Source organism: Thermoflavimicrobium daqui (assembly GCF_003313465.1).
GTDB classification, from domain to species: domain Bacteria; phylum Bacillota; class Bacilli; order Thermoactinomycetales; family Thermoactinomycetaceae; genus Thermoflavimicrobium; species Thermoflavimicrobium daqui.
On record NZ_KZ845680.1, the window covers coordinates 1 to 53,006 of the forward strand.

General features: G+C 38.3%; 41 protein-coding genes, 1 rRNA gene and 2 pseudogenes. 29 read left to right on the plus strand and 15 right to left on the minus strand.

All coding sequences use genetic code 11. The features are described from left to right. A pseudogene (locus DL897_RS18740) lies at positions 1 to 157 on the minus strand (IS5/IS1182 family transposase); the annotation flags it as partial. Between the two features lie 468 nt (positions 158 to 625). Here DL897_RS18740 and DL897_RS16810 point away from each other — a divergent pair. Together DL897_RS16810 and DL897_RS18395 are read left to right on the plus strand one after the other, a co-directional pair. Continuing rightward, complete coding sequence (locus DL897_RS16810) at positions 626 to 1,201, plus strand: hypothetical protein (RefSeq protein ID WP_113660280.1); 576 nt, start codon at positions 626 to 628, stop codon at positions 1,199 to 1,201. A 6-nt stretch (positions 1,202 to 1,207) separates the two neighbouring features. After that, positions 1,208 to 1,357, plus strand: a complete 150-nt coding sequence (locus tag DL897_RS18395) for a hypothetical protein (protein ID WP_168188855.1) — start codon at positions 1,208 to 1,210, stop codon at positions 1,355 to 1,357. Here DL897_RS18395 and DL897_RS16815 read toward each other — a convergent pair. After that, entirely contained in the window at positions 1,343 to 1,750 is a 408-nt protein-coding gene (locus tag DL897_RS16815; RefSeq protein ID WP_113660281.1) for a hypothetical protein, read from the minus strand. The two genes, DL897_RS18395 and DL897_RS16815, sit on opposite strands and share 15 nt — an antisense overlap. A gap of 305 nt (positions 1,751 to 2,055) precedes the next feature. On the opposite strand from DL897_RS16815, the gene DL897_RS16820 reads away from it, so the two are divergent. Both DL897_RS16820 and DL897_RS16825 read left to right on the plus strand, forming a co-directional pair. Next, a complete protein-coding gene (locus DL897_RS16820; protein WP_113660282.1) occupies positions 2,056 to 2,739 on the plus strand; it encodes a GOLPH3/VPS74 family protein in 684 nt (227 codons plus the stop codon). A gap of 15 nt (positions 2,740 to 2,754) precedes the next feature. Beyond that, entirely contained in the window at positions 2,755 to 3,021 is a 267-nt protein-coding gene (locus DL897_RS16825) for a helix-turn-helix domain-containing protein (RefSeq protein WP_113660283.1), read from the plus strand. Between the two features lie 148 nt (positions 3,022 to 3,169). On the opposite strand, the gene DL897_RS16830 is transcribed toward DL897_RS16825, so the two are convergent. The 3 genes from DL897_RS16830 to DL897_RS16845 form a co-directional block, all read right to left on the minus strand. After that, positions 3,170 to 4,507 (minus strand): VWA domain-containing protein, encoded by a 1,338-nt coding sequence (locus tag DL897_RS16830; protein ID WP_113660284.1) that lies wholly within the window; start codon positions 4,505 to 4,507, stop codon positions 3,170 to 3,172. A gap of 237 nt (positions 4,508 to 4,744) precedes the next feature. Beyond that, entirely contained in the window at positions 4,745 to 6,268 is a 1,524-nt protein-coding gene (locus tag DL897_RS16835; RefSeq protein ID WP_113660285.1) for a class I adenylate-forming enzyme family protein, read from the minus strand. A 701-nt stretch (positions 6,269 to 6,969) separates the two neighbouring features. After that, complete coding sequence (locus DL897_RS16845; RefSeq protein ID WP_113660286.1) at positions 6,970 to 11,238, minus strand: AAA domain-containing protein; 4,269 nt, start codon at positions 11,236 to 11,238, stop codon at positions 6,970 to 6,972. A 609-nt stretch (positions 11,239 to 11,847) separates the two neighbouring features. Here DL897_RS16845 and purU point away from each other — a divergent pair. From purU to DL897_RS16870, 5 genes are all read left to right on the plus strand, one after another. Continuing rightward, entirely contained in the window at positions 11,848 to 12,732 is an 885-nt protein-coding gene (purU, locus tag DL897_RS16850) for a formyltetrahydrofolate deformylase (protein WP_113660287.1), read from the plus strand. A gap of 197 nt (positions 12,733 to 12,929) precedes the next feature. Beyond that, entirely contained in the window at positions 12,930 to 13,307 is a 378-nt protein-coding gene (locus DL897_RS16855; protein ID WP_145962241.1) for a hypothetical protein, read from the plus strand. A gap of 148 nt (positions 13,308 to 13,455) precedes the next feature. Continuing rightward, on the plus strand, positions 13,456 to 14,853 hold the full coding sequence (locus DL897_RS16860) for a 3' terminal RNA ribose 2'-O-methyltransferase Hen1 (RefSeq protein ID WP_113660289.1): 1,398 nt from the start codon (positions 13,456 to 13,458) through the stop codon (positions 14,851 to 14,853). After that, the gene (locus DL897_RS16865) at positions 14,834 to 17,383 is read left to right on the plus strand and encodes a polynucleotide kinase-phosphatase (RefSeq protein WP_113660290.1); all 2,550 of its coding nucleotides are present in this window, start codon (positions 14,834 to 14,836) and stop codon (positions 17,381 to 17,383) included. Before DL897_RS16860 ends, DL897_RS16865 begins: the two co-directional genes overlap by 20 nt. 156 nt (positions 17,384 to 17,539) lie before the next feature. Then, positions 17,540 to 18,238 (plus strand): response regulator transcription factor, encoded by a 699-nt coding sequence (locus tag DL897_RS16870; protein ID WP_113660291.1) that lies wholly within the window; start codon positions 17,540 to 17,542, stop codon positions 18,236 to 18,238. Positions 18,239 to 18,286: 48 nt separating this feature from the next. Here the strand turns inward: DL897_RS16870 and DL897_RS16875 are convergent, their stop codons facing one another. The 4 genes from DL897_RS16875 to DL897_RS16890 form a co-directional block, all read right to left on the minus strand. Beyond that, positions 18,287 to 20,209 carry an FtsX-like permease family protein gene (locus DL897_RS16875; RefSeq protein WP_113660292.1) on the minus strand — a complete coding sequence of 641 codons (1,923 nt, stop codon included), beginning with the start codon at positions 20,207 to 20,209 and terminating at the stop codon, positions 18,287 to 18,289. Continuing rightward, positions 20,184 to 20,954: an ABC transporter ATP-binding protein gene (locus tag DL897_RS16880; RefSeq protein ID WP_113660293.1), complete on the minus strand. Its 771-nt coding sequence runs from the start codon at positions 20,952 to 20,954 to the stop codon at positions 20,184 to 20,186. The genes DL897_RS16875 and DL897_RS16880 overlap by 26 nt, the downstream gene beginning before the upstream one ends. A 334-nt stretch (positions 20,955 to 21,288) precedes the next feature. Further along, a complete protein-coding gene (locus DL897_RS16885; protein ID WP_168188856.1) occupies positions 21,289 to 23,211 on the minus strand; it encodes an ABC transporter permease in 1,923 nt (640 codons plus the stop codon). 22 nt (positions 23,212 to 23,233) lie between these two features. Next, a complete protein-coding gene (locus tag DL897_RS16890; protein WP_113660295.1) occupies positions 23,234 to 24,253 on the minus strand; it encodes a sensor histidine kinase in 1,020 nt (339 codons plus the stop codon). A 583-nt stretch (positions 24,254 to 24,836) separates the two neighbouring features. Here DL897_RS16890 and DL897_RS16895 point away from each other — a divergent pair. Next, a complete protein-coding gene (locus DL897_RS16895; protein ID WP_113660296.1) occupies positions 24,837 to 25,061 on the plus strand; it encodes a helix-turn-helix domain-containing protein in 225 nt (74 codons plus the stop codon). A gap of 59 nt (positions 25,062 to 25,120) precedes the next feature. Here the strand turns inward: DL897_RS16895 and DL897_RS16900 are convergent, their stop codons facing one another. Next, positions 25,121 to 26,401: a helix-turn-helix domain-containing protein gene (locus DL897_RS16900; RefSeq protein WP_113660297.1), complete on the minus strand. Its 1,281-nt coding sequence runs from the start codon at positions 26,399 to 26,401 to the stop codon at positions 25,121 to 25,123. A 471-nt stretch (positions 26,402 to 26,872) separates the two neighbouring features. Between DL897_RS16900 and DL897_RS16905 the strand changes: the two genes are divergently transcribed. Continuing rightward, complete coding sequence (locus tag DL897_RS16905) at positions 26,873 to 27,400, plus strand: hypothetical protein (protein WP_113660298.1); 528 nt, start codon at positions 26,873 to 26,875, stop codon at positions 27,398 to 27,400. A gap of 163 nt (positions 27,401 to 27,563) precedes the next feature. Here DL897_RS16905 and DL897_RS18745 read toward each other — a convergent pair. Further along, positions 27,564 to 27,677 (minus strand): annotated as a pseudogene (locus tag DL897_RS18745) (MBL fold metallo-hydrolase); the annotation flags it as partial. Between the two features lie 241 nt (positions 27,678 to 27,918). Here DL897_RS18745 and DL897_RS16915 point away from each other — a divergent pair. Next, entirely contained in the window at positions 27,919 to 29,349 is a 1,431-nt protein-coding gene (locus DL897_RS16915) for an RtcB family protein (RefSeq protein ID WP_113660299.1), read from the plus strand. 780 nt (positions 29,350 to 30,129) lie between these two features. Here DL897_RS16915 and DL897_RS16925 read toward each other — a convergent pair. Then, a complete protein-coding gene (locus tag DL897_RS16925; RefSeq protein WP_113660301.1) occupies positions 30,130 to 32,223 on the minus strand; it encodes a hypothetical protein in 2,094 nt (697 codons plus the stop codon). Between the two features lie 190 nt (positions 32,224 to 32,413). On the opposite strand from DL897_RS16925, the gene DL897_RS16930 reads away from it, so the two are divergent. The 3 genes from DL897_RS16930 to DL897_RS16940 all read left to right on the plus strand — a co-directional run bounded on the left by DL897_RS16930 (position 32,414) and on the right by DL897_RS16940 (position 34,644). Further along, positions 32,414 to 32,992 (plus strand): hypothetical protein, encoded by a 579-nt coding sequence (locus DL897_RS16930; protein ID WP_113660302.1) that lies wholly within the window; start codon positions 32,414 to 32,416, stop codon positions 32,990 to 32,992. A 145-nt stretch (positions 32,993 to 33,137) separates the two neighbouring features. After that, on the plus strand, positions 33,138 to 33,554 hold the full coding sequence (locus tag DL897_RS16935; RefSeq protein WP_113660318.1) for a BrxA/BrxB family bacilliredoxin: 417 nt from the start codon (positions 33,138 to 33,140) through the stop codon (positions 33,552 to 33,554). 178 nt (positions 33,555 to 33,732) lie between these two features. Further along, positions 33,733 to 34,644 carry a glycine-rich domain-containing protein gene (locus tag DL897_RS16940; protein ID WP_113660303.1) on the plus strand — a complete coding sequence of 304 codons (912 nt, stop codon included), beginning with the start codon at positions 33,733 to 33,735 and terminating at the stop codon, positions 34,642 to 34,644. Positions 34,645 to 34,704: 60 nt separating this feature from the next. Here the strand turns inward: DL897_RS16940 and DL897_RS16945 are convergent, their stop codons facing one another. Beyond that, a complete protein-coding gene (locus tag DL897_RS16945) occupies positions 34,705 to 35,433 on the minus strand; it encodes an alpha/beta hydrolase (protein ID WP_113660304.1) in 729 nt (242 codons plus the stop codon). A gap of 313 nt (positions 35,434 to 35,746) precedes the next feature. Here DL897_RS16945 and DL897_RS16950 point away from each other — a divergent pair, with 313 nt between their 5' ends. From DL897_RS16950 to DL897_RS16995, 10 genes are all read left to right on the plus strand, one after another. Further along, positions 35,747 to 36,274, plus strand: coding sequence for a sigma-70 family RNA polymerase sigma factor (locus DL897_RS16950; RefSeq protein ID WP_113660305.1), 528 nt, complete (start codon positions 35,747 to 35,749; stop codon positions 36,272 to 36,274). After that, complete coding sequence (locus DL897_RS16955) at positions 36,267 to 37,310, plus strand: DUF4179 domain-containing protein (protein WP_113660306.1); 1,044 nt, start codon at positions 36,267 to 36,269, stop codon at positions 37,308 to 37,310. Before DL897_RS16950 ends, DL897_RS16955 begins: the two co-directional genes overlap by 8 nt. A gap of 229 nt (positions 37,311 to 37,539) precedes the next feature. Beyond that, the gene (locus tag DL897_RS16960) at positions 37,540 to 39,492 is read left to right on the plus strand and encodes an AMP-binding protein (RefSeq protein WP_113660307.1); all 1,953 of its coding nucleotides are present in this window, start codon (positions 37,540 to 37,542) and stop codon (positions 39,490 to 39,492) included. A 485-nt stretch (positions 39,493 to 39,977) separates the two neighbouring features. Then, complete coding sequence (locus DL897_RS16965) at positions 39,978 to 40,238, plus strand: AbrB/MazE/SpoVT family DNA-binding domain-containing protein (protein WP_113660308.1); 261 nt, start codon at positions 39,978 to 39,980, stop codon at positions 40,236 to 40,238. Between the two features lie 162 nt (positions 40,239 to 40,400). Then, on the plus strand, positions 40,401 to 41,174 hold the full coding sequence (locus DL897_RS16970) for an enoyl-CoA hydratase-related protein (protein WP_113660309.1): 774 nt from the start codon (positions 40,401 to 40,403) through the stop codon (positions 41,172 to 41,174). A gap of 30 nt (positions 41,175 to 41,204) precedes the next feature. Beyond that, entirely contained in the window at positions 41,205 to 41,999 is a 795-nt protein-coding gene (locus tag DL897_RS16975; RefSeq protein WP_113660310.1) for an enoyl-CoA hydratase/isomerase family protein, read from the plus strand. Between the two features lie 265 nt (positions 42,000 to 42,264). Beyond that, on the plus strand, positions 42,265 to 43,401 hold the full coding sequence (locus tag DL897_RS16980) for a Leu/Phe/Val dehydrogenase (RefSeq protein WP_240627487.1): 1,137 nt from the start codon (positions 42,265 to 42,267) through the stop codon (positions 43,399 to 43,401). Positions 43,402 to 43,405: 4 nt separating this feature from the next. Beyond that, a complete protein-coding gene (gene pdhA, locus DL897_RS16985) occupies positions 43,406 to 44,494 on the plus strand; it encodes a pyruvate dehydrogenase (acetyl-transferring) E1 component subunit alpha (RefSeq protein ID WP_113660311.1) in 1,089 nt (362 codons plus the stop codon). Beyond that, positions 44,482 to 45,459 carry an alpha-ketoacid dehydrogenase subunit beta gene (locus DL897_RS16990; protein ID WP_113660312.1) on the plus strand — a complete coding sequence of 326 codons (978 nt, stop codon included), beginning with the start codon at positions 44,482 to 44,484 and terminating at the stop codon, positions 45,457 to 45,459. The genes pdhA and DL897_RS16990 overlap by 13 nt, the downstream gene beginning before the upstream one ends. Positions 45,460 to 45,472: 13 nt before the next feature. Beyond that, positions 45,473 to 46,666, plus strand: coding sequence for a dihydrolipoamide acetyltransferase family protein (locus DL897_RS16995; protein WP_113660313.1), 1,194 nt, complete (start codon positions 45,473 to 45,475; stop codon positions 46,664 to 46,666). A gap of 139 nt (positions 46,667 to 46,805) precedes the next feature. On the opposite strand, the gene DL897_RS17000 is transcribed toward DL897_RS16995, so the two are convergent. Continuing rightward, entirely contained in the window at positions 46,806 to 47,198 is a 393-nt protein-coding gene (locus DL897_RS17000) for an RNA polymerase sigma factor (RefSeq protein ID WP_113660314.1), read from the minus strand. A gap of 335 nt (positions 47,199 to 47,533) precedes the next feature. Here DL897_RS17000 and DL897_RS17005 point away from each other — a divergent pair, with 335 nt between their 5' ends. The 3 genes from DL897_RS17005 to DL897_RS17015 all read left to right on the plus strand — a co-directional run bounded on the left by DL897_RS17005 (position 47,534) and on the right by DL897_RS17015 (position 52,244). Then, positions 47,534 to 48,727: an amino acid deaminase/aldolase gene (locus DL897_RS17005; RefSeq protein ID WP_113660315.1), complete on the plus strand. Its 1,194-nt coding sequence runs from the start codon at positions 47,534 to 47,536 to the stop codon at positions 48,725 to 48,727. Beyond that, positions 48,715 to 50,040: a D-arabinono-1,4-lactone oxidase gene (locus DL897_RS17010; protein ID WP_113660316.1), complete on the plus strand. Its 1,326-nt coding sequence runs from the start codon at positions 48,715 to 48,717 to the stop codon at positions 50,038 to 50,040. Before DL897_RS17005 ends, DL897_RS17010 begins: the two co-directional genes overlap by 13 nt. A 680-nt stretch (positions 50,041 to 50,720) precedes the next feature. Next, positions 50,721 to 52,244, plus strand: coding sequence for a glycine betaine uptake BCCT transporter (locus DL897_RS17015; protein WP_113660317.1), 1,524 nt, complete (start codon positions 50,721 to 50,723; stop codon positions 52,242 to 52,244). Between the two features lie 134 nt (positions 52,245 to 52,378). On the opposite strand, the gene DL897_RS18400 is transcribed toward DL897_RS17015, so the two are convergent. Next, positions 52,379 to 52,537 (minus strand): hypothetical protein, encoded by a 159-nt coding sequence (locus DL897_RS18400; protein ID WP_168188857.1) that lies wholly within the window; start codon positions 52,535 to 52,537, stop codon positions 52,379 to 52,381. A 311-nt stretch (positions 52,538 to 52,848) separates the two neighbouring features. On the opposite strand from DL897_RS18400, the gene DL897_RS17020 reads away from it, so the two are divergent. Further along, a 23S ribosomal RNA gene (locus DL897_RS17020) occupies positions 52,849 to 53,006 on the plus strand; the annotation flags it as partial.

Below are 53,006 nucleotides of genomic sequence, written 5' to 3' on the forward strand. Positions count from 1 at the left end.
CATTATCCAAACAGTAATAGTCTTCAACAAGATCATAGATAAAGTCAAAATTGATGCTTTCTTCGATTTTGCGGACCAAATGGTCCGCAGGTACCAAATCATCTAATGCTATAATCTCCATCTGATGTCGACCATTTTCCCCTCGTTTGGTTAACACAAAACATCCCCCATTTATAACTTTCTACTTTCTTTATTCGACAAAAAAAGCTTGTCGACCTGTTCAAAAATGAACTTTGTCGACAAGCTGTAGGATATTCTAAAATATCCTTTATATCCATTTTCTCGAATCCTCGTTTTATTTGATTAAGAGTTTGACAGTTATTATCTATACCTAATAAAAAATCAATGGATAAAGTGGCTTCATTAATTCCGGTTATCTCTGAAAGCCATTTTTGTGTTTTATCTATTTGTTTTAGTAGCTTTTTTAGACGTGGTTTATGTCGTTTAATTTATCATAATCAATACCTCTCAATAAATTAGTAATTGGCAGTTGATAATAATTAGATTTATAATAAAATTCTGAAATATAAATCATGTCCTTTGGGAAGTGATTCCATGCAAAAACTCTGGCTCACAGGCTATTTGGAAGAAAGGATATGCAACCCATTCAACTGATAGCGCAAAAATGGAAGTAAGAGAGAGCAAAAATGACCATTATATGAAAGAATTCATAGAAGAAGATAGAAAGGAAGAAGAAAAAGACCCCATCAGTCAAATGGAAGAAGCGTTTTTGCGTCAAAGAGGAGTGGGAATCATTCCAACACCTGCTGATTATCATGCGATGGCGAGGTTGATTGAAGATCATATTCCTTTGGACGACATATTGGAAGGGATCGACTATGCTTTTCGTGCGTTTAAGCCGAAGCATACTCATGACCGAATACGCTCATTTGCCTATTGTGGAGCAGTCATACGAGATCGGTATGTGAGAAAGCAAGCCAAATTACGGGCACAAAAGGTAGGGAAAAGGAATGTCACTAAGGTTAAAGACAAGCAATCCACTGGTGATAGAGGAGATTACCAAGCGAATTCAGGCATTGAAAAAGAGATCGTCCAAGGATACTACAGTCAATTTCCCATCTTCGCTAGCGGTGGTATCCAAAGTTTAATTTGCGTTCCGGTGTTAATTTGGGATGATATCGGCAAGGCACATCCTACACCATCTAGACAAAGTGTCTATTATCATGTGATCAATGAATGATGGCGAATGAAGCGACCAATTCTATTTAGTTCAAACGAAGATATCGAAACCTTGGCAGGACGGATCGGAGATGGAGCAGCTTCTCGGTTACTTGGGATGGCAAAAGGGAGAATTTATCGTGTTGAGGGAGCTGATTTTCGTTTATTGGGGTGTTAATTTTATTTTTTCTTCAAAACCATCCCATTTGATAATGTAAGTAATGGTGCTGTTTTGCACGTGATCATAATCATAATTTGAGCGAGATTTATATCCAAATGGATATTTCTCTTTACGATGTCTAGTATCAAGATTAGCAGTACCTGACTTTCTTACTTCATTATTAATTATAAGTTGATACTCACCTTTGAAAAATTGACCTCCTAAAAACTCTAACTGGAAACTTCCATTCGTGCTGTTATCATCTGGCTTTTTTGTGACTTCAAACTGTACCTTCCAATGTTTACTTTCACCAGTGAACACTTTTTTGTTATTCATGAACGTGCTGCATCCGAATAAGATCAGATTGATTAGAAAGACGATGGATAGTAAAGCAATTTTCTTTTGGATCATTGGTTACCCACCCTTAAACATTAAGCTAAAGTATTATATGATTAATTATAACAAAATTCAAAAATATGGCAGAGATCTTTTTGATGCTCTATACAAATAATAGGCACGATATTTCTTACTATACTATTTGAAATGATTGACTTGTCATGAATAAATGTAGTCACAAATTAATTCATTTTTAAGGTGAAAACAATATTGCAGCTTTTTATACTTTAGGTTATATTGTAAGTAGTAAGTAGTAAGTAGTAAGTAGTAAGTAGTAAGTAGTAAGTTTGACTAATATCAAATTTACCGGAGTGAAGAATATGAATAAACAGTTTACTGTGCCGGAAGAGCTGGTTTTTTTAGGTTTAGATGAAAAGATGCATCGTTTTAAGTTGGATTACCGGAGCTATAAAGAATTATATAGTGTAGGTGCTGTTTTTATTGAGTTATTACTCAGAAAAGTGATATCAATCAATGAAGAGGGAAAAGTTTATCTCACTCAAGTAGACCCGACTGGTATTAGCTATTTGGATCAAGTAATTGAAGTTCTTTCGGACTCCTCGAAAGAGAAAAGTTTGAAAAAGTGGATTTCATCTTTTTACTATAGTAAGGGAAGTATTCGTAAGAATGTACATCGGTCTATTTTAGAGAGTCTATGTGAACAAGGGGTAGTCACTCATAAAGAAGATACATTTTTATTTATGTTCCCTACCCATAAATATGAAGCGGTTAAGGACGAACAAGCTCGAATAATTGAGAGGATTCGAGCTGAACTACTGGAAGAGGGCTCCGTAGATGAACAAACAGTTGCACTTAGTTTCTTGTTAAAAGAAACAAAAATGTTGAAGGAGTATTTTTCAAATTACGAGCGTGACCAGTTGAAAAAAAGGCTAAAGGAATTAAAAGATAATGAAAGTCTACAATGGGTAAAATGGATTGAAAAAGCGATTGCTGAGATTAATGCTTCTGTTGTAGCTGTTGGTGCAGCAGCGGCTACAACATAAAAATTAGGTGAGTCTATGTCGCGAAGAAGAAAGTTAGAAGTAATCCAAAATGCTGAATATGTTACCATAGGTGAGCTTGTCCAGTTATCTGGAGTTCGATATAGTACTTTGAAGTTTTATACGGAAGAGGGCTTACTCCCTTTTTATCAGATGGATCAAAAGATGGTAAGGCGGTATCATCGGACTGGTGCGCTACAAAGACTGGCTCAGATCCAAAAGCTAAAACAAGAGCAAGGTTTAACGATTAAGGAGATTAAGGAAAAGCTGTTAGAAGATGATTGAGAGGGGAAAAATAGAGCTTTTATCCGAATCGATCAATCTTGTATGATATGAAGACATATGGAAGCAGATTTAGAGGGAAACATTGAATCATATAAAAAAGAAGGTCCTATTTGATCTAGGACCTTCTTTCTCTAAAATCGATTCACATCTACTGTTTATTTTTTTCTTCGTAGACATTGCTCCACTCTTTATTACCTTTCTCGTAAATACGATTCCACTCTTTATTTCCGTTCTCATAGGCTCTATTCCAGAGTTTATTCCCGACTTCATAGGCATATTTGAAAACGATCGAATCGCGTTTATAAATGAGGTCGAACGTTTTGTTGACTGGATGATCGTATTGGTCAAATTTCTTTTCTAGATATTTACGGGCAGCGGTTAGATGCTTCTGTTCAATATTGTTTAACTTCATCATTTTATCTTGCGTTTCATTGGCAAGTTTTAACTTTTGGTCTTGAATTTTATTAGCTTCCTTCAATCCCTTACTTTGCCATTTGTCCCATTCGTCTAATAGTTGACTATACTGGTTGTCTAAGTATTTTTTTAAGGATTGCTCATCTTGGACATCTGTATATTCTCCATTTCCTGCTTCAGCTACTTCTTTTAGCATCTTTTGCCCTTGATCGTCGATTTTAAATCCGATGATATTAACGACTGTTTTGACATTGGCTTGGCTTAATAACTCAGCTGCTTTGACAGGGTTTCCACCACAAGTTTCGATTCCATCACTTACCACGTAAACGATACTTTCAGTTGAATTCTTGGGGATATCTTGCTTCACATTTTGTAGTGCCTTAGCAATGGGTGTCCAGCCGGATGCTTTGACTGAATCGAGTGCGTTTTGGAATGAGCTTTGCTCATAGCCGACTGCTTGGTATATTTCTTCTGTACTGGCACAGGATGTTTTTTTATCTTGTTCCTGATTACTTCCCTTATGTCCATAAACACGTAAAGAGAGTGAAGCATTTTTGGGAAGTTTTTGGGCAAACTGTTGAATTGCCTTTTTAGCGATGTCCATTTTGGTTTCCGAACCTATTTTTTCATTCATGCTCCCACTCGCATCCAAAAGAAGAGAGAAGTGAACTTTTTTACTAGAAGGTAAAGTGATATCTTTTGTAGGTTGAGCATGATTGACTTGAATGGATGTGTCAAAGTTAATGAAGGTGGTTACATGAGGACGATAGTCTTCAGCTACGAGTTTTAGAAAAGCATCATAATATTGTTGTGTAGTCAAATTGTTCGGAAGCTTATCTAATTCTTTTTTGACTTTTTCCTCATTATAATTTTGTCCACTGTACTTTCCGGGTGGTTGAAGCAACAGTTTCTCCACTTGAGTTGGTTCTCTTTTGGGCTTATCTATATTATTGGAAGTGGATGTGGATAGAGGCTTTGTGGAACGACTTTCAGTTTGTTTTTCCTTCGACGTACATCCCACACTCAGAACGAAAGCAAGCGTGGAAAATAGAACCAGTATTTTACGTATCATAAAATCCTCCTTATATATCCCTGTTCATGTTGAGTAAGTGCTAAAAAGTTACAAATGTTATTACCTGAATGATAAGGGATTTTTTAGGACGGATTACATGATACCATTTTTTAGTTGGATAGTATGATTGATTATGTAAATAAATAGTGAAAATTATTTAATATTATTAAATAAATAAAAGCCTTTACCTACTGGACATGTTATTAGGTAAAGGCAAAATAGGATCTAGTTTCTAGCTTATAAATCCTGAGCAGCTTGTTTTCTGAGTACATCTTTCATTACTTTGCCAAAGGCATTACGTGGTAGCTTATCGATAAAAATCACATCATTACCACACTTAAAAGCAGCTAGCCTTCCATAACAATGTTTTAGGATATCGAATTCAGTCAAATTGGAGTCAGGCTTTTTCACGACATAAGCACGGGGAACTTCTCCTAAAGTCTTATCTGGCACACCAATAACAGCCACTTCAGCAACCCCATCGATATTTTGTAAAATGGCTTCCACTTCTGCCGGATAAACATTTTCTCCACCAGAGATAATGAGGTCTTTCAGGCGATCGACTAGGATCAAACAACCATCCTCATCCAGTTTGCCAAGGTCTCCTGTGTAAAGCCAACCATCTCTCAGTACTTTTTGGGTCTCCTCTTCGTTTTTCCAATAACCTTTAAATACATAAGGAGCTTTAACAGCTACCTCACCTACTTTTCCAATAGGGAGTTCTTGACCCGATATGGGGTCAAAAATCTTTACTTGTGCAAAAGCAAGCGGTTTTCCAGCCGTATGGCATTTATTCATTCCTAGTCGTTGTTGCCAGAAGGTGATGGCACCTGATGCCTCCGTACAACCATAAACTTGGTTAACATGAATACCATATGAATCAAAAAGACGAATTAATGATTCGGGAACAAAGGTCCCTCCACAAAGGATGGATCGTAAAGAGCTAATATCTTTTTCTAACCAATTAGGGGCATTAATCATTAACTGTAGCATGGCAGGTACGGACATAAAGCTGGTAGCTCTTTCTTTTTCGATGACATCCCAAATGTAAACAGGGTGAAATTCGGGCATAGCTACGATTGTCATGCCACGATATGCACAAACCGTCATAATAACAGGACCACTGATATGAAAGAGGGGAGCAACGGCTAAGTAGCGATCACCTTCACGCCAATCAATCGAAGCAAGCGTTGCTAATGCATTGGCAAATAAATTGTTATGGCTAATCATAACCCCTTTGGGGCGACCAGTTGTACCTGAAGTATAAATCAGTAGAGCAGGGTCATCTCCACTGGCTGTGATAGTAGGTTCAGGGACGATTTCATCTGAAAAAATAGAGTCAAATAGAGGGTGTGATGTTTCTACATTCGAGCCGATTTGGATAAATAGCTGGAGTGATTCGATTTTTTGAAGTTGTGGAATGGATTGGACAAATTTATCATCATAAAGAATTGCTTTTGCTTCACTCTGTTGAATCATATAATATAACTCATTAGTATGTAGACCCGTGTTTAAAAGAACAGTGATGGCTCCTAATTTACTAAGCGCAAAAAAAGCGGTTGCCATCGCTACACTATTGCGACAGTAGAGAGCAACACGATCCCCTTTTTGGATATTTTGTTCTTGTAGCCATTGTACCATTTGGTTGACTCGATTATTGAATGTTCCATAAGTATAACGTACTTGTGGATCGACAACTGCTTCAAAATTGGGTGAATATTGGGCGCGATCGGATAGAAGACTTCCAATGTTAATATTCATGGGCCACTCTCCTAATTAAATAAGTTAAGTTGATAGAAAACAGAAAAAAGGTGTAATTACATAAATCTGGCGGTAAAATTCGCCGTATGAAATTCATTTTCTATTTAAAGTGAGCAATAAATGAGATAGTACATGATTGGATTGTGGAGTTCAAACGATATCTAGTTTTAGAGAAAATGGTGGTAGGAGGAGTTTTGTTGCGTGAAAATATATAAAATATTATTTAATGAGATAGCTTTAATTATATAATTGAATATTATTATACTATAAAAATGTAAATTCGTCATTGTAATTAATTGAATATACAAATAGAATAGGTTAATATGTATACTTGGATATTCTGTAAAAAATGAACAGCGAAGGATAGATATTTTCACCACCAGATAGGTGATCTACTAGGATTAAGAAGCCATCCTCATCCAGTTTGCCAAGGTCTCCAATGTAAAACCAACGATCTCTTAGTACTTTTTGGTTCCCCTCTTCGCTTTTCCAATAGCCTTTAAATACATCAAGGCTTTAACAGCTACCTCATCTACTGTTATATGGTGCAACAAACTTCCTCTAGGTATGATCTGGATTTTCAATCGAATGATGTAACATGCTGTAATAGAATAAAAAGTTGCCTATAATAAAAAAGGGCTCTTGGATGATGTTCAAGATGAAGAAGTGATCATCCATAGAAGCCCTTTTTTCATTCTCTTTTATAATACCATCTCTAACTCTCGTTCAATTCCCATTTCGGCGAGCTTTTTCCATAGTGGTTCCATGGTTTGTTCTGGATTGAGATAGAAAGAACTACCGCGAATACGCCAAAATGTCCAACCCGCTCGCTCTAAAATTTGTTGTCGTTGTATCGCTTCATGCCACCTTTTACCACCTTGCCACCGATCTCCAATACATTCAACTGCTAGGCGATTTTGTGTTCCTTCGATGATTAGATCAATCCGATGTCGTCCGATTTGTACCTGTGGATATACCTGAAAACCTTTGGATCGGATCAATCGATATACATCTAATTCAAATTGAGACTCACAAAGTTCTTCTGGGTTTTCTATTTTTTGAAGTTTAAATTTAGTCTCTTGGCAATGATGGAGTAGGCGATAGCGTAGATCTTCGGGATTTAACCGTGTTAACTCTACCGAATGATAGAGTCGCATCTGATTTCTAGCTCGACTGGCTGCAACATTAAAACGTTGTTTGAGATCTTTTCGAACCAGTGTTTGGAAACGAACATTGGTGGCGACCACCATTGATAAAAATATAATATCGCGTTCATTTCCTTGAAAGGTATAGGCGTCTCCGCAAATAATCTGATGTTGTAAGATCTTTTCTTCTCCAATGGTATCTCTCAACTTGCTTTCGATTAATTCTGCTTGTTCATGCCCCAGTAGGGATATCACACCGATCGTATGAGTTTGAAAAGCAGGATCTTTCACCATTTGTGTCATATCATGAACGATGGCCTCTGCTTCAGCTTCATTGATTTTACGGGTTTCATGTCGAAAGCCATCCACTTTGATCGCAAGTAGAGGTGGGTCTATTCTCTCTTGCTGAGTTGAAAGCCGTAAGGGGATAATTTCCCCCTCATAACATAGATGATTAGAAAACTCAATAATCTCTGGGACGGAACGAAAATGCTCTCGTAGCATGAGTTTACTAGGGAAAATTCGTACAGCGATATCATATAAAGATGTTTGTAGATCTAAGCTATTTGCTTGTGGAATGTCATATAAATAACGTTCGATCAGTCTGTGTATTTCCGAGTGATCAATCCCAACAGTAGCTGGGCTGATCTGCTCATCGTCTCCTACGATGACCGCTTTTTTGGCTCGAAGTAAAGCGGACAAAGCGAAAATATCACTCTGGCTACTTTCGTCCACGATGATCACATCGAATTTTTCGTTATATATGCTGATATTTTCGATAACCCGATCAATTGGCATAATCCAGACAGGGATTGTGGTTTGACACACTTTCATTTCCTTTTTTGCTTCCTGTCGATATTGATGTGCAAACTTTCCTGTTCCTCTGCCGATTTTTTTGATATAGTATCGCCAATTCATTAAGGAGCGCCTTTTTGGTTCGGTAATGCGAGTGATTTGCTCACGCCATGCCGACTTTGCAACGAGCTGTTCGATTAGTCTTCGTTCTCGTCTTTCTTCTTCTTGAAGCTTGGCTTCTAATTTTTCAGGAGAAAGTGAGTTTAGTTTCTCGATGAGTGTATAAACTCTACGCCAATCCCAAGCTGCTTTCCAATTGCTTGGAAATGGTTCTGCTGTGCCCATTTTTTTGCATAATTGCTCTGCCCATAAAGGAGCCTTATTTTCAATCTTACGAATTAAGCTTTTCCATTCATCATATTGTTCGAGTGATGCTTGTAATTTTTTGACTTGCTCATAGGCATCCGCCCATGTTTTTTCATCTTTATTTAGATAAGCTTGATATAACGTCTGACAAAGTGGATGACTATGAATGTTTTCCATCCATTTACGCAGTTGTTTCTGCTTGGCTTCATCCGTGCGTTGCCAATTTTGGAATTGAATATGGATTTTAGTAGCTTGGATTGCTTGTTTTAACTCTTGCAAAGATTCGAAGCGATTCCAAGCGAAATGGAGCGGTAACTTGACATCTAAACAATTTTCTCTTATCTCCTGAATCTGCTTTCCTAGACTGAAAACTTGCTCGAAATATTTTAATTGATGATCCGCTGTAGCGATATAGCGGGGATCTGAAATAGATAAAGTAGGACCTTTGACAGATTGGAGAGTCGTATTCCATTTGCGGATAAGACGCTCTTTTTTCTCTAGTAATGTGACATAGTGAAGTAGGATTTCAACATCTTCCACTGATTGAATCGTTCGCCCTTCTATCACTGGGAAATCCAATAAATATCTTAATTTCCTTCCAGAAGTTATTAGGAAAAATGTACTTAATCTTTTATGAGTTTTCAGTCGTTCAGCGATTAGATTTAGATCTTGAACTAATTGATGCTTAGGTATATCTGGAATATTTAAATCGTATTCAGCCACTCGATTCTGAATACGGCTTATTTCTTCTAAAGCATTTTTTACATAGATAAACAAATCGATCCAGATCTTTTGCCGTTCACCATCGGCGATCCAATCATCTAAGATATTCTGAAAATGAGAAGTTGATAGGATATCTTGATGGTATAAAACGGGGTCTAATTTTGCTTCTAATTGTGAAAGCCATTCTGCTTTATAAGGCAAGTTATATTTTTCAAGTAAGATATGAGATTCTTCCATCTGTGCCTTTAATTGATTGCCGACTTGGACCCACTGTGAAAAGGAGTCAGGTGGATCAATAAGAATTAAATCAGGTAATTTTTGCTGTGATATTTGTTCGATATTGGGTGGAAACTCCTTGAGCATCTTCCATAATTGGCGCATTTCTTGATCGCTGAGTGGTGGGAGAGAATGAATGGGATCGGGAATCCACCCTAAGCTAGGCTGAAGTTTGCTCAGACGCTGAGCTGTCTCCAGTGGATTCAGCTTTTCGCCATCCCAGTTAATTTCTTGCGTATCGTATTCAGCGATCTTTTGTAGCTTTCCACGTATTTGTGCGATATGTTTTCGTGTCTCTTTTAGCTCCTGCTCTAGTCTTTGAATTTCTTCTCCCAGTTTCCTCAAGTTGATGGAGTCCACTTCATAAGAGATCGAGCGAATGGCATTTTCAATCTCTTGGATCGATTTTGAATCTCGCCCGAGTAATGATACACAGAGTGAACGGATGGATGCAGGTATTTTATCGGCAAGTACTCGCAAAGCAGGTTCTTTGTGACTAGTAACAAGTACTTTTTTTCCATGTGCTAGCAAGTGGGAAATTAGATTGGCAATGGTATGACTTTTTCCGGTTCCAGGGGGTCCTTGTACCGTGACAGCGTAACTTTCAGCAAGGCGACGGGCGATATCTTTTTGTTCTTCATTGGCTGGAAGTGGAAAATAAAGATCTTTGCCAATACTTTCCCATTCCTTTTGCTCTAATTCATCGGGAGGACTTACATCTACCTGTATTAATGACTGAATAGATTTCGGTATGGTCAAATTGTTATCGAGAGCTTTTATGACTGTACGTAGTTCATCTTTCCAGATCTGGCTTGACTTTTTGCGTATAAACCAGACAGTCCGGTCTAATATAGTAGGAATTTCTGTGGAGGGTACCTCACTTGTTTCAGAAATAAATTGCCCTTTGGGATGAATGGAATGGATAATCTTTTGATAAAATAAATAGATCTCTTCAGATGATAAAGGATTGGGTTGTATCTCTTCGATAGAAGTACGTATATCCGATATGAAGGACTCATTGGGTAGATCAAGACCTGCTAACATTTCAGTTTCGAAGATCGTTCCCTGACTGGTCGGAGATAAAGTAAAGATCCCTTTTTGTGGTTGAAAGTCGATTTCCAATCGGGTAATAAATAAAGGATGATAAATGGTCCCTTTATCATGTTTCCAATTTAAAATGCCATGTCCGAAGGCGACCTCGAATCGTTCTCCTTCACGTTTCATTTGTTGTTCAAGTGTAAATAAGCGAATATATAACTTTTGTATTGCTTTTCTGCGCCGAGTTTCTTCTGCCCAGTTTTTCCACGCGTTTAGCCAAGTATGATAATGACGAGTTCGATCCATAGAGTCTGTGAAATACTCGGTTTGACTATTATTTTTAGTTTGCTCAAGCACTTGAGGTAGAACCGTTTCGTCTTCATAGTTTGTGGATAACCAAGAGCGGAAGGAATCATGGGGCTCTGGTGGTGGGATAATCGTTTGCTTATGTACTTCTAACCAAGCATCAGGATCTTTCCCTGTTCCAAATAGATAGCATCCATCACCTTGTGGGAAATCTTCAATAAATAGATATGTTTCAACGTCTTGAATTCGGCGAATCGGCGGCGAGGACAAGTTTTTAATCGCAAGTAAGTACTCAAAAATTTGCTTTGCCCTGGCTGTCATAAAGAACACGTCCTTTCCATGAGAATAGTATATAGAAGGTTTATGTATTGAGCAAAGCTTCTCTACAATATAAGTATAGAATGATTTAAAATAAATCCATCTGATTAGAGAGTAATCTCTTATTTAAAAGAATCGGTGAATGAGTGGTGTCGATTAACCAAAAATAAATAGAAGAGCATTTTTCGGCTAAGTCGACCTCATACCTCGAAGAAACAATATGAAACCGCTTAATATGATTGAAATGGAGTAAGAGTTAGTTTGTAGAAAGTGACTAAGTATTGTGTTATGCTTTACTCGCACTGCTTATGGATATGGTGAATAGTAGTGAAGAAGTCACTAGCAAATAATGATGCTCATTTGTAATAACCTTGGCTGGATCATTGATGTTGGAAAAATAAAAATTAGGATACGGGATGTAATTACCCGATTTTCAAAGGTTTGATGTTTCTATACAAAAGAGGAAAGTGGATATATCATATAAAAACCTTTCAGTAATAGGTAAATATATTTGTGTTATCAAATTATATAATCCTATATCGATTAATTATATACTTATTTATATATGTTTTATTTCGGGTATTTTTTATCATTTTATAGAGGTGGAAAAAGATGAAGCAATTAATACCACATCAAGTGAAAAAAGGGGAAGTAGGAAGACTGCTTGTTTCTTGTGTGGATCAACCGGGTATTACCATGGGCATCTCCCGCTTTCTAAATGAGCAGGGAGCGAACTTAAGTAATTCGGAACAATATGTTGTCGGGGATCACTTTTTTCTAAGAGTCGAGTTTCGATTCGATGATTTATCAGAAAACATTGAAGAGCTGAGGAAAGAGTTTGCCAGAATTGCTGAACCCTTTGAAATGGAATGGCGTATGATTCCTGCATCGCGTAAGCATCGTATGGCTATCTTTGTATCTAAAGCAGATCATTGTTTAGAAGACTTACTTTGGCGTTGGCGAAATAAAGAGCTAGATGCTGAGATTACCATGGTGGTTAGTAACCATTTAGATTTAAAGCCTTTGGTCGAACCCTATGGAATTCCTTATTATCATATACCAGTGACTAAAGAAACAAGAGAAGAAGCCGCTCGCAAACAAGCTGAGCTTCTTCAAGCAGAAAAGATTGATACGATTGTTTTAGCCCGTTATATGCAAATTATCCCGAATTGGATGGTTAAGGAGTATAAGAATCGGATGATTAATATCCATCATTCTTTCTTACCCGCATTTGAGGGAGCCAAGCCATATCATCGTGCTTATGACCGAGGAGTTAAATTAGTAGGAGCGACTGCTCACTATGTAACTTCAGAACTCGATAAAGGTCCAATTATCGAGCAAGACGTGCAACGAATCAGCCATCTAGACACGGTTAGGGATATCGTACGAATTGGTAAAGATACAGAGCGGTTAGTTCTAGCTCGTGCTGTTCGTTGGCACTTGAACGATCGGGTATGGGTAACAGGGAATAAAACGATTGTTTTTTCCGGTACATGAAAAAGTCGATCGATACAATGTTTGAGTCTGTCGATAAAATTCGCCACAGCAAAGACTTTAGGTAAGCTAAAACCATTCCGTAGTTGGGATGGTTTTTTGCTATGAGACTATCCTTTTTTATAGAAATAGGTATTTTAAAAAGGATTATTGCATAAAAGTGAACTGAAACCATTTTATAAAAGAGAGGTAGGGATGGAATGAAATCGATTAATAAGTGGAGATGTATGGTGGTATCAACTATTGCATTAACATTCTTACTTGGACTAAATGGTGAGGCATTTGCAGCTAGACATGGTGTCCACCTGTCGGGAAGCGGTCCTGTTTATACAGGCTGGTTTTCACCAGGTTCAAGAACCGTCACTGTTTCAGTTGAGACTCATAATAACCTCAATGTCGGGTTTGATTTATTTGATAATCATGGAAATGCGATTGCCAATGGTACGATTAAAGACAAAGGAAAGAGAGTTGTAAAGGCGTCAACACATCGTGGAAATTCATATCGTCTTCGACTCAGATGTCAAGAACCAAGGTGGAACATGACAAAATGTCGAGCTTATGGAGAGGTTTCCTGGTAATGATATCGTAGAAAAAATGATCTTTACAAAGGAGAAGTCCTCTTTTGAGGTATCTTCTCCTTTTTTAGTCATTCTAAAGCTACTTAACAATTGTGTTTAGAAAGTGTATTCTATAAATTAGAAAATAATTGATGAGAGAGGAAGAAACATGTATTTATCTATTACATCAACACATCAACCAGCGACTGACTTAGGTTTTTTATTACATAAACATCCAGCACGTGCACAGTCTTTTTCGCTATCTTTTGGACAAGTTCATGTATTTTATCCAGAAGCTTCAGAAGGTCGCTGTACAGCGACCTTACTCTTAGATATTGACCCCATTGGACTCATTCGTGGGGGACAGAAATCGTCGCATTTTAAGTATGTCAATGATCGCCCATATGTTGCATCTTCTTTTTTAAGTGTAGCGATTGCTCAAGTATATTCATCCGCTTTGTCAGGACGATGTAAGCAATATCCTGAGCTGGTGGAAAAGAGAATTCCACTTGAAGCAACGTTAGCTGCAATTCCCTCACGTGGTGGAAAACAACTGATTAAGAGGTTATTTGAGCCTTTAGGTTATGAAATTCAATTAATAGAAATTCCTTTAGATGAACAGTTTCCTGAATGGGGAAGAAGCCCTTATTATCAGCTTACTTTACGTCAAGAAATTGGTCTTAAGGACTTATTATCTCATTTATATGTGTTAATTCCTGTTTTGGATAATCAAAAGCACTACTTCGTAGGAGAAGATGAGCTAGGTAAGCTGTTCAAGCATGGAGAAAAATGGCTATCTACTCATCCTGAATATGAGCTAATTACAAAGCGTTACCTAAAGTATAGTAATAAGCTCGTAGCTACCGCTATTTCACATTTGGAAGAATTGCATAACCCGATGCTTGATGATGAAGAGTCAGAGGAATTAGAAGAAAAAGCGGAAAAGCCATTTCGCTTACATGATATTCGTCTACAGCAAGTGGTCGATCAGCTCAAGTTATTGGGAGCAAAAAGTGTATTGGATCTCGGATGTGGTGACGGTAAGTTATTACGATTGCTTGGTAATGAAAAGTGTTTTACCCGGATTGTCGGTGTAGATGTTTCTTACACTTCTTTGCAAATTGCGAAATCCAGACTCGAACGGCAAAAAATGAATCAGGTGGAGTTATGGCACGGGTCTGTATTATATCGGGATAAGCGATGGATTGGATTTGATGCTGCAACAGTAGTCGAAGTGATTGAGCATTTGGAAATAGAGCAACTTTCTGCTTTTGAACAGATATTATTCGGCCATGCACGACACAACATCGTTATTTTAACCACACCCAATGTGGAGTACAATGTACGCTTTGAAAGTCTGGCATCTGGACAATTTCGCCATAAGGATCATCGATTTGAATGGACACGGGCAGAGTTTCAAGCTTGGGCAAAGCAAGTTGCTAATCGATTTGAGTATGAAGTGAAGTGGGCTTCGGTAGGACCAATTGATGAAGAAGTAGGAAGCCCTACACAAATGGCTATATTTCAATTAAGAAATGGTGAGGTTCATGGAGATAACAATTCCTAATAGTTCATTAGTCGTATTAATGGGGGCATCAGGATCAGGCAAATCAACATTTGCGAAGAAACATTTTTTGCCTACGGAAGTGCTTTCGTCTGATTTTTTTCGTGGCATGATTGTAGATGATGAAAATGATCAGTCTGTTTCCAAAGACGCTTTTGAAATTCTACATGCTGTAGTTGAAAAACGTCTTAAAATGGGCAAGAGAACAGTAATTGATGCAACCAACTTACAGGAAAATGGTAGAAAACAGTTACTTGGAATCGCTCGGAAATATCATGTGATACCTGTTGTGATCGTATTTAATCTCTCCGAAAAAGATTGTTTTAAGCAAAATGAACAACGAGCAGATCGAAAACTGCCACGTCGTGTGATTCATTCCCATTGTATCCAATTAAAGAAATCTCTAAAACGACTCAAAAAAGAAGGCTTTCGATATATATACCGCTTAAATAGTCCAGAAGAAGTAGACGTAGCAAAAATTAAATCACAACCACTGTGGACAGATAAAAGAGATGAAACAAGTGCACTTGATATTATTGGAGATGTACATGGTTGCTTCGACGAACTGGTGAATTTATTAGAAAAGCTTGGTTATGTCATCGAGGAAACCAGACAAACCAGTGATAAACACTTTAAGGTGACCCCACCTGAAGGACGTAAAGTTGTATTTGTAGGTGATTTAGTAGACCGAGGCCCTAATAGCCCTGATGTTCTTCGCTTGGTTATGGATATGGTTGAATCAGGCATAGCCTATATGGTTATGGGAAATCATGATGACAAGTTATTACGTAAACTAAATGGACGAAACGTACAGATTAATTATGGTTTAGAAGTGACACTGGATCAGTTTGAGCGAGAATCAGCAGAGTGGATAGAGCGAGTACGACAGTTTTTAGATAGTGTGGTAAGCCACTACGTGTTTGATCAAGGAAAACTGGTCGTCGCCCATGCGGGCTTAAAGGAAGAGTATCAGGGCCGGGATTCGCGTGAAGTTCGTGAATATGCTCTTTATGGTGAAACCACAGGCGAAGTGGATCAGTATGGTTTACCCATTCGAGTGGAATGGGCTAAAGACTATCGAGGCCGGGCTTTTGTGGTATTCGGACACACGCCACATCGTGACCCCGTTTGGTTAAATCAAACGGTAAATATTGATACAGGTTGTGTATTTGGCGGGGCATTGACCGCGTTACGTTATCCAGAAAAACAGATTGTTTCTGTTCCTGCAAAGCAAGTCTATGTGGAAAATCCTGGATGGAGTCAAGGGAGAATAGAGGAATGTAAAGGTAACTCTAGCTTGTTAGATATCGAAGATGTATCAGCGAAAATGATTCAAACACGTTATCTACCTGCCATCCGTATTCATGAAGAAAATGCCATTGCTGCTGTGGAAGCGCTGAGTCGTTACACTGTGAATCCGAAATGGCTTATCTATTTACCACCGACCATGTCACCATCCGAAACCACTCCGAATGGTGATGATCTAGAGCATCCACGTGAGGCGTTCGCTTATTATGCAAAGCAAGGAATTACTCATGTTGTGTGTGAAGAGAAACATATGGGATCGCGAGCCATTGTGATTGTATGTCGTACAGAAGAGGTCGCACAAAAACGCTTTGGCTTATCTCAAGGTGCAAATGGTATATGCTATACACGAACAGGGCGTCGCTTTTTTACAGAAAGAAAATGGGAGTATATATTATTAAAGCGGCTTGGGCAAGCTCTGGATCAAGCTGGCTTCTGGGAAGAATTCCAAACGGATTGGGTGTGCCTCGATTGTGAGTTAATGCCTTGGTCAGCTAAAGCGCAAGAGTTACTACGTACACAGTATGCAGCTGTAGGTGCATCAGCAGTCCATTCACTTTCAGGTTCTGTAAAGCTAATCGAACAAGCACGGCAAAATGGTGTAGAGATTGATGGATTATTGACTCGATATCAACACCGCTTGGACAATAGTCAGCGTTTTATCAATGCATATCGCAGGTACTGTTGGCAGGTTGAGTCACCAGCTGATTTAAAATTGGCTCCATTTCATCTTTTGGCAACAGAAGGGAAAATGCATTCAGATAAAGATCATCTATGGCATATGCGGCAAATCAATCAATTTTGTCAATTCGACAATGAAGTGTTGCTCGCTACTCGTTATCAAGTGATCGACTTACAAGATCCAGCAAGTATAGAATCTGGAATCCAGTGGTGGGAAGATATTACTGCACAAGGTGGGGAAGGAATGGTGGTAAAGCCACTTGCTTTTGTTCCCTATGGTCCCAAAGGACTGATTCAACCTGCGATTAAGTGTCGGGGACGTGAGTATTTACGGATTATTTATGGACCCGAGTATACCGATCATGAACATTTAAATCGCTTACGAGCCCGCGGGCTACGGAAAAAAAGAAGTTTAGCTTTGCGAGAGTTTTCCTTAGGGCTTGAAGCGTTGGAGCGATTTATTAACCAAGAGCCTTTATATCGCATTCATGAGTGTGTCTTTGGTATTTTGGCATTAGAATCAGAACCGGTAGACCCTACATTGTAATAGAAGAAAGTGTGTCGGTTTAGCCTTGGGCTAAGCCGATTTATTTTAACTTTGGATAGAAAGTTCTATTTGGAAATAGAAAATGAGAGAATAATATGGATTAGATAAGATGTATTCATTCAGCCAAACTTAAAGATAGATGAAAGTAGGGTTCTCATGTTTACGATTATGATTGTCGAAGATGATATGAAAATTATGAAGCTCCTACAATCCCATATTGATAAATATGGTTATCACGCGGTGACTATCACTGATTTTGATCGTGTATTAGAGCGATTTCGAGAAACGCAACCAGATATGGTTTTACTTGATATCAATTTACCAAAATATGATGGTTTTTATTGGTGTCGCCAGATTCGAACCCTTTCTACGTGTCCTATTCTGTTTATTTCTGCACGGGATAGTAAGATGGATCAGGTGATGGCATTAGAAAATGGGGCTGATGACTATATCACGAAGCCATTTGACTATGAATTAGTCATGGCTAAGATCCGTAGTCATCTTCGAAGAGCTTATGGAGAATATGCGATGAGACAAGGAGAGAGAACAGTGGAAGTATCAGGTTTAGTTCTTTATCCTGAGCGTCTTACGCTAACGTTAAATGATCAAAGCGTAGAGCTAACCCAGAAAGAGTCTACATTGCTTGAAGTATTGATGAGTCGTCCTAAACGTGTGGTTAGCCGAGATCGCTTGCTAGAGAAATTATGGGATGATCAACATTTTATTGATGATAATACGTTAAATGTTTATGTAACCCGTGTTCGTAAGAAACTAAAAGAATTAGGAATCGGCAATGCGATTGAGACAGTGAGAGGGGCAGGATATATGCTGAAAGTGATTTGGAAGCAGTCCTAAGGATCAACACTACCCGTATCACTTCAAGGTGATACGGGTCACTTCAATTCATACCATGACTCGATTTAACTGAGATACATAGCGAGAACGAACTACAATGAAGTAGATGAGTTGTGCTACGAAAAAACCGCTGATGGCAATCGCTACAGGCAAAAAGGCCGAATCGAGAGCCAGCGCTTTGGTTAGCGATTGTAAAACGATCCATGTTTCAATACCTGCAATAATGAGTGGAATAAAGAAAAGAGAAGCGATTTGGATGGTTGCTGCTTTTTTCATTTCTCGGAGGCTAAGTCCAATTCTGGACAGCCCATGATAGATTTGTTGATCTTGATTTAATTCCGTATAAAGCTTGAAGTAAAGGAAACTAGCCATCGATACGGAGAAAATCGCAGCGATAAATAGTCCAACAAACATAATCACAGCTGTTCCTTTTTTCATTTCATCATACATTCCACCACGAGTTGTTAAAAAGCCGTTGAAATTACCTTTATCTAAGTTTGCTTGATTCCAACTTTGTAATTTCTGTCCCACTTGTACTTCTGGAGAGCTGGAATTGGGTAATTGATCGTTTTTCCATGCAGGAATATCATAAAAAAATTCTATCTCATCCTTATTTTCTGCCTCTTTTATATGTGATTTTAATTGAATATAGGTAATATCAGAGACCACAACATATCTTTGCATACCCGATTCGATTTGTTGGATAACCTTCAGTTTTTTATTTCCTTGATCTGATGTAAGCCTTTGTAGATGATTAAGCTTTTCTTTTCGCTTGGTCATATTAGACTCGACAAAAATGGCTTCACCCGGTTGCAAGGGAAGAGGTTCCACATGTAAAGCTTTCGCCAGATGGTTAAAATCAGACTGTTTGATGATATTGACTCCATATTTATCATGGATCTCTTTAAAGACAATCCGGCTTGTCATTACTTTTATTTTTTCATATTGTGATCCAGCTTGGCCTAGTGTTTGGTCAATTTTTTTCACATCGGCTTGCCAATTGCCATCTTTTAAAGGTTGATAACTTATCGGAAAGGGATTGGCGGTATACATCTTTTCATTTGTCTCTCTTAGGGAGAGAATTCCACCTACAGCACTACAAGCTACTGTGGTAATGATGGTAACCATAAAAAACATACGAGCATTATCTTTTAACTTATAAGCCATCTCAGAGATCCATAAGAGATTGGCTCCCCGCCAGAAGAAGAGACGATTTTTCTTCAGGAGACGAATGATATAAATACTAAGTTGAGTATATAAGAAATAGGTACCGATACTACCTAACGCAAGAGTATAAAGCATTGTTGCTTCATCAAATTCCATGGTACTAACAATAAAAATCGCTGTGCCAATCGTTAATATGGATAACAGAGATAACAAAATCGATGCCTTTGGCTCTGTTTTTGGTTTTTTTGCTCCTTGTAATAATTCAAGAACGCGGTTTTGACGAACAAAAAAGGTCGTAAGTAAGGAGATAAATAAAAATAATCCTAAGAAGGAAGCAGCTGTGATTCCGATCGCTTTCGAAGGAAGGTACATAGAAAACTTTTTTACTTCCATGATTTTGGCTCCATAGTAAAGAAAGACCTGAGAAAGGAGGAATCCACCTACTATACCTGTAATCACAGATGCAAAACCAATGATGATGTTTTCTAAGAAAATGAGGCGATTTATTTGCCCTTTAGCTGCTCCTAAAATTGTTAAAATGCCGAATTCCTTTTGCCTTACTTTTAAAAAGGCACTATTTGAATATAAGACGAACAGGAATGAAAAGACGAAAATGATATACTCTGCGCCTTGCATTAAAATTTTCGCTGTAGCTCCTAGAGGTGTTTTCCCAATTTCAGGATGAAAGATAAAGACCGCATAAGCAAAAAAGATCATCACTGCAAACGAACTACTTAAGAAGTATGCGGAGTAAGCGCGAGCATTTCGTCTGACGTTATTAAACGCGAACTGACGAAAGTTCATGAGCGTTCCCTCCTAAAAACGACAGCATATCGATAATTTCTTGGAAAAAGGCCTGACGACTATTTCCACGATGAATTTCGTTATATAGCTCCCCATCTTTAATAAAAATCACCCGGTGACAATAACTTGCGGCAAGTGAATCATGGGTTACTAACATCATCGTTGTTCCATCCGTTTGGTTAATCATTTCCATCATTTCCATGACTGCCCGAGATGACTTGGAATCAAGAGCTCCTGTCGGTTCGTCAGCTAGAAGTAGAGATGGAGAATGGATAATCGCCCGGGCTACTGCTGCTCGTTGCTTTTGTCCTCCTGATACCTCATAGGTCCGCTTATTTAGAATCGGAGTAATCCCCAGTTTATCAGCAACTTCTCGTAACTTTTGATCCATCTCCTTCACACTTTTTTTATCCAACGTAAGTGGCAATACGATATTCTCAGCAATCGTTAGGGTGTCCAGTAAGTTGAAATCTTGGAAAACGAAGCCGAGATGTCTACGACGAAATCGTGCTAAGTCATTTTTCTTTAATCGGTGTGGATTTTTTCCGTTAATCAATACTTCACCTGAGCTAGGCGAATCAATCGTCGATACCATGTTAAGCAGCGTTGTTTTCCCGCTACCAGACGGTCCCATAATACCTACAAATTCTCCTTGTTCGATGGTTAAGTTAATATCTGAAAGAGCCCGAGTAGCTACTTTACCTGAATATACTTTACTTAAGCTATGAACTTGTAACATTTCCATGAATGGTTCTCCTTTCATTTCGTAAATTGCCTCATGGGTTGTAACTTCATTCATACTTTAATGGACAGCGCTCTTTCTTTCTATGGATTTACCTTAATGGAATATTACTTCTTTGTAAGATAGAAAAAGAAACGCTAAGGGAAACAGCGCCTCTTGAAACCAAGCAAGCCACAGTAGTATCAATCAACTAGAAATAAGGTAACGAGGGGAGACATTTTTTGTCTAAGTCGACCTCATGCCCTGTCTATACAGGATAAGAAGCTCTAAGAGACGAGGTCTCTAAGAACTTCTATAATGTCTTACATAGCGAAAGTACATGGAATCAGATGGGGATTTAGAGCATGGCTCGTTTTAGATGGGCTAAGTATCGAGAGCGAACAATCCAAAAATAGATCAGTTGGGCTAAGAAAAAGCCTCCTATCGCTATCATTACAGGCCTTGAAATAGATATATAGGTCAACAAATGGAACATTACTTTCATCTCAGCCAAAGCATACCCTGTTTGCAATGCCGCTACGATTAGCGGGGTAAAAAAGAGAATCGCAATTTGTATGGAAGAAGACCTCATTATTTCTTCTACACTTAAACCCAATTTAGAAACCATTAGATAATGGCGTCGCTCTCGATCAAGATCGGTATATAGCTTAAAGTAAAGAAAGCTAGCCATGGAGAGGGTGAAAATCGCTGCGATAAAAAGTCCGATAAATATCATGATACGCATGGATCGCTTTAACTCGATATATTCGTCTGTACGAGAAAGAAGGAGTCCACCCGCATTTTTATCTAGACGATCTCGATTCCATTTGATTAACTGCTCGCTTACCTTTACTTGCGGTGAATTCGAATAAGGAATGATATGATTAGGCCACTCGGGAATGAAATAATAGATCCACTTCTCCTCATTACCTGAGCGAAAAGGCTTTAATTGATGATAAGTAGAGTCAGAAACGACTAATACATTTTCAGACAAGCCGATCACTGCTTTTTTGAACTGTTCAACGATCTGTAGTGTGACATCCTTTTTGTCTAGTGTGAACTGGTTGAGATACTTAAGTTGCTCTTGGTTCCACTGAATTGGATTAACCAGATAAATCCCCTCATTTGAGTGGATAGGAACCATTTTCAAATCAAACTCTTTCTCTAGTTTGCGAAAATCGGATTGTTTGATTACTGCAAGAGGTCGAAGTATTTCCTTGAAGTCAAAGTAAGAAAGATGGATGTCTACTTTTTGATATTTTTTGACCCCGGCAAGCTGTAATTCTCGATCGATCGTTTGGATGTCTGCTAATCCTTCTTTCTCTTCCAGAATCCGAAACTTTAAATCATAGGGGGTATCCTGATAGATTTGTTTGTTTAGTTGATCGATCATGAGAACCAATCCGATCGACGTGCATGCCATCGTCGTGATGATGGTGACCATAGAAAGCATTCGGGCATTATCTTTCATTTTATAAGCCATGTCCGAAATCCATAATAGATTGGTACCCCGCCAAAAAAGCCATCGATTTTTTTTCAACAATAGGATGGCTAAAACAATCAGCTGTGAAAAGAAGAAATAAGTACCAATCATATTTAAAAGTAAAATGAGAGGGATGATATTATTTGTTGGATGTTGGAATAAATAGATAGAACCTGTAAAAGCAACAATAGATACAATGGATAAAAACGGTGATACTTTTGGCTCGGATTGAAGCTTCTTTGCTCCTTGTAAAAATTCAAGAACTTGGTTTTGGCGAATAAATAGGACTGTAAACCAAGAAATAATAAAAAATAAAGCAAAGAAAGCCCCAATGGTTAGTTTAATCGCTTCCCAAGGTAGATACATGGGAAGTTTTTTGATCTCCATCACACGAGTGCCGATCAGGAGAAATAGCTTGGAAAAGATCATCCCGCTTCCAATTCCGACCGCAATCGATGCGGACCCAATTAGCATATTTTCTAAGAAAATAAGATAGTTAAGCTGTTTTCCAGAAGCGCCTAAAATGATTAAAATGCCAAAATCATTCTTACGTGCTTTTAAAAATGCACTAATTGAAAACAAAACAAAGAGAAATGAAAAACCAAAAATCACAAATTCTGCTGCAGTCATCCCTATTCGTACTGATTCCCCTAGCCTACTTTTGGTGATATCCGGGTGAAAAATAAACACGGCATATGTAAAAAAAATCATAACAGCAAACGAGCTGCTTAAAAAATAAGCAGAGTATGCATGAGCATTTCGTCTTACATTATTTAGTGCAAACTGCCAAAAACGCATAGCCTCCCTCCTCATCCAGTTCTTATTCGTTTTCCACTTCAGTGTGTGTTTTTTTCTTTGATTGTCCTTCTTTCAAAATCAAACGGACGATTGTCCCTACTCCAGCTTCTGATTCTAATTCGACTTGATGACCGAGACGTCTACAACCTTCACGAACTAAATATAATCCCATCCCAGTTGATTCACGATATTCTCTGCCATGTTGTCCCGTAAAAAATGGATCGAACACCCGTCGGATATCTCGTTTGGGAATGCCGATTCCTCGATCTTTGACTTCTAATACAACACGATTTTCGCGTAAGTACGAAGAAATAGTCACTTTTTCATGTGATCCAGCTGAATAACGAACTGCATTCGTTACCAATTGCCCTAGAATAAAAGGGAGCCATTTTTCATCAGAATAAACTTCAATATGTTCATCTACAAGAATTTCCGGATAAACTTGATTGCGTATAAAGAGACGCTTATTTTCCGAGATCACCTTTTTCACCAAATGAAAGAGCGGAATAGATTCAACATGAAAGTCATGTTCGAAATGTCCTAGCCGTGAGGTATATAAAACCATCTCCAATCCCTTTTGTAAGCGATCCAATTCTTCTTGAATACTGGCAAAAAGGGGATCATCCTCATCTTGAATAGTCAGATGAATGACCGAAAGGGGCGTTTTCATTTGATGGACCCATTGGTTAATAAAAGTAATATGGCTTTCTAATTTCCGCTGGTAATGATGAATTTTATTTTCATAATGTTGGAATTGCGTTTCCAATAATTGATTTAGTGCGTAAGCCAAAGGCGTATGTCCTGTTTCTTGTAAGGACTCATCCAAGGCATCAAGAGGACGAGATAGGCGACGGTAAAAAACTTGATGGCTAAAATAGCGATAACATAAATAGCCGAGAAGCAAAAAACTACTTAATAATAAGGCATATAAAGCAATAGAACGATCATGATATCCGCCTAGCCAATAGATCAATGGAGTAAGTAGCATTTGAATGATGTAAATCACGATGAGGGAAGTATGCTCACGTAAGAAAAGTTTCATGATGATTCCTCCAATAAACCGATCTTTGATGTTGATTCTAGTATTTTACCCTTTTTCGATAGGTCTTCATAAAAAATGCGAAATTAGATAGGCAGCGAGCTTGAGGTATCCATTGTTGTAGGGGAGTGATAAGTGGATGTTTAGAGGATTATAGACCATAAACCAACTAAAATAGGGATGACACCATGGTATTATCTTGGACTTATCCCTATCAAGTAGACAATGCAAAGAGGACACATCGAAGATGTGGAGTATATTCTACTTGGAGGGGATAATACCACCACATAACCAGAAATTCATCCTTTTTTTTAGTTATTTAACAGACTTGCGTAAGAAGTCTCCTGCTTACAAAAAGGAATGAAAACCACCCGTTATCCCTACAAGAAGAAGACTCATTAAAATACCCTCTTCATCTCATAGACCCCAGCCCATGATACATTCCTCCTTGTTTTTTGTTGTTTGTCGTACTAATTTAAATATACATTATTCACTTGTGTATAGTCGATAGTTAAAAAAGTAATTTGACTAAAAATTATTCACTACTGTATTATTCATATATAAGTGGACAGGGGAGTGGGAGAACATGGTTAAATTAACGGCTAAACCTTGCTTAAGTAAAATTCTGAAACAAAAAGGTTGGACACAGTTGATGCTTGCGGAAAAAACGGGATTAAACCAGGCCACTATCTCACGGTTTGACCGAACAACCCAGAGGAAGGACGACCATTTATTCACCATTGCCTACGCATTGGGTGTAAAAGTGGAGGATTTATTTGAGGTGACAATAGAAGAGGAAGAAAAACAATGACATGAAGAAACCCACCTACTAATAGGTGGGTTTTGTCTTATGTGTCTGTTGGATCTGGATCAAGACGAAACATGATTTATCCCTCCATTTTCAAAGTAAATTGAGGAGACCTTCACATATTTATCCAGATCTCCCAATTGTAAGTAACATTTGGATAGATTAAATAGTATTTCTTCAAAAAGAGCAGTTCCTTTTCCAAGTCTAAAGGCATCTTCAAGGTGATTTGCTGCCATTTCAGAATAACCTTTTCGGAGAAGAACTATCCCTAGATTTAATTTGCTTTTTAAGTATTGTACCATGTTGTTTACATTATTGGCAATATTCATACCCTTATTTAATATTTCTATAGCTTTTTCAAATTCATCTTTTTCTATGTAAACTAATCCAAGTTCGATATACGTTGCTGGAATAATATGATCTTTAGTTACTATCCTTTCGAGGGATAACGCCCCATTTAAACATATTTCTGCCTTATCAAGATCTCCCATGATTCTATAGATTTTTCCTAATGTGGTCGTAAGCTGATAGTTTCGATTAAAATTAAGGTTAATTCTAGATAACTCAATTCCTTCCATTGCAAGTTGTATAGCAGAATCGTACATTTTTTGGTTTGCTTTTATTGATGCTTCTAAGTCTATAATGCTCAACTTTGCGTCTACTGCTACATGATGTGATGATTTAAGTTCCTCCATTGTGGTGAGTGCTTCTTCTGTTCTGCCCAAACGATTTAAATAAATACATTTATTGGCTAACAAATTTCCGTATATATGTTTTCGCTCACCCTCGTATCTAAAGCTGTCTATTCCACTATTAGAGTAATATAAAGCCTTGTCGGTGTTGTTGCAATATATGTGTTCAATTACGGATAGATCATTAAAGCAGCTTGATTTTATATTAGATTTCTCATCAACAGGGAAGCGGTTCATTTCCGCAAGAGTTCTGGTATACTGCTCTTTTGCTTTCTCATATTCTTTTTGCTTATACAGGTTTCTTGCTTTCAGATAATTTACTACGATTTTATTTGAGTCCGTGATCTTCGTTGTATTAAGCCAAGTAGCCACCTTTTTCCTTAGTAGATTGATATTATTTTCTGCTATCATTAGCTCTAATTTTCGTAACTCCTCTTCTTTATTCTCGCCTTCTTCCACAAGCTCATTTATATTGAGAAGTTTTAATATATATCTAACCTTTTCAATATTTCTACATGCACCTTTTTCAATATTGGATAGGGTTGACATGGATATATAACCTTCTGTTTTCTCTGCTAGCTGCCTTTGTGTCATGTTTCTATTAAATCTTTCTTGTTGAATTCGTAATCCTAGTTCTTTCAAGTTATCCAATTTAACTCCTCCTTTTTGATATCCCACCTCGGAAGATCAAGGAAATATTCAATGACCTTAAAAGGATTTTTCCGAATGACTATAATATGCAAGTTCATTCAAAAATTCAAATAATAGGTACAATCGAACCCGACCATTCATGATAGGGGGTGATGCCTGGAAATTTGAGTACTTTTGTAACGTTATTTTACGAAAAAGGGAGGGAAGTTACATCATGAGCTTCATATTCTTTAAGTGGGTTAGAAAATTGGATGATGGTGACAAATGCCCTCGTTGTCAAATAGGAACATTGAAATATAAAAGAGGATATTTATATTGTACCAAATGTGACTACTAGGAATACGCTGGAGGATTTTAATTACTAACTTCTCTTTCTCTCAATCCCTCCAATTAATGGGGGGATTTTTTTCTTGCATCATGGGGACCTATATTATAAAACTAAGTTATAATTAATAGAAAAGTGGTGATCAAATGGATGAGGTAAAAAGTTTTATTCTCGGAATTAAACCATCATTGTTTTCAACTATTGAGGAAGTCAATGACGATCAACTTTGGAGCTTTCCTCATTTGACGGATGAAGATCAACCCGTCACTATAAGAAAGGAACATCCAGCCTGTATTTTTTTCCAAACGGATCAATTGAAAAGCCAATTTATTGAAAAAACAAAAGATTTACAACCGAGATCAAAGGAATTTCAGAGAATCTTAGGATTAACCCTGGGCTTTCCACCAAAAGCCGTTGAATACTTTCTTTCGTTGATTGGTACGACAGGCACTTATGAAAATGATTTGTTTTTGGATTATTGTGGTGTAGTATGCCTATCAAATATCAATGATTTAGCTCAAAATGCTTCTTGGTTATGGGATCGATATCCGGTAGGCATTGATGAGCTAAAAGTATCATTTTCGGCACAAGATGTTGAGCGTATTAGCATTCCATATGGCGATTTTGGAAAAATAAAAGAAGTCATGGAAAGAAAAAAAATTATACATACATAACAAAAGCGGGGATCTTTCCCCGCTCGTGGAGTACATTCGTCGAAATTGTCGTCTCCCCCAAATGTCATTACGTGAGAGCTTCTTGATTCTGATGGTAAGAAACTCCCACTTCTTAGCGTTAGCATAAGTGAGAGAGGTTCATGCACAGAACAGTGATAAATGATTAAATATAGCGTCCGTAATCAGGTATGGCAACATGCTCAAAATCTTGAACAAGCTTTTTTAGTCCCATCGATAAGGTATCACCAGACATAGCTCTTCCATGTCCAGTTATCGCAGTTTATTCCTTCAGTTCATTCCATCAGGTAGAATATGGGGAGTCCTATTAAGCATCTCCAGCAAAATATCCATCCGACTCTATTTTGTTCCACAGGATAGACATCACTTGTCTTTAGTTAATATCCCTTTTTGAATGAATGGCTTTAATTATAGGAATTTTTTTGTTATAATAGAAAAGCCTTTCCACTCGGACCTGACTCTTCTGCGTGACCAATCAGAAAGAGAGGCGGTTCGATCTGATGATTCAAAATCACGGAAAAAATCATAAAGAATTAAAATTGGAGCACGGAAATTTACATGTATTTGCCAATGATGAAGTATTTCAATCGTTGGAAGACAAAGTTTACGAAATGGCTGACAATAATTTAAGAATTCCTCGTAACGTGTACATGAGTTATACACCCGATGCTCATGTGGGAATAGGGACTTGTATTGGAACCACAGCCGTTTGGAATATGAGTGATGGTTTTGTATCGCCATCTATTGTTGGCTCTGATATTGGGTGTGGGATGCGTGTGCACCTTACTCCCTTAACCAAAGCAGATATTCAAGATAAGAAACTACGGCGTAGAATCATCAATATGGTAGAGAAGTATGTTCCGGTCAATGAACATGCTAGTTCACGCTATAAAAATATTCGTATTGAAAAAATCATACAAGAAGGAATTCATGGGCTTCCACCTCAATATGTACCTGATCGCTATACTCCTGGCGAACGTCGTTCAGTAACCCATGTTGAACATGCCAAATTTAGCTTCGATGAGGCATATTTGGATCTTATTCCAGAGAAGATGTGGAAAAGAGCCTGGCAGCAGATTGGAACCCTTGGTGGCGGTAATCATTTTATTGAATTTCAAGTGATTTCTATTCGCGAGGATCATAGAGAGATTGCTGAAAAATGGGGCTTATTTGATGGACAAGTGATTGTGATGATCCATTCCGGTTCTAGGGCATGGGGTGGTATGCTTGGACCACGCTATACGAAGGACTTTAAGAATGAGATGGCGTTATGGGGAGTCGAATCGCCTGATCCTCACTTAGTTTATGCTCCGATCAATATTGAAGTAGGACAACGATACTTAAACCTGATGTATTCGGCGCTCAACTTCGCAGTTGTCAATCGTCATATGCTAGCCTATGGTGTACATGAAGCATTAAAGGATGTATTTGGTTCTGAGTTTGAAATGCCTGTCTTATATGACTTAATGCATAACTATGCGTTGAAGGAATTTCATCGCAATAAGCCCATGTTGGTACATCGTAAAGGAGCGACCCGTGCTCTGCCCGCTGGTCATTTCTTAAATGCAGCTCCTTATAAGGAAACAGGTCATCCGGCTTTGATCCCTGGGTCGATGGGAACTTCATCTTATATCATGGTCGGAGAAGAAGCGGGAGAAAAGAACTTTTATTCGATCTGCCATGGAGCAGGTCGGGTTCGCTCACGACGAGCTACGAAGCAGTTGGTAACCATTGACGAATTTGCTCACTCACTTCAAGTTGGAACCGATGAAGAGATCTTAGTCAACCAACGTACTCTTGAAAGCATTCTAGACGAATGTCCCCAAGCTTATAAAGACGTCGATCAAATTATTGACTCTGTGGTTGGGGCCGGTTTAGCTTCGGTGGTGGCAGAGTGTAAGCCACTGGCTGTGATAAAAGGGGTTAAGTGATGATGAACCCATCCTAATTTTTGGGTGGGTTTATTTGCCGTATATCCATGAATGATTTGCTGTTTCTTCCGACTCATTGAACTACATTTCAAACCCTTTTGATAGATATAACTGGAATCGTCAGACTTAAATGAACCATCGTATACTGGATGTTCTTTTTATTCTAAGTAATCATTTATTCAAAAAATAAGTATCTTTTCTTGCTAATCGAAAATCATCAAACCATTTTTCGTCTAATAGATTGGAGCATTGAGACGATGAAACAAACGATTGTGGTGACAAATAATAGGATTAATATCCCATTCATTAAATCATAAATGAAACTCCACTTTTTAAACGCATGAATGACTTCATTATGTGTTAAGTCAGAAAATCTCATAAATAAGAATGTTTCTAGTAAATATTTGATACCAAACAGAAAAGTTCCACTCGATAAAGCCCAAAAGCCCATCGTTTTCGCTGAAGATGGCTCACTCTTTTTCCATAAAAAATAGAGTCCCAATAAGAAGTAAACGATGATCAAGACTAAGAGAACGAGCCAAAAATGACTATAAGGGCTTCTATGGGCAAATTTATAGATCATCGATGGTTATCGATTGAATAAACAGAAATAAATAATAGGCTACTAGACAGGATCTCCATGCCCAATAGATAAATGGATAAGCTCAAAAAGCCCAATCCTAGAAAACGTGATTTCAAGGCAGTCTCACTTCTTTTCTATAAATGATATGTCAGTAGTGTGAAAGGATAGGGGTTATTCACCCCCACCCTATTATTCAACTAAAAAGGTAGCGATCGATTATTTATATCCTGCTTTTTGTTCAAGGTTGGACGTGAGGTTGACTTTTTCTTTTTACTTTTCGTTTGGAAAGGAGGTCTCCTTTTGACAATTCGGTCTAAGATCCAAACACCTATCAAGGACAGTAAGAGGAATAAAGCTAAGCCACCAAAGTGGACTCCGAGAAAGATCCCACCTGGGAAGGTTTGAGCAAAATCACCAAAGACAAATTCAAAAAAGCCTGCAAATAAAACCATGGGGAAACCATATAAGGTAATAAACTGTATTAATGAATTGGTGCGAGCTTCTGCGAAATTATTTAGTATTTTCTCCGTTTCAACAACCGTTTCATATAGTTTCTCTAACTCGGAGACCATTCCCCAGTGTTGCTCTACTTTTTCTCGAAAAGTCTTTAGATTGGGATCAGGATTGGTCGTGATCGATTCTAAAATGGCTTTACGTATTTCGATTTTTTGCTTGGTTGTTTGTAAGTTTAGTTTATCCAGCTCTTTACGAGATGGGGAATTTCCAGATGAAAAGTCTTGATAAAGCGAATCGATTTGCTTTGTGATCCGATTAATGATTTTTCGGGTGTTGATAAACTGTTGAAGTAAGCTTTGATACTCATCGACATATCGGCTAAAATCCATGACTTCGATCACCCAATCATCGAGTTCGATATTCCAGTCGTCTAAAAGCATAATTCCTTGCTTATGAATCACGGCTACACCACCGGATAGCTCAATCATATCGAAGTCGGATTCATTGGGGAGATCCTCAAGTTTAGGAAAATCAAAGGGATTTGCAGCACATGCAGCAATAAATTTTTTCATAGTAGGTGAAAATACGATCGTCGAATAGTTATATTGCGCATCCCATTTGGCAATGGTTAAATGTTTACGGATATTTGGATCTGTAAATAAAGGTAAGCACTGATCCATCGTACAAAGATGCCCAAAAGTATCATCATGCCGATAACCTCTTACTTTAATCGAGCGAGCGGGACAGTAGAGTTCCCAAATCGTATGAACGACTTGTTTCCAAGTTAAAAAAGTAGGTGGATCTTTGGGAGAAGAAATTAAGGTGCTATTTCCAATCTCATCTTGCCAAGCAGGAACAGCATCTTCGATATCTATCCTGTATTTTTGACGAGCTTCTTGCTCTAATTGTTCGAGTTTCATTTGTAAATCTTTTAGGTGAACATTGAGATGTGGGTCAACTGAAATCATAAAATCACTAATATTGCGCCCGCTTTCCGGCTTATATACAGCAAGTAAGCCAAAGCCGTTTTGTGTCCATGAATTTTGCGTATCTGTCCGAGCAAAATGTTTAAGAACACCTTTAAAATCAACTTTCTCGGTTGTGATTAAAGCATCTACAAGTACCTTTAAATCGGAATCTTTCACTGGAAGTTCTAATTGAACGGTGATAGAATGCTTGAGAAGTTGTAAATATTTTTGCTCTTCAAACCGTAAGAATGTCATCGCTTTTTGATAAGCTTCGCAGTCTACTTCCGTAAGATTACTTGGGTCAAGCTCATCAGCTAGCAAAACAGAAATGATAAAACGAAGACATTGTATAAAGCCTTTTTTAAATTTGGTATCATTGGTTACTATTTCTTGCCCCACTTGTTGATAAGAAATATAGGCATGACCTAGTGCATTATGCAGACACCCCCAAGAATGGAAGGGAAGACCTGTTGAACGTGTTTCTTCTTGCTCCCAATGATTAATATAGTTTAACCATTTTGTAGGGAGCTGATCGAGAGGTAGCTTTTTGGATCGAAGAAAGAGAAGGACAAACGCAAAGCAGGTGTCCAACGATAAATCTTCTAGGTAAAAAGAATAATTGATAAAATCATTTTCTGTTGGGATATACTTATCAATGATAGAAGGATCTAAGCTATAAATCCGGGAAGATAAAGAGACATGGTCGGGATAAGTATAGTTAATGATCAGACCTGGGGCATCATCTTGTTCATCTTTAAATCCCAAAAAAATGTCTGCCCTCTCTACGTTTTGTTTATGGTTTCCAGAAATTTTAAACTCTTGAAGTGACTCTTGAAGTTCTTGTAAATAGGATTGTAAATGACTCATAATTTTCCTTCTTTCCAGTATAAGTCGGTAAATATTGTATAAAAATTCGCTTCTTATTTTACTTTTACCCTCTTTTGTAGATAAGAAGGTTTTTTTAAGATACAATATTTTATCTTTTTAGAAACCGTATTAAAAGGAAGCACCCATGAGGAGCAATTCATTAAAAATTTTATCAATTAGGTGGGGAAATATGATTGACGAACTACTACAGCGACAAAATAATCTTCAGGCGGAGGCGATTGAAGTCGCGAAAGAATTAAAACTCGACGACCTGCTTAGTCCAATGGGAAAGCCTATACGTGTTGGCAGTGCTGCTTTAGGTTTGATGGTTTGGCGGGATTTGGATATCACCGTGGTGTGTCCTAAGCTGAATATGGATGCTGTAGCTCAGATAGGTGCAAAATTAATGGTTCATGTAGGGGTACAGGAGGTTCAGTTCCGTAATGACTCAGGGACTTGGAAGGTTGATTCTCACTATCCGGATGGGCTATACCTTGGGATAAAGTATCGGTCTGGTGGAGGTCACGATTGGAAGCTTGATATCTGGTTCATTGATGAACCAGAAAGACAGCCTGATCTTATACATATGAAGACAATCCCTAATCGACTCAATCCGGAATTAAGAGCATCGATCCTAAGTATCAAGGATATTTGGGCCAAACGACCTGAGTATGGAAAAACAGTGACAAGCTATGATATTTATAAGTCGGTATTAGATGATGGTGTACAGACGCCAGAGCAATTTCAGGAATGGTTAATACATCGATAAGGAATCACCATACAAGAAACCCTTATCTGTAAGCTACATTTTTTTATTTACCTTGTCTTTCTTTTTGCATCATAGACGTTTCCTTGGGATTTGGATAAAATAAATATAAGGAGGGATTAAGTTGCAAAATTTCTATTTCCAACAAATGCAAATGATGGTTCAGCCCATGCGTGATGAGCTGACTCGTTTGGGTATAAAAGAGTTAAAAACACCAGAAGAGGTGGATGAAACTTTACAAGGTGAGGCAGCGAAAGGAACGACGTTAATCGTTGTGAACTCTGTCTGTGGTTGTGCTGCTGGACTTGCTCGTCCAGGTGTAGCTCTATCACTCAAACATGACAAAGTACCTGATCATTTGTACACGGTTTTTGCCGGTCAAGATCGAGAAGCAACAGCACGTGCTCGTGAATATTTTGATGGAGAACCACCTTCTTCTCCTTCATTCGCCTTATTAAAAGATGGAAAGTTAGTTACGATGGTTCATCGTCATGAAATTGAAGGAGCAAGCATGGAAGAGATTGCTCACAAATTGACTTCTGCTTATGATAAATATTGCGATTAATGAAAGATGCACTTACCCATCAAGAAAGGTAAGTGCATTTATATTTTATAATCTCTTTGCTTCCTGTACATATAACTTTGTTTTATTGAGTGGTTTGTAGATATTATTTTAGAATGGAATAAAATAATATCCTATAGCCGGTTTGGAAGAAATAAAAAAGTATAAATGAGGGGTGTGTATGGAAGGGATCGCGGCAGTACTCTTACTGATTTTTATTGCTGTGGTAATCATGGTCAATGTCTTTTATAGGATGGGGAAAAAGCGTGAAATGCCGACCTTATCTGACCATTTACCCAACTTAGGAATACAAGCACACTCGACTGATTTTCAGATGCAGATGAAATTGTTAATTGATCATTTGCATACTTCATATCCACCACATTATGTGGAACGGATCAAGGAGCGAGTTATTCGTCAACATCATATCAGCTTGGTAGAATGGGAGCATCGTTGGTTTGAATGGGAGCGTTATTTAGTGATGACAGCCATTTTACGATCTGTCCCCATGTATAGCAGTCAAGTGGATGCCGTTTGGCATGAGATGTTAATGTTTACACGTGAATATCGCCAATTTTCACAGCAATATTTGAAAGTGATGTTACACCATATTCCGAATACCTCAGAAAATAATCCATTTAATCCTAGCGAAAGAGCATGGTTTGATCTCATTTATGTTTTATTGTTCCAGCCCTCTCAGTATAGTCAGATGTCTTGGGGGACTTTTTTGCAACATCCGTTAGCCAAATCAGTTCTTCATGATTTTGAGAGACTATCTCCTGAACTGTTAAAAAAGAAATACTTTAATGAAAGGGCTGCCGAATATGTTCCAGGAGCAGGCGAAATTATTTCATTTTTAATTCAGTTTATGATTCATGAAATAAAGTCACAAAATCGTTTTGTTAAGGTTTCTGGCACCAATACTCATGATTTTTATCATCATTATCTAAAAGAAAAAACCAATCAGCCAACACTTCTTCAGATAAGGGGAGTAATCTATTTATCAACTTATCACTATGATGATTTTTATCCACAGTATGAAGTGTTATTTCAACAGATTTCACAGACGACAAGTCCACATACTTACCACTGAAAAAGAAAATAAGAACAAACTCCTTGTTGGTTCATGGAGCTTGTTCTTATTTGGATTAGATTATGCTTTAAAGAAGAAATGAAGTGCCTCTGGCAGATCCCTTTGCCAAAAGCCCCAGGTGTGATCTCCTTCTTTTTCCCTATATGTAACAGTCGCTTTTTTCTCTACAAGATGGCGATATACTTCTCGATTACGTGTGACAAGATCTAAGTTTCCCATATGTGTACTTACAGCTGTCTCTGACTTGCCAATCGATTGATACACGATAAGATCTTGTAAATTAGTCATCTGGCAAATTAGTTCTGTTGTTTGAGACAAAAATGCTCCCGATTGGGAAAGCACATGTGTAAATTGCTGTGGATGATTGATTGCTAATTGTAAGGATGCAGCTGCTCCAAGTGATGAACCACCAATCACCCAGTTTTCTCTAGTTAGAGACACAGGATAGCGCTCTTTTAGCATAGGTAGTAACTCATCCATGATAAATTGCTGATGAAGTTCATGTCGTGCACCATGAGGAGCATACTCTTCGGTACGAAGGCTTTTTTGTACAGGTACCGCAACCATAATCAGTGGTTTAATTTGCCCTTCGCTAATCATTTGATTCGCTTGAGTAACAATTCTCCCCAGATTAAAGTAGTCATCCCCATCATGTAAGATCAAACAAGGATAGGAACTTGACTCATCATATCCTGGAGGCAAAGAAATGAGCACTTGCTTGTCTTCGTGAAGGTATTTACTTGAAATCACTTCTCTTTTGATGATTCGTTTCACTTGTTTTTGCACCATATTCATCAACTCTTTATATAAAATGTGAGTATATCTCTACTATACCCTAATTACTTATGTAATTCATAATTACCAAAGTCTACCTTTGAAAATAGGTCATAAGATATATTTTCAAATAGACTGTTCTAGGATCATTATGGTTATATACAAAAAGTAAATATAAGTGTAATTGATATCGGGAAGTAGAGCTTATGTATCTTTAAAGTACATAGGCTTATTTTATGTCAAAAATGCGAAATCGAATCGATAGGATAAACCGTACCCTCTCTATTTCAATCTAATTAGTACAAGCACCAAAGAGGAGGGACAACACTTGGAAATAGAATTGGAAGTAAAACGTGCCCAAAACGGAGAAAAAGAGGCTTTTACCAAGCTAATCCGCCACTATCAAATTCATTTATATCGGATTGCTTTTGCCATCCTGAAAAATGACTCCGATTGTGCCGATGCTATTCAAGAGACTATCTTAAAGTCTTATCAGTCCATACATCAATTGAAACAGCCAAACTATTTTAAAACTTGGCTCATTCGTATTTTGATCAACCAATGTAACCAAATCCTAAAACAAAACAAAAAAATGATCCCATTTGAAAAGCTACAAGAATCATCCTATTCCCAAAATGAGTATAAAGAATTGGAAATAAAAGACCTAATTAATCATCTGGAACCCCATCAACGTTTAGTTGTCATTCTTTATTATTTTGAAGATTTATCTTTAAAACAAATCTCCAACCTATTGGATATACCTGAAGGAACTGTTAAATCACGTCTCTATAAAGCACGCTCCATTTTATCTGAATGGTTATCTGGAAGTAAAGAAAGGATGATCCACTATGAATAAATTTTCGGAGGATCAAGAAATCAAAAAAAGATTACAAGAAGAGTGGAATGAGGTTCCCGAGATAGTCATGAATCGTATTGATGAAACCTTAGCTTCACTACATGAACCAAAGAAAAGAGGGAGTAGAATGAAAAAAGTATGGCTTACCGCTGCCGCAGCTACCTTGGCTATCGCGGGTACGATCACTGCTGGTTTTATCTCTCCTAGCTTTGCTGCTACGCTCAATAAAGTGCCTGTCATCGGTTCCATTTTTGATAAGGTAGGAGATAATGGTATAAAAAATGCTGTTAAGAAAGGAGTTACTACTAATCAAGTAAATCAATCATTGGAGAAAGAAGGAGTTAAAGTAACGATTAAAGATCTAATTTATGATGATACCAGTATGATCATTAGTTATGAAATAAAATCGAAAGAAAAGTTTGAGACAAAACTAAAAACAAAAAAAGGGAAAAGTGTCCCAGTACCTCCTCCAAGCATTACTTTTATACCTCATCACAATGGTAAATTAATCAATGGAGCAGGATCTGGGCAAAAGGATGTAAAAGATGACTATACCGTGATTGGCTATGAGAGTATTCAGCTCGATCAACCATTACCGGATAAAGTGAAATTGAATCTTCAGGCGAATTATACTGATACGTTCAAAGCCGTACAATTGAATAAGCCCTTAAAACCTTTACAGTTTGAATTTAATGTTACTGCTCAAAAGGAAAAGAATAATCAAATTTATAAGCCAAATATTAAAAAAGATATCGGGGATATCCATCTTCAGATTAAACAGGTCAAGGTAAGTAGTTCCTATATTCAGGTTGATTTGAACAAATTTACAGAAATTGAAAACGCGAATGCTTACTCTTTTTCTCTTCATGATGAGAAAGGAAAAGAGCTTGAATCATTATATGAGTCAAGAGATCTAAAAACAACTCGTCTGACTTATGTTTCTCCAATGGAAACCTCAAAATCGTTAACACTAAAAATATATGGAGGTAATAGTAAAGGAAAAGAAATAGGTCAAATACAAATCCCATTAAGATAAAATGATAATGATTTCTTGGAGTCAAAGCTTAGTTCTATTGAAGGACTAAGCTTTTTCTAATTTTGAGTTGGCTATTTTCCTAAATCTACTAGGCAAGAAATTCGATAAAGAAGAAATCTATATTATATACCGCTCTTTTTATTTGATATTTTTCGAGTCTTTGCTTTATCATAAATAAAGATTTACAATATAAAGAAAGAATATTATCAATAACTGGAGTGATCTGAGAATGAACCAACCAGTCTGGTATCCACAGCAGGAACAGATCGAACAGACACGACTTTATCGATTGATGCAAAAGCATGGATTAACTGATTACCCCTCTTTTTATAAGCGTTCTGTAGAAAATATTGCATGGTTATGGGAAGAAGTAGTGAAGGATCTCGAGTTAGAATGGATACAACCTTATCGGCAAGTGATAGGTCAAGTTGATGAGATGGCAAAGGCTCGTTGGTTTATAGATGGTAAGTTTAATGTAACAGCGAACTGTTTGGATCGGTTTGTGAAAGATCCACTAGCTCGTCATCGACTTGCTTTGATTTGGGAAGGGGAAGACGGTCAGGTACAAAAATATACGTATCGGGACTTATACCAAGAAGTGAATCAAGTGGCAAATGGTTTACTTAAGCTGGGGTTAAAGCCTGGGGATCGGGTTGCTATCTATTTGCCGATGATTCCAGAGATAGTGATGGCTATGTTAGCCATAGCAAAGATCGGTGCGATCTATACGCCATGTTTTTCTGGATTTGGTGCTGATGCGATTGCAACCAGAGCAACGGATTGTGAAGCCAAGTTTTTGATTACTGCAGATGGTTTTTATCGACGAGGTAAAGTGGTAACGATGAAAGAAGAAGCAGACCGAGCTGCAGATTTAGCTCCATCGGTTGAGAAAGTAATTACGGTACGACGACTGAATCGGGATTGTCCATGGAATGAGAAGCGGGATGTAGAATGGGAATCGCTTCGGAGTGATGTGAAAGCGCTTCCTCCCAAAGAGACGGATGCGAATGATCCATTTATGATTATTTATACTTCAGGGACAACTGGAAAGCCGAAAGGTACTGTTCATGTTCATAGTGGCTTTCCTATTAAAGCAGCGTTTGATAGTGGATACTGTATGGATGTCGGGGTCGGTGATGTTCTATTTTGGGTCACCGATATGGGATGGATGATGGGACCATGGATGGTATTTGGGGCGCTTATGAATGGAAGTACCATGCTATTATATGAAGGAACTCCAGACTATCCCACTCCTGATCGCTTATGGCAAATGGTTGAGCGGTATGGTGTAAGCCATTTAGGAATCTCTCCAACCTTAATCAGAGCATTGATGAAACAAGGAGATCAGTGGTTGGATCATTATGATCTTAGTAGCTTACGTGCTTTTGGGTCTACAGGTGAGCCGTGGAATCCAGAACCATGGTATTGGTTATTTGAAAAAGTAGGGAAAAAGCAAGTTCCAATTTTAAACTATTCAGGCGGTACGGAAACTTCTGGTGGAATTTTAACCAATACGATGATTCAACCACTTGTTCCTTGTGGATTTAGTGGTCCTGTACCCGGAATGGATATCGACGTATGGGATGAAAATGGTACTTCAGTAAAGAATGAAGTTGGAGAGCTTGTCATTCGTCAACCCTGGGTAGGCATGACCGTAGGTTTTTGGAAAGATGAAGAACGCTTTTTACAAACTTACTGGAATCGCTGGCCCAAGGTTTGGGTTCATGGAGATTGGGTTAAAGTAGATGAACAAGGTTTTTGGTATATTACAGGTCGGTCAGATGATACCATTAAAGTGGCTGGCAAGCGCTTGGGGCCTGCTGAGATGGAATCCGTATTAGTTGATTATCCAGAGGTCGTGGAGGCTTGTACAATTGGCATTCCGGATTCAGATAAAGGTGAGGTGCCTATCTGTTTTGTGGTATTAAAAAGGCAAGGAAATCACTTACCAGAGGACAAGTTAAGTGAGGTATTGATTGACTTTGTCGGTAAACGCATGGGGAAAGCTCTAAAACCAAAGCATATATATGTCGTTACTGACTTACCCAAAACACGCAATGGGAAAATTTTACGTCGTGTGGTCAAAGCTGCTTATTTAGGGAAAGACACTGGAGATATTTCTTCACTAGAAAATCCGCAAGCTGTACAAGCGATTCAACAGCTTGCTAGGTATTCCAACTGATCTTATAATAAATAACTCGGCTTTGATAAAGCCGGGTTATTTATTGAGAGAAAACCGAGCATGTACCTTAAACTAAAATCAACTCTACTCTTTTTTATTTGACTTATCGACTCTTCTAGCGATTGGACTATCAACTCTATGAACTTTTAGTCAATCTGTATATTTATACTCGTTTCATAGAAAGCTGCAGAAAAAATTATGATAAATGATAATATATGGCTTTACAAAGGAAAAAGATACTATTATTTTTATGTATAATAATCCAATTTTATATTGGTTTAAAATAGGTATGATATATTAAAATATCTATATGAGCCTATTGCATAATGGGATCAGAAATCCGGGTTATTTCTAACAAATCGCTTTTGTATAGGGTCAACTTCTGACGAAAGCAGCAGGAGTGATCAGGGAAGCGATAAGCGGATGATTTATGCAATAACCTTATAGTATTTATTTTAAAAATAAAAGAGAAAGAAGGGTTTAATATGAAGGCAGTTGGTATTGTCAGAAAAGTTGACCATCTAGGGCGTATTGTTTTACCGAAAGAGTTGCGTAATATTATGCAAATTCATCCACAAGACGGGGTGGAAATCTTTGTAGATGGAGATCAAATTATTTTAAAAAAATATAATCCTGCGTGCGTTTTATGCGGGAAAATGGAACAGTTATTTTACTATAAAGATAAAATTGTTTGCCAAGAATGTATTCAAGAAATCTCAAAATATGCGCAGAATGTAGCCGAATAAGGGGAATTGCAGCAATACTGATTAGCGTTAACCCTGTAAAGTAGTTGACTGACATTCAAAAAAGGTTTTGCTAGAATAGTATTAGTAAGAAAAAGATAACTTTTTAAAAAAGAGAAAATTTGAAAACGCTTTCCAGTCTTAAGTTAGGGAGGACTGTGGTTCATGGCGGAGCAGTATTGTATCGTGGAAAGATTTGAATCCATTGCTTGGATTCGACTTAATCGACCACAAGTACTAAATGCTCTTAACCAGAAATTAATCCACCAATTGGCAAAAATTTTAGAAGAATTGGATGAGGATGAGCAAATTCGAGTTATCGTCATAACAGGTAATGAACAAGTATTTGCTGCTGGAGCAGATATCAAAGAAATGACTGGTGCGACACCTGTTGACTTACTAGTCAAGCGATACTTAACCGACTGGCTACGTATCCGCCAGATCTCTAAGCCCCTTATTGCTGCTGTGAGTGGGTTTGCTTTGGGAGGTGGATGTGAGCTTGCATTGTGTTGTGACATCATTATTGCTTCAGAGACGGCACGCTTTGGGCAGCCTGAAATTAAGATTGGTGTGATGCCAGGAGCAGGTGGAACACAACGTTTAACTCGTGCCATTGGTAAAGTGAAAGCAATGGAAATGATTTTGACTGGAAAGTTAATGGATGCACATGAAGCTTTATCATATGGGCTTATTAATAGAGTGGTTCCTGTACATGAACTGGAGAATGAAGTCATGGTTTTAGCCAAAGAAATAGCCAATCAGCCTCCACTCGCTGTTCGAATGGCCAAACAATCTATTTTAAAAGCATTAGATCTCTCATTAGAAGAGGGTCTTCATTTTGAACAAAATAGTTTTTGTCTCTTATTTGCGACTGAAGATCAGCAAGAAGGGATGAAAGCATTTATCGAAAAAAGAGAGCCCAAATATAAAGGTAGATAGCTGCGATGAACCTTAGGAAGGAGTAGATCAATGTCATATGAAACTATCCATTTCACCAAAAAAGATGGTGTAGGTCTAATTACATTAAATCGTCCAAATGTATATAATGCAATCAATTATCAGCTAGGTCATGAGTTGACCCAGATATTTGAGCAAATCAAAGAAGATTCTGAGGTTCGAGCTGTTGTTCTAACGGGAGAAGGAAAGTCTTTTTGTTCAGGGCAGGATCTAAATGACCGAACAGCCTTGGCACAAGCAGGTGAAGAGATTCGATTAGGAGATAGTGTACGTTCTCGTTATAATCCGTTAATTACAGCTATGCACGAGCTTCATAAACCTCTGATTGCTGCTGTAAATGGTGTTGCTGCTGGAGCAGGTTGTAGTCTTGCTTTGGCTTGTGATATGCGCTTTATCACACCGAAAACCCGTTTTGTTGAAGCATTTGTACGGATTGGCTTAGTACCAGATAGTGGCTCCAGTTACTTTTTGCCTCGACTAGTAGGACTAGGTAGAGCTTTAGAAATCGCAATGACTGGTAGAGATATCGATGCAGAGGAAGCGATTTCGATTGGTCTTGCCAACCGCCTTGTTTCCGATGAGCATTTATTGGAAGAAACCATGGCTTTTGCAAAGCAATTGGCACAAGGACCTACAATGGCGATTGGTTTGACTAAACAATTATTGTACAAAGGAATGGAAGCTTCACTGGAGGATGTACTAGAAGCTGAAGCTGTCTCACAAGAACAAGCAGGGAAAAGTAGTGATTTTTTGGAAGGAATTCAAGCTTTTGCACAAAAAAGACCACCCCAGTTTCGTGGAAAGTAAAAATAGAGCTCTATTTCCTAATTTCGGGAAATGGGGCTCTCCCTAGAGCAGATCGAGATGAACGCCTGCAAATGGTTCACATATGATGATACAGATAGAGTTTCGGGCTTGTCTCAAGTTCAAAAACGATAGGCGGTTAGTAGTGACGAAAATCTGTCCTCTATTTTGTCTTAGGATGCAAATCGAAGTGACAAATAGATAGCTGATTTGGATGAAAGCCGCTAAGTAATCAAAAATAGATGGATCTAATGGAGAGTGGATCACGATGGAAACTAAACATAAAAAAGAAGTTTCTTTGATGAAGGATGTTTTTGAACTAATGGATCAACTAGGTCATGAGCAAGTTGTATTTTGTCGGCATCCCAAAACAGGTTTAAAAGCGATTATTGCTATTCATGATACGACTATGGGACCTGCACTTGGAGGATGCCGAATGTATCCATATGAATCAACAGAGGATGCACTCGAAGATGTCTTGCGACTGTCCCATGGGATGACATATAAATGTGGGATTGCTGATGTGGATTATGGCGGCGGCAAGATGGTGATTATCGGTGATCCGAGTATGGATAAGTCACCTGAATTATTCCGGGCAGTAGGAAGGTTTGTAGGAAGTTTAAATGGACGATTTATGACCGGGACAGATATGGGTACTGTTCCAGAAGATTTTATCCATGCCCTTCGCGAGACGGATTCGATTAATGGTTTACCTGAATCATATGGTGGTTTAGGTGATACATCGATACCTACAGCTTTAGGAGTATTTCAAGGAATGAAAGCAACGGCCAAATTTTTATGGGGCACAGATCAACTGGCTGGGCGGCTGATTGCGATTCAAGGAATTGGGAAAGTAGGTTCACGTTTGATTCAGTTACTCATTGAAGCAGATGCTCACTGTATTATTGCTGATATTGATCCAGAAAAAGCACATAAAATAAAAGAAAAATATCCTGAAAAGATCGACGTTTGCGAAGTAAATGAAATCCATCGTGTTGATTGTGATATTTTCTCTCCCTGTGCTGGAGGTAGTGTAATTAATGATAACACCATTTTAGAGCTAAGATGTCAAGCTATTGTCGGTTCGGCAAATAACCAACTGGCTCATAAGAGACATGGAGATCAACTTTTTGAGTTAGGTATTTTATATGCACCTGATTATTTGGTGAATGCAGGTGGTTTAATTCAAGTAGCGGTTGAGGTGGAAGGTGGAAAACAAAAAGAGCGTGTCATAGCAAAAACACAAGCCATTTATGAGATGCTTTTACAAATTTACGAACGATCGAAACGAGATCGGATTCCTACCTACTTAGCAGCAGATTATATTGTACAAGAGAGGATCAGAACAGTCGCTGATATTCGTCGGATGACATTAGGTAAGGACTCTGAGCGCAAAAGGAGGTAGCTGAATGCTCGATCAACTTGAAAAAGAGATCGTTCAGTACCTGACTCCAGAAGGGAAACTTACATCTGTAGGGGAATTGGCTTGGGGGGAGATTCCCACCGACTTAAAAAAACAATTTTTCCAATGGATGACCCAGATTCGTATATTTGATCGGAAGATGATTCTTCTTCAAAGACAGGGACGAATTGGAACCTATGCACCCCTCGAAGGACAAGAAGCTGCACAAGTTGGAAGCGCGCTCGCTCTTAGTCAAGATGACTGGGTATTTCCTAGTTACCGTGAACATGGGGTTGCGCTAATCATGGGAATGCCGATGCAGCAGGTGATCCTATATTGGGCAGGAAGAGTAGAAGGTTGTCGTCCACCTAAAGGAGTTCGTTTAATGCCACCAGCTGTTCCGATTGCTACTCAAATTCCTCATGCTGTGGGTGCAGCTTGGGCAGCTAAACTGAGAAGAGAAAGCTACGTCTCGGTCGCTTATTTTGGTGATGGAGCTACCTCAGAAGGTGACTTTCACGAAGGGTGTAATTTTGCTGGTGTATTCCGTTTACCTGCTATCTTGTTCTGCCAAAACAATGGATATGCGATTAGTGTCCCGTTTTCTAGACAATCGGCATCAGCAACAGTAGCTGAAAAAGCATCTGCCTATGGGTTCCCAGGTGTTTGTATCGATGGTAATGATGTACTTGCAGTATTTGTGACCATGAGTGAAGCGATTCAGAAAGCCCGGTCTGGACAAGGACCTACTTTGATCGAGGCGGTTACGTATCGAAAAGGAGCTCATACGACTGCAGATGATGCCTCCAGATATCGCCCCAGTGATGAAGTTGAAGAGTGGATTTATCGGAGAGATCCCCTCGTTCGATATTCTCTTCTTCTACAGCAAGATGGTTGTCTGACAAAAGCAGAAATGGAAGAGTGGGAAGAGGAATGTATGCAAAAAGTAGAAAAGGCGGTCAAAATAGCCGAATCTTTCCCTAAAGCTGATGCTACCCACTTATTCGCTCATGTATTTGACTCGCTTCCGCCTTCATTAGAGCAGCAAAAAGAAGCACTACAGCACTTAGAGGGGGGCTATCCATGGGAGAAATGACAATGGTGCAAGCCATCAATGATGCTCTTCGAGTAGCCCTTAAGACGGATCCACAGGTACTCATATTAGGAGAAGATGTTGGCAAAAATGGCGGTGTGTTCCGAGCAACAGACAGGCTTTGGTCGGAATTTGGAGAAGAGCGAGTGATTGATACTCCTCTATCTGAGGCAGGAATTATCGGAACATCGATCGGACTTGCCATTAATGGTTTTAAACCCGTTTCAGAAATTCAATTTTTAAGCTTTATCTACCCAGGATTTGAACAAATTGTCTCCCACGTTGCACGTTTGCGTACACGAACACAAAGTGCATTTCCAAACCAACTCGTTATTCGTGCCCCATATGGCGGAGGAATTCGCGCCCCTGAACTACATTGTGATTCTACGGAAATCTTCTTTGTCCATGTTCCAGGATTAAAAGTAGTCACCCCATCTACTCCAACGGATGCGAAAGGATTATTACTCGCAGCTATTTCAGATCCAGATCCCGTTATTTATTTAGAACCTATGAAATTATATCGTTCGCAAAAAGAAGTTGTTCCCTCTGGATGGTATGAAGTTCCGATCGGTCAAGCTCGTAAAGTTCGTGATGGAGAAGACATTACTTTGATTACGTGGGGAGCTATGGTACCAATCGCTGTGGAAACAGCAAGTAAATGGGAGAAGGAAGGAACTTCTTGTGAAGTGATTGACCTTAGGTCCTTATATCCATTGGATGAAGAAACGATCCTTTCGTCCGTCAAAAAAACGGGTAGAGCGATTGTGATTCATGAAGCTCCACGTACAGGTGGTTTAGGTGCTGAAGTAGCAGCATTGATTCAAGAAAAGGCCTTTCTCTATTTAGAAGCACCTGTCATTCGTGTAACAGGTTATGATGTACCGGTGCCGATGTTTGCACTAGAAGATGATTTTCGCCCTAATTTAAATAAGGTATCCCAAGCGATTCACCAAGTGATCACTTATTAGAAAGGGGAAAGCTATGACGATTCCTTTTCAATTACCCGATGTGGGCGAAGGTGTAGCTGAAGCAGAAATTGTACGGTGGTTAGTAAGAATTGGAGATGCGGTGGCCCAAGATGAAGCAGTATGTGAGGTGGCGACCGATAAAGCAGTTGTCGAGCTTCCAGCACCGCAAGCAGGGAAAATTATAGAAATTCATTTTCAAGAAGGAGAGACGGCTCCTGTAGGATCCACTTTATTTACCCTACAGCCAACAGACGAACGTTCATCTCAAAGTATTCAGGATAAAATATCACCCAAAAAAGAAAAAAGAAAACGTGTTTTAGCCACTCCTTCCACACGACGCCTCGCTCGTGAGCTTAAGGTTGATCTAAGTGAAGTAAAAGGGACAGGCGAGAATGGTCGTATTCTTGAGGAAGATATTCGGAGTTTTTTGGAAGAGAGGTCTGCATTAAAAGAAGAAGTTCGAATTAATTCGTTACCTATACGTGAACAATTTGTGGATAATCATATCGAAGAAGTAACACTATCTCCCGTGCGCAAAGTGATTGCTGAACGTCTTTTATTTTCAATTACCAAAAAACCCCATGCTACCCACTTTACAGAAATGAATGTAGAAGGGCTTGTCGAATGGAGGAAAAAGCGTTTGCAAGATCAAGGAACAGATGAGCCTCGTCTAACTTATCTACCCATCCTCCTAAAAATGATCGCGGTTACCTTAAGAACAGATCCAAAATGGAATAGTCACTTTGATGAAGAGCGACAAGTGATCCGCACTTTTTCTTCGATCTCCATCGGTATTGCTACAGATACACCGCGTGGATTACTAGTACCAGTTGTGCACGAAGTGGAGAAAAAGAGCATCGCTGACTTAAGTAGTGAAGTGAGGCAACTAACGGAATTAGCCCGTTTAAACCGTCTTACTTCAGACCAGCTTACAGGAAGTACATTTACGGTAAGTAATGCCGGTGCCTTGGGTGGAACTTGGGCAACTCCTATTATTAATCCACCTGAAGTAGCCATTTTAGCGATTCACCCTATTGAAAGAAGGCCTGTCGTTTCTACAAGTGGGGAGATTGTTGCGGCTTGGCGGATGAATGTTTCTCTTAGCTTTGACCATCGTGTCTTAGATGGTGCCGATGCGATTCGCTTTACAACTCAACTAGAAAAATATACAGCTGATCCAGGGAGACTTGTACAGGAGCTAAGGTAAGTATCTAAGCCATAAAGTTAGGATGGTTCAAATATAGGTAGATGTAGGGGTTATATCCCTTCATACCATTTTCAAACCAAAAACCTCTATCAAAGTCACAACGCTGCCAAAGGATCGATTTTCATTTGAAAAACACCCCCTAACATTTTAAACGATGGATGTTAGGGGGTGTTACTGAAAAGATGATCAATTTTTTATCGATTAATTGCTTTTCTGGAGTATTCTCAGTAATAAAAACACTTGAGTCTTCCATAGGTGAAGAATCGTTTTTCCTTTTTTTGATCTCGTTGATATAGCGATTGACTGCGATTCGATAAAACCAAGTTGAAAACTTTCGATTGAGATCATAACTTTCCAACTTTAAGTACATTAAGGTGAAACATTCTTGTGTTAAATCCTTTGCCTCCTCAGGATCATGGATCATTCGTAATATTAATCGATAAATTCGATCTTTATATCGATAGACAAGCTGATCCAAGGCATCCAAATTGCCCTTTAGAACTTGCTTGACATAATAGGAATCATCGTGCATCGAGTTTCCTCCTTTATGAAAAAATGCCTTTCACTTATACATACAATGTGTAGTCAAAAAAACTCTCAGCTCGTCATAACTTTGACAAACAATAATAGTAGTAGGAGATGACCTCACAGCTTAATTTTCCTGTTGGTTGAACAACCCTAGCTTTTCTTTCTTCTTAAATAATAAAAAAAAACTGCCTGTGGGGGAAATTATATTAGAAATAATGATAAGTATATGTGTTTTTTGATTATTATATATGGGTAAGTATGTAAAAAAATGATGATAAGAAAGTATAACTGTCTTTTTGTATTTTTCTTGATTTAAAAACAGAATGGTGAGGTGAACGCGTGGGAGAGAGGAGTTATGCATATTATCGTGAGGTATTTAAAGAGGAATCAAAACCTTTTGCCTTTTTAGATAGAGATTTATTAGACGAGAACATTAAAGCCATTCTTATGAAGAGTGGGCATAAACAAATTCGCATTGCTAGTAAATCGATTCGTTGTGTTGATGTCTTAAAATATATCTTGCAAAAAAGTGATCGTTTTCAAGGAGTGATGTGCTTTACAATCTCGGAAGCTATTTTTCTAGCTGAACAAGGAATCGATGATTTATTAGTTGCTTATCCAGAGTGGGATGAAAAACGACTTCGACAAGCTATTCAATCGATCAAAAACGGACATAATATGACGCTGATGGTTGATAGTATCCAGCATATTCAAAAGATTGAACAGGTTGCCTGCCAAGAAAATACAAAAGTTCCTGTGTGTATGGATATTGATTTATCAGTTTCTTTTCCAGGACTTCATTTTGGTGTACGTCGCTCTCCGATTCGCACAGTTGATCAAGTAAACGAAATAGCAAGGAATATAGCTCAATCGAGGTATGTATTTTTAGATGGAGTGATGGGATATGAAGCACAAATCGCAGGTGTTGGTGACCATGTCCCCAAACAAGTTTTAATGAATCAGATGATCCGCTTATTAAAAATGCATTCCCGCCTGAAGATTGTAAAAAAGCGAAGAGAAGTAGCAAAATCTTTACAAAAAGAAGGATATCCGATTCGCTTTTTTAATGGAGGAGGTACTGGGAGCATCTCTCATACGGTACAGGAGGATGTAATTACAGAGATTACAGTTGGCTCGGGATTTTATGCCCCAATGCTATTTGACTACTATACCGATTTTCGTTTTAAACCGGCAGCTGGATTTGCCATTGAGGTTACACGTAAGCCTACTTCAGGTATTTATACTTGTTTGGGTGGTGGTTATGTAGCATCGGGCTCTGCAGGTAAAGATAAGTTGCCACAGCCTTACCTGCCATTTGGTGCAAAATTGCTTGACTTGGAAGGAGCTGGGGAGGTACAGACCCCCATTTGTTATCAAGGAGAAGAAAAGATTGATTTAGGTGATCCCATTTTTATGCGTCATAGTAAGGCTGGAGAGCTTTGCGAACGATTTCAAGAGCTGATTTGGATTGCCGAGGGGAAGATCGTTCATCGCGCGAAAACATACCGTGGAGAGGGGAAATGTTTTCTATGAAGTCGAAGGCAATGAAAGGTTGGATTAATTGGTCTGGACTCGTTTCTTGTACACCTAGGCAAATCTATTATCCAGAATCTGTGGAAGAGGTCAGGCAGCTTGTCAAAAAAGCAAAGCAAGAAAAGAAAACAGTTCGTGTAGTTGGTTCAGGTCATTCTTTTACACCACTTGTTAAAACAGATCAATGGCTTGTTTCTTTAGATCGATTGCAGGGCGTTAAAGAAATAGACACGACAAAGCAAATTGCGACTATTTGGGCTGGAACCAAACTTTATCAATTAGGACAGTGGCTTTCTGAACTAGGATTTGCTCAAGAAAATTTAGGAGATATCAATGCCCAGTCGGTCGCTGGAGCTATCAGTACAGGTACACATGGGTCTGGTATGCAGTTTGGTAGTGTATCCACACAATTGAAAGCGCTAACAATAGTGACTGGAAATGGCGATGTTATATCTTGTTCAGATGAAGAAAATCCTATGCTATTTAAAGCGGCCCAAGTGTCACTGGGAGCACTTGGTATTATCGTTGAAGTCAAGCTAAAAGTTATCCCTAAATATCGGTTACATTACCGTAGCTACCGTATGTCACTGGATCAGTGCTTACAGAGGCTAAATACATTTGTTCAGGAAAACCGTCACTTTGAATTTTTTTGGTTCCCGCATACGGATCAGGTTCAAGTAAAGATCATGAATCAAACGGATCAACCCCCTACCAAAAACAGTATTTGGAACCAAACGAATAAATTAGTGATAGAAAATGGCGCTTTTTGGTGTTTATCCGAAGCAGTTCGCCTATTTCCCCGTCTGAGTAGATCGGTGAGTCGGATTTCGGCGAAAGCGGTTCCGACTTTTGAAGAGATCAATGAAGGATATCTTTTATTTGCTACTCCTAGACTGGTTCGTTTTTATGAAATGGAATATAGTATTCAAGCAGAAAAAATGGCTGAAGCGATTAAAGAGATCCAATCTTGTATTCAAAAGTTTAACTTTGCCGTTCATTTTCCGATCGAATGTCGTTATGTCAAAGGGGATGACATTTGGCTTAGTTCAGCTTATGGACGTAATTCCGCATACATTGCTATTCATATGTACAAAGGAATGCCTTATCAAGATTATTTTATCCAAGTAGAGGAAATTTTAAAGCGTTTTCAAGGACGACCCCATTGGGGGAAAATGCATACGATGAAAGTACGTGAGTTGATAGAATGCTATCCGATGTGGAGTGAATTTTTACGAGTACGTTCAGAACTTGATCCAGACGGAATATTTTTAAACACATATCTTCGCCAACTATTTGGTTTAGAAGCTCAATGAAACAGGAGTAAAACGTAAACACATCATGTATTGTATAATTTGATTAAAAATCCAGATCATCCCTCGAGGAAGTCGCGAATGGTTTTGGTGTGGGATCGAATTTTGTGCCAAACTTTTAGCGGGAGTGAGTAGGGAAGAGATGAGTCGCTGAAGAATCAACAACCTCTCGAACAGTGATTGGTTAATAGATGACTTATAAGTAAAAATATAAATATTATCTGGTAATATATTTACCTTTTAAAAGGCGTTTTTTTGACAATGTATAAATACTATGTTTCAATAGTACACAATAACCTAATGTCAATAGGAGGGAGTATTTCCCATATATGCAATTGGAAATGATTGGTTTTCAAGAAAGGCGAACAAAAATTGAATATTTCATTTAGTATGAATATCGGCTTATAAAGCAACTTCTTATAAGCTTATGTTTAAATAGGGTTTTGCAACTACTCATCATGGAAGCGATGAGCTTGTATCTTTTGTATTCCTATTGCTACCTCAAAGATACTGTTGTCAAAGACCCCAAGTGGGCCTTAAGTATACGATATACCCAGCTATTTTCTACGAATTTTTTACTATATTTTATCGGAAAGGAGAAAGACAGGAGAAATGGGTCCTCTAAGAATATGGCTACTAAGTAACGCCACTATATCTCGCGAATCTCCTGTCGCCAAAATTTCATGAAAGTATCTCGGTCTGTATTAGGAATTTCAATGGTAATTGCAGTTGTCTTTATTTTATGGGGAATTGTTTTACCAAAAAATATGTCGTCGATAACAAGTCAAATCCAGCAGTTTATACAGCATAAATTTGGTTGGTTTTATCTGTTGGCAGCTAGTGCTTTTCTGGTCTTTTCTATTTTTCTTGTCTTTAGCAAGTATGGAAATATACGTTTAGGAAAAGATGATGAAAAACCTGAGTACAGTTTTATTACTTGGTTTGCTATGCTTTTTAGTGCTGGAATGGGCATTGGTTTGGTATTTTGGGGAGTGGCCGAACCTTTAAGCCATTTTGCAAGTCCACCAGTAGGGGAAGGTGGAACGACAGGGGCTGCTCGCGAAGCACTTAAAGATACTCTCTTTCATTGGGGATTACATCCTTGGGCAATTTATACTTTAATTGGTTTATCACTAGCCTACTTTAAATTCCGCAAAAATGCTCCTGGTTTAATTAGTGCCACTTTTTATCCCATCCTTGGCGAGAAAGTAAAAGGTCCAATCGGAAAAACTATTGACATTCTCGCTGTATTTGCCACTTTGTTTGGGGTAGCTACATCACTTGGTTTTGGTGCAGCTCAAATTTCAGGTGGTCTATCTTCATTGATTCCAAATATACCTAATAATTTTACTACCCAATTGATCATTATCGCTATTGTGACCATTTTATTTATTTCTTCCGCTTTGTCTGGGCTTGATAAAGGAATTAAATATTTGAGTAATGGTAATATCGCTCTAGCTGTTTTACTTATGTTAGTTCTTTTATTTATAGGGCCGACAGAGTTTATTGCCAATTCATTTACAACGATGCTTGGAGATTATATTCAACGTCTACCAGCAATGAGTTTACAAATGAGTCCATTTACGGAGTCACAACAAGCACAATGGACTCAAGCATGGACGATCTTTTATTGGGCATGGTGGATTTCATGGGCACCATTTGTAGGAACTTTTATTGCACGTGTATCCCGAGGACGTACAGTTCGTGAGTTTATCTTAGGTGTTCTCTTGGTTCCTACGATATTTAGTGCTATTTGGTTTGCTATCATGGGTGGATCAGGTATTTACCAAGAGATTTTTTCTAAAGCTGGAATTGTGAATGTGATTAATAAACAAGGTACAGAGATTGCCTTATTTAAGTTTTTAGAAGCATTTCCATTGGGATCAATTCTTTCAGTGCTTGCTATTTTATTGATAGCTACATTTTTTATCACCTCTGCTGATTCAGCGACATTTGTTTTAGGTATGCAAGTGACTCATGGCAGTTTAAACCCCTCTAAAACCATTCGCGTGATTTGGGGATTGATTCTTTCTGTTTCTGCAGCAGTACTACTGGGGACAGGTGGTTTACAAGGACTACAAACAGCTTCTATTATCTCGGCATTCCCTTTTGCTTTAGTATTAATTCTGATGATGGTTTCACTTGTAAAAGCTTTAAACAAGGAAAAGATCGTTAAAATTGTATCTAAGCCATCGAGGGCAAACTAAGGAATTGTTTTTAGAATAAAAACCGTTCTGTTGCATAAGCGGAAAGAGAAATCTATATTTGGTCTATAATCATGTGAAGGAAAAACAACAAGCCATCCCCACGACTGGATGGCTTGTTATGTTAGGAAGCTATCTTACCATTTCTTTGGAGCTTTAGTAAAAAAGTTAGATAGAGTCACTTTTTTTTCGTTAAATAGTGTTGTGAATGGCTTTTCATTCTCATGATTTTGCCATCCATTTTTAAGGAAACCTTCTCCCTTTTTTGCAGCAAACCAACCTTCTTGCTTACTCATCAACTCATCCTTTCAGTAAATTATTTCTCTTTATTCTATTTTTACCATATTATGGATGTTTGATCAATTCATCAGAAAAAGGCTAATTCAAGTGGTAAGTCATCTCTGTAAGCCTAGCCTTTAGGTTTAGAGACAGATATAATTTTTCTTGAAAAAAGTATTGCATTTATAATAGAACCATGCTATATTAATAAACGTCGCCGCGAGCGACATTAACAAAAGAAACGCACCTTGAAAATTAGATAAGGAAATGATAGTCAAGGGAAAAACATTCACCGAGAGTGAGTACCTTAAAATATTAGGCTTAGGTAGGTTAAGCTAGTAAGGGCACACGGAGGATGCCTTGGCGCCAGGAGCCGATGAAGGACGGGACGAACACCGATATGCTTCGGGGAGCTGTAAGTGAGCTTTGATCCGGAGATTTCCGAATGGGGCAACCCACCAGTCTGAAGGACTGGTACCTCTACCT

Bases quoted from the DNA above. Each gene is read 5' to 3' on its own strand.
- DL897_RS16930 (WP_113660302.1), top strand. From the start codon at position 32,414: ATGATTGACGAACTACTACAGCGACAAAATAATCTTCAGGCGGAGGCG.
- DL897_RS16825 (WP_113660283.1), top strand. From the start codon at position 2,755: ATGTCGCGAAGAAGAAAGTTAGAAGTAATCCAAAATGCTGAATATGTT.
- DL897_RS16870 (WP_113660291.1), top strand. From the start codon at position 17,540: ATGTTTACGATTATGATTGTCGAAGATGATATGAAAATTATGAAGCTC.
- DL897_RS16905 (WP_113660298.1), top strand. From the start codon at position 26,873: ATGGATGAGGTAAAAAGTTTTATTCTCGGAATTAAACCATCATTGTTT.
- DL897_RS16915 (WP_113660299.1), top strand. From the start codon at position 27,919: ATGATTCAAAATCACGGAAAAAATCATAAAGAATTAAAATTGGAGCAC.
- DL897_RS16990 (WP_113660312.1), top strand. From the start codon at position 44,482: ATGGGAGAAATGACAATGGTGCAAGCCATCAATGATGCTCTTCGAGTA.
- DL897_RS17000 (WP_113660314.1), bottom strand. From the start codon at position 47,198: ATGCACGATGATTCCTATTATGTCAAGCAAGTTCTAAAGGGCAATTTG.
- DL897_RS18395 (WP_168188855.1), top strand. From the start codon at position 1,208: ATGAAGCGACCAATTCTATTTAGTTCAAACGAAGATATCGAAACCTTG.
- DL897_RS17015 (WP_113660317.1), top strand. From the start codon at position 50,721: ATGAAAGTATCTCGGTCTGTATTAGGAATTTCAATGGTAATTGCAGTT.
- DL897_RS18400 (WP_168188857.1), bottom strand. From the start codon at position 52,537: ATGAGTAAGCAAGAAGGTTGGTTTGCTGCAAAAAAGGGAGAAGGTTTC.
- DL897_RS16875 (WP_113660292.1), bottom strand. From the start codon at position 20,209: ATGAACTTTCGTCAGTTCGCGTTTAATAACGTCAGACGAAATGCTCGC.
- DL897_RS16815 (WP_113660281.1), bottom strand. From the start codon at position 1,750: ATGATCCAAAAGAAAATTGCTTTACTATCCATCGTCTTTCTAATCAAT.
- DL897_RS16975 (WP_113660310.1), top strand. From the start codon at position 41,205: ATGTCATATGAAACTATCCATTTCACCAAAAAAGATGGTGTAGGTCTA.
- purU (WP_113660287.1), top strand. From the start codon at position 11,848: ATGAAGCAATTAATACCACATCAAGTGAAAAAAGGGGAAGTAGGAAGA.
- DL897_RS16890 (WP_113660295.1), bottom strand. From the start codon at position 24,253: ATGAAACTTTTCTTACGTGAGCATACTTCCCTCATCGTGATTTACATC.
- DL897_RS16970 (WP_113660309.1), top strand. From the start codon at position 40,401: ATGGCGGAGCAGTATTGTATCGTGGAAAGATTTGAATCCATTGCTTGG.
- DL897_RS17010 (WP_113660316.1), top strand. From the start codon at position 48,715: ATGTTTTCTATGAAGTCGAAGGCAATGAAAGGTTGGATTAATTGGTCT.
- DL897_RS16960 (WP_113660307.1), top strand. From the start codon at position 37,540: ATGAACCAACCAGTCTGGTATCCACAGCAGGAACAGATCGAACAGACA.
- pdhA (WP_113660311.1), top strand. From the start codon at position 43,406: ATGCTCGATCAACTTGAAAAAGAGATCGTTCAGTACCTGACTCCAGAA.
- DL897_RS16860 (WP_113660289.1), top strand. From the start codon at position 13,456: ATGTATTTATCTATTACATCAACACATCAACCAGCGACTGACTTAGGT.
- DL897_RS16845 (WP_113660286.1), bottom strand. From the start codon at position 11,238: ATGACAGCCAGGGCAAAGCAAATTTTTGAGTACTTACTTGCGATTAAA.
- DL897_RS16945 (WP_113660304.1), bottom strand. From the start codon at position 35,433: ATGGTGCAAAAACAAGTGAAACGAATCATCAAAAGAGAAGTGATTTCA.
- DL897_RS16955 (WP_113660306.1), top strand. From the start codon at position 36,267: ATGAATAAATTTTCGGAGGATCAAGAAATCAAAAAAAGATTACAAGAA.
- DL897_RS16855 (WP_145962241.1), top strand. From the start codon at position 12,930: ATGAAATCGATTAATAAGTGGAGATGTATGGTGGTATCAACTATTGCA.
- DL897_RS16965 (WP_113660308.1), top strand. From the start codon at position 39,978: ATGAAGGCAGTTGGTATTGTCAGAAAAGTTGACCATCTAGGGCGTATT.
- DL897_RS16995 (WP_113660313.1), top strand. From the start codon at position 45,473: ATGACGATTCCTTTTCAATTACCCGATGTGGGCGAAGGTGTAGCTGAA.
- DL897_RS16835 (WP_113660285.1), bottom strand. From the start codon at position 6,268: ATGAATATTAACATTGGAAGTCTTCTATCCGATCGCGCCCAATATTCA.
- DL897_RS16895 (WP_113660296.1), top strand. From the start codon at position 24,837: ATGGTTAAATTAACGGCTAAACCTTGCTTAAGTAAAATTCTGAAACAA.
- DL897_RS16940 (WP_113660303.1), top strand. From the start codon at position 33,733: ATGGAAGGGATCGCGGCAGTACTCTTACTGATTTTTATTGCTGTGGTA.
- DL897_RS16880 (WP_113660293.1), bottom strand. From the start codon at position 20,954: ATGGAAATGTTACAAGTTCATAGCTTAAGTAAAGTATATTCAGGTAAA.
- DL897_RS16865 (WP_113660290.1), top strand. From the start codon at position 14,834: ATGGAGATAACAATTCCTAATAGTTCATTAGTCGTATTAATGGGGGCA.
- DL897_RS16830 (WP_113660284.1), bottom strand. From the start codon at position 4,507: ATGATACGTAAAATACTGGTTCTATTTTCCACGCTTGCTTTCGTTCTG.
- DL897_RS16980 (WP_240627487.1), top strand. From the start codon at position 42,265: ATGGAAACTAAACATAAAAAAGAAGTTTCTTTGATGAAGGATGTTTTT.
- DL897_RS16810 (WP_113660280.1), top strand. From the start codon at position 626: ATGGAAGTAAGAGAGAGCAAAAATGACCATTATATGAAAGAATTCATA.
- DL897_RS16885 (WP_168188856.1), bottom strand. From the start codon at position 23,211: ATGCGTTTTTGGCAGTTTGCACTAAATAATGTAAGACGAAATGCTCAT.
- DL897_RS16935 (WP_113660318.1), top strand. From the start codon at position 33,138: ATGCAAATGATGGTTCAGCCCATGCGTGATGAGCTGACTCGTTTGGGT.
- DL897_RS16820 (WP_113660282.1), top strand. From the start codon at position 2,056: ATGAATAAACAGTTTACTGTGCCGGAAGAGCTGGTTTTTTTAGGTTTA.
- DL897_RS16925 (WP_113660301.1), bottom strand. From the start codon at position 32,223: ATGAGTCATTTACAATCCTATTTACAAGAACTTCAAGAGTCACTTCAA.